Origin of the sequence: Romboutsia sp. 1001713B170131_170501_G6 (genome assembly GCF_015668195.1) — a bacterium.
Classification (GTDB): Bacteria; Bacillota; Clostridia; order Peptostreptococcales; family Peptostreptococcaceae; genus Romboutsia_C.
In genome coordinates, this window is sequence record NZ_JADPFC010000003.1 from 214,305 (window position 1) to 271,975 (window position 57,671).

The following is a 57,671-nucleotide window of genomic DNA, read 5'->3' on the forward strand; positions in this document are numbered from 1 at the left end:
TGGATTTTCAGCTGCTAATAATTTACCAATAGCTACTACTGCAAGACCATATATGGCATTTTTAGCAGAAAAATATAGTAGCTCAGTTTCTTTATCTGTAATTGAAGGTTCAAATGTTTTTGTTATAGGAAACTACTCTGGTTACTACACTACAACTTTTTATTCATTACATGATGACCCTCTAAATTGCGAGGCTTATCGTCCTGCTGTGGCTCATTGTATGTTAGCTTATAACTGCCAGTTAGAATCTTCTAATAAAGCAATACAAATTTACCTTTCAAAAGTATCTAATAGCAGATTCAAAGGTAACTTCTTCACAAGTATTGATGATTTAGTTGCTTACTTAAAAAAGGTAAAAAATGATGGCTATGCTTTTGAATCTGGAGAGTATCACTTTGATGAACTTTGCTACTGTGCACCTATTTTAAATAAGGGGAAAGCTATAGCAACACTTAGTATATACGGACAAAAATCTTACTTAAATAAATTTCATAAACAAGATACTATTAAAGATTTATTAGATATTTCTAAAACAATATCTGATTTACTTTCTAATAGTTAAAAAAGTTGTAAATATTAAATTTTGCAACTTTTTATTTTTTATAAAACTTTACAATTTTAAATTTTAAAATTTTGTTGACAAATTAAATTTTGTATCCTACGATTATCTCAATAGTTGTTTTGAAAATTTTAATCCTTTCTAATTAATGTAATTATTTCAAATACTCAATTCTATTAATTGAATAAAAATTTATTTATCGCATTAAATTAAATTTTTTAGTTTTGTTTTATCTTATCTAATTTATAAATCCATTGTAATTGTTTTGTAATTAACATATAAACTTACTTTGAAAGGAATTAATTTTATGAAACTAAAAAATAAAGTTGCAATCGTTACTGGCGGATCACGTGGTATTGGTTTTGCTATAGTTGATAGATATGTCAAAGAAGGTGCTAAAGTTGCAATATGTGGAAGTATAGCTGAAACTGCAAATAAAGCACTAAATCTTATCCAAGAAAAATATCCTAATGCTGATGTTATGGCAGTTCACGCAAACATGTCAAGTAGTGATGAAATCAATGCAATGTTTAAACAAGTAGTTGATAAATGGGGCTATGTTGACATATTAGTTAATAATGCTGGTATTACAGCTACAAAAGATATTGATTTAATGACAGATGATGAATTTGAAGAAGTTATGGACGTAAATGTTACAGGAATATTCCGTTGCACAAGAGCTGCTGTTAAAATTATGAAAGCCCACGGTGGTAATATAATTAACACAAGCTCTTTAGTAAGTGTAAATGGTGCTGGAAGACAATGTGCTTATACTGCTTCTAAGTTTGCTGTAAATGGACTTACAAGATCATTTGCTAGAGAACTTGGTAAATACAATATAAGAGTTAATGCTGTTGCTCCTGGTTCTGTGGCTACTGAAATGGTAAAAAAATTTGTTACAGATCAAATGGTTGAACATATGAGAAAAGTAACTCCACTTGGAAAAATGGCTGAGCCTTATGAAATGGCTGGTGCTTATGTATACCTTGCCTCAGAGGATTCTTCATATACAACTGGTGCAATATTAAATATTGATGGTGGAATTGTTATGTAATTTTATAAATATAACGTATAACTAAATAATAAATTTTAATAGTGAAAGGTGATATGATTATGAATTATAATGCTTTATTTTCTCCATTTAAGGTAAGAGATTTAGAAATAAAAAACCGTGTAATACTTCCAGCAATGATGACAAAAATGGCTTCTCCTACTGGACTTGTTACACAAAATTTAATTGATTATCATGTAGCAATTGCAAAAGGTGGCTGTGGTCTTAATTTTACTGAGGTTTGTGCTATACACCCAAGTACTCATGGTAATGGTTATGTAGCCCTTTATAAAGATGAACATTTTGAAGGTATGAAAAAACTTATAGATAGCGTACATAGCGTTGGTGGTAAAATAGGGGTTCAAATTTGGCATGGTGGTCAAGTTGCAATAGCTCTACTTCCAAAAGATAGAACTCCTATGGTTACAGAAGGTATGACTCATGAAGATATAAAAGAAATTGTTGATTGTTATGGAAAATCAACTCAAATGGCAGTAAAAGCTGGCTGTGATGCTATAGAATTCCATGCTGCTCATACTTATCTTCCTCATACATTCTTAAGTGCTGCTTTTAATAAACGTGATGATGAATATAATGGTTCTTTAGAAAATAGAGCAAGATTTTCACTTGAAGTTATTCGTACTATGCGTGCTAATATGCCAGATACTATGCCTTTATTTATGCGTGTAGATGCATTAGATGATTATGTTCAAAATGGACTTACTATAGAAGATGTAATTGAGTTTTTAAAGATGGCTAAAGCTGAAGGTGTTGATATAATTGATATTTCAAGAGGTAATAATAAGTCTGCAGCTCTAAAATATGAAGTTCCTTCAATTGATACTCCTCGCGGATATAATATTGAAAATGTAAAAAAAATACGTGATGCTATTGAAATGCCTGTGGTTGGAGTTGGTAGAATCAATCATCCAGAAATTGCAAATAAATTTATAGGAGAAGAAAAGTGTGATTTGGTTGCTATAGGTCGTGCTCAAATTACAGACCATGAATTCTGTAATAAAGCAAGAGATGGTAAAACTGATAGTATACGTTTATGTGTTGGTTGCTTGAAGGGCTGCTTTGACGCTATAATGAATCCAAATATTCCTACTATTACTTGTATGAGAAATCCTATGGTTGGTAAAGAAGGTCAACCTATTACTAAAACAAATAACCCTAAAACAGTTTTAATAGCTGGCGGTGGTATGGGTGGTATGATGACTGCTAACATGTTAAAAGTTAGAGGTCATAACCCAATTTTATGTGAAGCTAGCAATAAATTAGGTGGGCAATTTAACTTAGCTGGAGCTGCTCCATATAAAGGTGAGATGCTTGATGCTGTTGACTGGGAAGCTAAAGAGGCTGCTCGTTTATGTGTTGATGTTAGATTAAATACAGTTGTAACTCCTGAGTTGGTATCTCAAATTAATCCTGATGAAGTAATAATTGCAACTGGTGCTGTTGCTTCAAAGCCTGAAATAAAAGGTATAGAAAGTAAAAATGTATTTACTTATGAAGAAGTTTTATCTGGTAATATAGAGCTTTCTGGTAATGTAGTTATACTCGGCGGAAAAATGGTAGGTTTAGAAACTGCTCAATACTTAACTGATAAGGGTGTAAAATGTACGGTTATTGATGAATCTGAAAAATTCGGCGGAGATTTAGGCTGGATTAGAAGTATGAATATGCTTGAAAATATGTATGTAATAGGTGTTAATCAAATTCCTAATGCCAAAGTTGTGGAAATAAAAGAAAATGAAGTTGTATATGTTAAAGATGAAACTGAAACAAGTGTTAATTGTAATGCTGTAGTCGTTGCTCTTGGTGCTACTTCAGTATCTTTAGAAGATGTTCAATTAAAATGTAAAGATTTAGAAATTCCTTTCCATGTTATTGGAGATGCAAAAAGTCCACGTGTAGCTCTAAATGCCACTCTTGAAGGTGTTGAAGTTGCACTTAATATAGATAGTGAAAACGCACTTAATGTGTAAGTAATTTGACCCTCCTTTTAATAAAGGATGTAGATAAGCTTTTAATATAATTTGAGTCTTAAAATATAATTGTATATTCTTAAGATTGAGTTAGATAGTATAAATTAAAGTTTAATTAGGACTATGACTATTTAGTTATAGTTCTTTTTTATTATTTTTCCATCCTCTAAAAAGCTTAACATCAAAGCTATATTTTCTACCTCTTTTATAGAAAATATTTTTAAAGGGATTTATTATCAACAAATAGAATATATTTTAATCTCCTTGAATAATTTTATATAGATACTTAATCAATTTATTTGGGGTGATTTTATGAAAAAAGTTAATGTAGCTATTGTTGGTGCTACTGGTATGGTTGGAAGAACTTTCTTAAAGGTTTTAGAAGAAAGAAAGTTCCCTATAAATCAACTATACTTATTCTCTTCTGCTAAGTCTGCTGGCTCTACTGTAGTATTTAATGGAAAAGAATATGTAGTTGAAGAATTAAATAAAGATGTTTTTGATAGAGATATACAAATAGCCTTATTCTCTGCTGGTGGTGAAATAAGTTCTATATATGCTCCTATTGCAGCTTCAAAAGGTATTGTAGTTATTGATAATTCTAGTTATTGGAGAATGGATGAAAATGTACCTCTAGTAGTTCCTGAGGTTAATCCACAAGATATTAAAAAGCATAAAGGAATAATTGCTAACCCAAATTGCTCTACTATACAAGCTGTAGTTCCTCTTAAAGCACTTCATGAAAAATATAAAATAAAAAGAATAGTTTATTCTACTTATCAAGCTGTATCTGGTTCAGGTGTAAGAGGTATTAAAGACTTAGAAGATGGCGTTTATGGAAAACCTAATAGTTTCTATCCTCATCCAATAGCTTACAACTGTCTTCCTCATATAGATGTTTTTGAAGATAATGGTTATACAAAAGAAGAATTAAAAATGATAAATGAAACAAAAAAAATATTTAACGATCTCGATATGAAGGTTACAGCTACTACAGTTAGAGTTCCTGTAAAAAATAGTCATAGTGAATCTATAAATATTGAATTTGAAAACCCATTTGAGCTTTCTGATTTAGTTAATACTTTAGAAAACATGAATGGTGTAATTGTCATGGATAATCCTAAAGAAAATAAATATCCTACTACAGTAGATTCTACTGGTAGTGATGAAGTTTTCGTTGGAAGAATAAGAAGAGATTTTAGTGTAGATAATGGAGTAAATATATGGGTAGTTGCCGATAATATCAGAAAAGGTGCCGCTACTAATACTGTTCAAATAGCAGAATTATTAGTTGCTTGTGATTTAGTTTAATGCTTAAATACCTAATTAGGTAAATTCTTATATAAAGGGGTTTTGTATATGTTATTTAAAGGTTCTGCAGTTGCTTTAGTTACACCTTTTAATGAAAATGGTGTTGATTTTGAAACTCTTGGTAAATTAATTGAATATCATATAGAAAATAGTACTGATGCAATAGTTATTTGTGGAACTACAGGAGAATCCACTACTATGAGTGATGAAGAACAGCTTGCTGTTATAAAATATACTGTTGATAAAGTTAATAAAAGAATACCTGTTATAGCTGGAACTGGCTCAAATAACACTGCACATTCTATTTATTTAAGTCAAGAAGCTGAAAGACTTGGAGCTGATGGATTATTAGTTATAACTCCGTACTACAATAAAGCTAACCAAAAAGGACTTAAACTACATTTTGAAACTATAGCTAAGAGTGTAAATCTTCCTATAATAATGTACAACGTTCCAGGAAGAACATCTATGAATATGAAACCTAGCTTAGTAGCAGAACTTGCTAAAATAGATAATATAGTTGCTATAAAAGAAGCTAGTGGGGATTTATCTCAAGTCGGAGAAATAGCTAGATTGGTTCCAGACGACTTTGCTATTTATTCAGGAAATGACGATAGTATAATTCAATTATTATCAGTTGGAGGTCATGGAGTAATATCTGTTCTTGCTAATGTATGCCCTAAAGAAACTCATGATTTAGTGTATAAGTTTTTAGAAGGGGATATAAAAGGATCTAGAGAATTACAACTTAAATTAAAACCTTTAATAGATGCTTTATTTATAGAAGTTAATCCTATACCTGTTAAAACTGCTATGAATTTACTTGGATTTGATGTTGGAAATTTAAGGTTGCCTCTAGCTGAAATGGAAGATAAAAACTTAGAAATTTTAAAACAAGAATTAAAAAATCAAGGATTATCATTAGGAGAAAAATCATGCTAAAAGTCATAGTTAATGGATGCTTTGGAAAAATGGGTAGGGTTTTAACTAAATGTATAGAAGATGACCCTAATTTAGAATTGGCTTATGGAGTATCTTCTAACCAAAAGGAAAAAACATCTTTTAAAGTTTTCTCTACTATGTCTGATATACCTAAAAAATGTGATGTAATAATAGATTTTTCTCATCACTTAGCTTTAGATGACGTTTTATCTTATGCTTTAAATACTAAAACCCCTTTGGTTATTGCTACAACTGGATACAATGAAGAAGAGTTAAGTAAAATAAAGGATGCATCTAGTGTAATCCCTATTTTCCACTCTTCTAATATGTCTTTAGGAGTTAATGTTTTATTAAAATTAGTAAGAGAAGCTACTAAAGTGCTAAATGGTTTTGATATTGAAGTAATAGAAAAACATCATAATAAAAAAGTTGATGCACCAAGTGGTACTGCTATTATGATTGCTAATGCAATAAAAGACGTACTACCTAATCTTGAATATAATTATGGAAGATATGGTCGTGAGGCGAAAAGAAGTGAAAATGAAATAGGAATACACGCTATTAGAGGTGGTACTATTGTTGGCGAACATAATGTCATATATGCAGGTCATGATGAAGTTGTGGAACTAAAGCATATAGCTCAATCTAAAGATATTTTTGCTAAAGGTTCTATAACTGCTGCTAAGTTTTTAGTTAACCAAAATCCTGGATATTATAATATGGATAATTTGATAAATTAATTTATGGAGGTAACTAATGATAAATTTAAATGATGCTTATGAAATAGCCAAATATATAAAAGAATCAAAAAAAGTAACACCTGTTAAAGTTTATCTAAATACTAATCTAATTAGCTTTAAGGAAGCTAAAGAATTTAAGGTATTTGGTTCTAATGGTTCTTATATACTCATTGGTGATTATGATACAATAAATGATTTTCTAAAAGGTAAGGAAAATCTTATAAAAGATATATACATTGAGTATGATAGAAGAAATTCTGCTATACCTATATACAGCTACCTTCATGAACATGCTCGTATAGAACCTGGTGCTATAATAAGAGATATGACTACTATAGGAAAAAATGCTGTTATCATGATGGGAGCTGTTATAAATATTGGAGCTGTTATTGGTGATAATTCCATGATTGACATGAATGCAGTTATAGGAGCAAGAGGTATAATCGGAAAAAATGTTCATGTAGGTGCTGGAGCGGTTATCGCTGGCGTTTTAGAACCACCTTCTGCTTCCCCTGTTATAATTGAGGATGATGTTTTAATAGGAGCAAATGCTGTAATACTTGAAGGCGTAACAGTAAAAAAAGGCGCTATTGTGGCGGCAGGTTCAGTTGTTACTTGTGATGTATTAGAAGGAGAAGTTGTAGCTGGTTCTCCTGCGAAAGTAATAAAGATAAAAGATGAAAAAACAGCTGATAAAACTAAGTTAATGGACGGTCTTAGAGATTTGGATTAAATATAAAAGGGTCAAATTAATAAATATTAATTTGACCCTTTTACTTTACTAGCTTGGCATGAATTACAGTTCTCGCATTTTCAAATTCATAACTACAAGTAGATAAAGTTAGTATTTTATCATTTTCACTTACTTCTATATTAGTGTTATATAAAGACTTATTTTTTATTTTATTCAGAAATTGTTTATAATCACTTTTAGAATTAAAAGAAGTTTGTATATAATTGTAATTTGCGTCAGTTGTATAAACTGAGAAAATTTTATATTCTAGTTTTTTTCCATCTGGCGTTTCTATGTATATTTTGTTATTTTTGTCAAAGAATTTTTTATCCTTAAATTTCTTTAACTCACCAAACATTGTATTATTTCTCATGTAGTGTCCATAAATAACCGTATTACTATCCTCAAATCTGTTATTTCTATAGTCTAAAAATATAGAACCCGATGGTAAATAATTTTTATTTATATCTTTTTTAAGATAATAATTATTATCTTTAGCTTGAAGAACTGGGTAATCTATATTGGTTCCATCAATATTTATCCATCCTCTATAATCTTTGTTTATATCAGATAAATCTAAAGTAGTCTTATTGTAATGAATATATGGTTTAACCTCTTTATTATCATCTACCTCACTATTTCCTACTTTGTAATTATCATTACTTTGTACTTTTGATACAAGTTGTTTTTCTCTTGTTTCTTTTATTTTCTTTATATCATCATATACTTTATCTGCCTTTTTATAGTCTAAAACCTTGCTTATAACCTTATAACTTCCAAATAATAATGCTATTATTAAGACTATATTTATTAAAATCCTTGATTTCTTCATGGTATTTATACTCCTAATTAAACTAATTATATTATATACCACATAAATATAACTTTGAATATAAAAAATTTGCTTCGCTTAAGCCACTGCGTGGGCTCTATACTTCATCCGTTGCTTGAGCGACGTGTTAGCGAAGCACTTCAAATTTTCTTTTTGCACTCACTAAACTAATTGATATTACTTAACTATAATAGTTGTCCATAGTTTTTGAAGTATCATAATTTCCTTAAGCGTAAAAAAGTATAGATAAATTTATCTATACTTTTAATAATAACAAATTTTTATAGTTTATATCTATCACTGTAAGAAAGTTGCTCCATCTAATGTCTGAATCATATCTATATTAGGCGATATCCCAATAACATAAAATGTATATATTCTATTTGGATTTATATTTACTAAGTTGCTTAAAATTGTTTTTTTATTTTCCGTCAATTCTATATCCATCTTATACTCTCCTATTGGCACATTTTCATACTCTGTATAATCTGTATAACCTACATTATTAAATATTTCTTCTCCACCCATTAGTATATTGACATTTGGTGCTTCTGGAACTAAGTGCACAAACTTAATCTTCGATGTATTATCTTCTGGAATTCCCATTTTCTCTGGTATAGGAAGTATATCTATTTTATCATTTTTTTCTATAATAGCTGCTGTTATAAGCTCATCATTTTTTACATCGATACTAACCTCAGTCAAAGGACTCTCCCTTTCATCTTTTAAATAAACGCTAAATATATGCTCTCCTTCTGGTACATATATATATGGTGTAAATTGAGCAAATCTTACGTCCATATAAAAAGGAAATCCATCTATATATACATCTAATTCTTCTCCACTTACCAAAGCATGTAATACTCTAACCAATGAATATTTCTCATTGAAATTTCTCAAAAAAATCCCCCCATTAATTATAATACTTTCATACTAATATCATATTAATAGAAGGGTGTTTTTGATACTAAGCTATATCAGTATCTCTAATTTCTATTTCTGTTCCTTCTGGTGCTTTTATTTTAAATAAACTTTCACCTTCTACTTTATATACAATTTCTCCATTTTTAACTTTAAAATTAGTATATCCTAGCGATTTGATCCTTTCATACTCTTCTTCCACATTATCCACAATAAATCCCATATGCACTGGGCCTTCATTTAGAGATGTCCAATTTTTAAACTTATCCCCAGCTTTAGGTGTCTGAAGCTCTATCATAAAAGTACCTTGCTTTATCCACGTATTATATTCTCTATTGTGGAAGTTTTTACTCTCTTGAACTACTTCAAATCCTAGTATTCTTGTGTAAAAGTCTAATGATTCCTTGTATTTTTCTGTTTGGATACATATATGATGTATCATTTTTATCCCCATATTTAATCCTCCTGCAACCATTTTCATTTTGAAGTTATCCACTTTTCAACCATTTTTACAGTTAATATGTGTATAAATATATCTTAGCTTAGTTTACTTATATAGTTTATATAAATTATAAAATTTTTGTAAATAAAAAGTTGCTCTTAAGAGCAACTTTTTATTTATCTATCTTCATTTGTAACATTGAATACGTATGGTACATTTCTGTAATAATCACCATAGTTTAATCCATATCCAACAACAAACTTATCTTCTATTTCAAATCCACAGTAATCTGGAACTAATTCAACTTTTCTTCTACTTGGTTTGTCAAGTAATACACAGCACTTTATACTTGCTGGGTTTTTAGCTCTTAAATGATTCATAACATGATGCATAGTTAGTGCCGTATCCGTTATATCATCTACTATTAACACATCATACCCTTCTAAATCAGAGTTTATATCTGATACAACTTTTACATTACCACTACTTTGTTCTCCGTGGCCGTAGCTTGAAGTTGTCATAAACTCTATTTTAACTGGAACAGTTATGTTTCTTACTAAGTCAGCGCAGAAGATAAAACTTCCTTTTAATAAAGATACTACTAAAAGATTTTTTCCTTCATACTCTTTAGATATTTGTTCACCTAATTCCTTAAGTCTAGTAGCAATTTGTTCTTCAGAACATAAAACTTCCCACTTTTTAGTTTCGATATTCATAATAAATCCTCCATTATGTATAAATGATACTTTCAATTTTATAGGAGATTAGATGTTTTTGCAAGGAGAATTACTTAACCTTGTTCATGTCATCCATTACATTTATTATAACCTCATCTGTAACAGACATACCTTTGTCGCTTACTCTTCCTAAGTTTTGTATACTTTGCTCTACTTTAGATCCAACTATACCATTCATTGGTGGTACAAAACATTGTTGTTTAGCTATTATAGCGCTTTGTACTGCTGCTGATGCTGCTGATGCTAATTTTAATGCACAACCTGCTTTTGCACCATCACATATCATACCACTTAAGTTAGCTACCATATTTTCTATAGCACCTTCTATTTGTTTTTTATCTCCATCCATTAACCAAGATAAACCTGCTGTAGCACCTGTTGATGCAGCAACTCCACATCCACACACTGCTGATAATCTTCCTGTATAGTTTTTAATGTATGCTGTAACTAAGTGAGATATAGCTAAAGCTTTTGCTAATCTTTCATCTGATTGAGGGAATTTCTTGTTGTATGCTACTATTGGAAGTATAGCAGTTAAACCATGATTTCCACTACCATTTGAACTCATAACAGGCATTTTAACTCCTGCCATTCTAGCATCTGATGCTGCTGCTGTTATCATCATAGCTTGGTTCATTAAGTCATCTCCAAGTAATCCATCTTCCATAGATTTTTTTATTCCGTATCCAACGCCTATACCTACTTTTTGATTTAATCCATAATTAGCTATTTCTTCATTCATAGTTATTCCTTCTAATAAGAATTCTATGTCTTTAAAGTCTAAATCTTCTACATTTTTAACTAATTCTTCTATAGTTATAGTGTCCATTATATTTTCTTCTTTTTCTGTTGTAACAGCTATTTCTTCTATACCTTGTTCATTTAATAAAACATTTCCATTCTCTTCTAAGTAAACGAAGTTATCATGCTTAGTTCTTATAATAACCTTTGAAGTTCTAGTTTTTCCTTCTAAGTTTACTTCTATATATACCTTTTCTTTTGTGTCAGCTGGTGATATTGATATTGGATGAGTATCCATGTATTCTTCTGCTTTTTTAACTTCTTCTTCAGTTAAAGTTTCTAATACTCTTAATCCGTTTTCAGAGTGTCCACCTATAAATCCTAAAGCTACAGATATTTTTAATCCTAATCTTTCTGTTCCTGGTATTCCTACACACATTCCGTTCTTATATACGTTTGGGCTAACTAATACGTTATGCTTAACTATTTCTTCCCCTAATAATTCTTTTGCTTTAGCACAAGCTAGTGCAACTGCAACTGGTTCTGTACATCCTAAAGCTGGCTTTACTTCTGCCTTTAATATATTAACTATTTGATTTCTTACATCCTTCATAATATTTCCTCCCATATAAATTAAATTTATGCTTTTATATTTAGCAATATATATGCCAACTTTTTAAATTAATTATTATTTTTTTATTATTTAATTTACCTAACTAAAACGTTTTCGTGAAATACTTATATATAAGCATTTATCATCATTTTTCTACATTATAATTAAGATTATTATTTTTTTAATTTTTTCTAAATCCGCATTTAAATATTAATTTTGTGTATAATTTTATAATTTTATCTCAATTTGAGTAAAAAAAATCTCAAAATGAGATTTTTTCTCATTTTGAGATAATTTTATATTTTTCTAGTTTTCTATATAAAGTAGCTCTAGATATACCTAATGCTTTTGCAGCTAGCTCTTTATCTTTTTTATAATCTTTATATTTATGCAATGCTTTAATGATTTCTGCTTTTTCTAATTCTTCTAAAGTTCTTATCTTATCATTTTGAACTACTGATTCTTCTAACTCTACATTTTTTAATTTATTAGGTATTACATCTAATGTTATAGTTTCTCCTATAGACATATTAACGCCATACTCTATTATATTTTGAAGCTCTCTTATATTTCCTGGCCATCTATATTCTAACATTACATCTAACACATCTTTGTCAATACCAGTTACATGCTTTTCTAACTTTCTAGAATATTCTTTAATCATAAAATCTATTAAATCTGGTATATCATCTTTTCTTTGTCTTAAATTTGGAAGTGATATAGGTATTACATTAAGCCTATAATATAAATCTTCTCTAAAAGTTCCCTTTAATACCATTTTTTCTAAATCTTTGTTGGTAGCTGCTATTATTCTTACGTCTATAAATTTATTTGATTTTGCTCCAATTTTATTTAGTTCTTTTTCTTGTAATACTCTAAGTAATTTTGCTTGTAGATGTAGGCTCATATCTCCTATTTCGTCTAGGAATATCGTACCCTTATTAGCTATTTCAAACTTACCTAGTTTACCACCCTTTTTTGCTCCTGTAAAAGCTCCTTCTTCATAACCAAACAATTCACTTTCTAGTAAATTATCTGGTATGGCTGCACAGTTTACCGCTACAAATGGATTTTCACATCTATTACTATGATTATGTATAGCTCTTGCAAATAACTCTTTACCAGTACCACTTTCTCCTGTAATCAGTACTGTAGAAGTAGATTTAGAAGCTATTAGTGCTTCCTTTTTAACGCTATTTATAGTGCTACTATTTCCTATTATATTTTCTAATGTTATACTATAATCTTTATTTATTTTATTATAGTTTTTAATAGCATCTTTTTTATCTATAAAGTCTATAACATACCCTTTTAGTTCTTTCTTTAAAATAATTTCATTTATATTGTATATTCCTTTTAATTCATATCTATCTAATCTATAGTTAAAACTATGAGACTTTTCTTTTTTAAAATTATCTCTTGGTGGTTTTTTTATGAATTCTAAAAGCTTAAATATATTTTTACCATTTATATTATTTTCTAAATTGAATATTTTCCTAAATTTTAAATTATATTTATCTATATTTCCATCTACATCAATAGATACTATAGCCTTATCTATACCATTTACTAAAGTCTCTAGCTTTTTCTTTTCTAATTCTAATTCATAAGCTTTTACTTGAGCTTTAATTTTATTAGATATTAAATCAGCCATTTTACCTAAAAAATTCATTAATATATCTTTATTATTTTTTATACCCTTAGCTTGTTCTTCTGTAAAAGCTATAAGACCTATAACTCCATAGGTTACGCCTTCGCTTATTATAGGGCAACAAACCTCTGCAAACTCTTTACAATCTCCACTATTGGAGCATTCATTACATATATCATTACAACTTGGATCATCTATTATTATTTCTATCTGTTCTATTAGACATTTATTAAAAGCAGAGTATCCACTTATTTTTTCTCCTATTTTTTCTAGATATATACCTGTACCTGCAACTCTAGTTAAGTCATCATCTACTATGGTTACATCTATACCTAAAACAGCTACTATTGCTTCTGCTATATTTTGAATATCTTCTCTTATGTATTTTAAGTTTGCCATATTAATCCTTTCTTAATCTTTTTAAATTAAGTATTTCTTTTATATCCTTTAATACTAAATATATTTTATTTAGCGTAAATTGTATAGATATTAATATAACAAACATCATTACTACTATGATTAATTGATAATTTATACTCATAACTATATGGCTCCTATTTTTAGTTTAATATATAAAAGACCAGGCTAACCTAGTCTTTATATATATTAGTAAAATCTCTATTTTCTTTTTCCTATATAAATGTATCTTTCATTTTCTACTTCTTTAACATTACCTTCAAAATCTAAAGTTGAAAATAATTTTGCAACATCATTTGGATAATGATACTTGATATTTTCTCCGCACAGTTTATGCTTTAGATTCTTTAACTTAACTTTAATATTTTTTAAATTTAAGTCTTCTAATATTAATTCACCATCAATCTTTAGTACTCTGTTAATTTCTTTAGATGCTTGCTTGAAATTTCCAGTGTTATTAAAGTGATCTAATATTATAACTTTATCAAAATGTCTATCTTCAAAAGGCAATAGTTCAAGTGTTCCTTTTATAACATTACAGTTTCCGTTGTGTATTAAGGAATAACATACGTCTTCATAAGGGCTATTCTCAAGTATTGTTACATATACTCCTAGCCTTCTTAATCTTTTCCCTAGGTCACCTATTTTTCCTACAAGTAGTATATGATTGCCTACATTATACTTTATCGTATCTAAAAAACAAGTTATATCATCAGAGTTATCTGTCAAACTAATACTAGGGTCGTAATCATGATATAATACGCTTTTCACAGTGCTCCCCCTCTTTACTTTCTGCATTTATAACTAACATCATAGAATAAATTATAATAAATAAGGAGCAACTATTCAACTAGTAAATTTTTAGTTTTTTTATGAAATCCTATTCATTATTATTTTCACTCATTTTTTTTATTTTCGATATAGAAACTTCATAAGCAATTTTCTTTATACTATTTCCATCCTCACCTTTTTTTTCATATTCCCTACTTTGAACTCTTCCCCACATTTGTATTCTATCTCCAACCTTTAAGCCTTTAGCAAATTTTGCATTTCTTCCCCAAACTATTGATGGTATATAGTCTGATTTATTGTATGGTCTATTTATTGCCACTAATAAATCCGTTATCTCTCTTCCTAATGGAGTCTTTCTATAAACAGGCTCTTTACATATGTAACCATCTAAGAATATACTATTTGGATCTTTATTTTCATCTTCTATCGTCTTTATTTCTCTAACAAAAACAGTTAAAACTAGTCTATTTCTATTATCAACATTTTTATTATAAGACCTTAGCTGACCCAATATACTACATAAATTACCTTCCTCTATTTTTATATCTTCTAAAAGTCTTTCTGAAACTGTAATAGGAAGTATATCATAAGAATCACTAAGTCTATTTATTTTAATAGTAGTATTATAAAACTTCTCTCCAAATATTTCATGACTAAACTCTAAATTTTCACTCAGTTCTCCTCTTAAATTCACTATGTTCGTTTCTTCTTTAACTGTAACCATCTTTATCCCCCCACAATTTGTTAATTGTATATTTTATCTTTTATATAATAAATATATTTATAAATCCTTACTTTTATTACTACTTATTCTGTAGCTTTTGAACTCCATTACTATCCACTTTGAAATTTTCTTTATATGTTATTTCTGATACAGGAACTATTTTATATCCGTCCTTCTTTAAATTAAATATTATAGTGTCTATGTAATTTTCTACATTACTTACATTTGAATGGAATAATACTATAGATCCTGGTTCAGAGTTTTTCATGACTCTATCAATAACATGATTTGCACCAAATCCCTTCCAGTCCATAGAATCTAGACTCCATTTAATAGCTTGATGACCTAATGAATTGCTCACTTCTAGAGTTTCTTTATCTGTATCACCAAATGGAGGTCTAAATAAACTTATTTTTTCTCCTGTTATATCGTATATTTTTTCTGATACTAACTTAATTTCCTGAGCCTTTGATTCTTTTGATAGATTTTTAAAACTTGCATGTGTATTAGAATGATTTCCTATTTCATGACCTGCATTATGTATTTTTTCAACTAATTCCTCATTATCTTCTATCCAACTGCCCACCAAAAAAAACGTAGATTTTACATTATGTTTTTCTAAAACTTGTAAAATTTCATCTATATTATTTGTTCCCCACGCTACATCAAAGGTTAAAGCTATTTCTTTATCATTTGTATCAACACTATGTATTGGCATACTAGATACTTCTTTTTCATAACATACATATCTAATCCCACCTATTAAAACTATTATAAAAACTATTGTTATTCCTAAAAAGAAAGTACTAGATCTAAAATATTTTATTTTTTTAGACTTAGACTTCATATTTACACCTCCTTTTTGTTGTCCTATATTTAAAATTTATTTTTATTTATTTCAAAAAATTACTATAAAAAAAATTTTATTATTTGGGCAAATTAAAACTAATACTAATATAAGGTGGTGTTATTATGTCAAATATAAGAAGTTCTTTTAGTAATATTAAAGGACGTCAAGTTGAAACAGCTAGACAAACATTTAAACTTGAAAATAGGCACTATCTAAGAGAAGCACATGGAATTGAGGAAGGTATACGTAAAAATAAAAAAATAAAAATTGATAGGAAGTACTAATAAAATTTTTTTATAAACGTATATAAAAGTCGATTCTAGGGTAAATTAGTATCAACAATACAATATGTATTGTACACAACATCTAAGGAGGAAATTTACTATGGCAAACAACAACAGAAAAGCTGTTCCAGAAGCTAAGGCTGCATTAAACCAAATGAAGTTAGAAATAGCTAATGAAATAGGATTATCTAACTATGACACAATAGACAAAGGTAACTTAACAGCTAGACAAAACGGTTATGTTGGTGGCTATATGACTAAAAAATTAGTTGAAATGGCTGAAAACCAAATGGCTGGTAAATAGTATAGTAAATTCTGACATCTAAGTGATAAGAGGCTACCTAAATGGTAGTCTCTTATATTTTTACGAATAAAAAAAGACATTTTATTTATTGAATATATTTAAATTCTACTTTTATTTTTGTATATTTTGGTTTAATATATTATATAGAAATAGTTTACGGAGGATGGTACAATGTTTGAAAACTCATCTGAAGAATTAGCTTCTCACAAGCTTTTAATTTTATATATTTTAAATAAAATTAATATGGATTTAACTAATTCTCAAATTACTCAAGTTATCTTAGAAACTGAGACTATGAATTATTTTTCTCTTCAACAGTTTTTAAGTCAACTTATGGAATCTAAATTCTTAGTTACTTATGAAGATTCTGGTAAAGAATATTACTCTCTTACTCAAAAAGGATTAGAAATATTAGAGTACTTCTTATCTAGAATACCTGAAGATACAGCTAGAAAAATAGACGAGTATATAATAAATAATAAAGAGAATCTATTATCTGATACACAAGTAAAATCAAGCTTTGTAAAACAAAGTGATCATGAATTTATTGTTAACTTGAGAGTTATTGAAAATCAATCTAACTTAATAGATTTAAACTTAAATGTTTCATCAGAGAAACAGGCCAAGCTTATTTGTAACAATTGGAAAAAAAATGCATCATATATGTATGCAGAAGTTATAGATTTACTTATACGTGATAATCACTAAGCCTATAAACATATTATTGTTGTAGGCTCTTTTCCTGTTTTAATTTCATTTATAAACGTATGATTTGTTGTGTTATATACTTTTAAAGAGTTATTTTGAGTGTCAGATACAAATAATAATTCTTCATTCCTAGAAATAGCTAAACCTTGAGGGTTACCATTTATTTCAATTTTATTTTTAATTTCTAAATTATTATAATCTAATATTACTACCTTTTTATATCCTAAATCCGCTATATATACCTCACTTTTACTATAATTAAAGCATATTTCTACTGGTATTAAAAACTGATTTATTATGTGTTTTATCTTCATATTAAATCCATCTAATACTATTACACTTCCATCTAATGTAGATACATATACTTCATTTTTTTTAATATCCACCTTTATATGCCATGATTTAAAGTCTATCTTAATCTCTCTATCTATACATTTGCTTAAAGTGTCTATACAATATATAGAATTTTTACAAGGTACATATAATTTATTTTCTTTTTCATTAAAATCAAATCCATGTGGTGTTTCTCCTACACCAATTATACCTATTGGTTCTAGTGTATGTTCATTTATTATATAAATACTATTAGAATCTTCGTTAGATATATAAAGTTCCTCTTTAGATATACCTATCTGACTTAAATTCCCACCTATAGACATGCTATCTATTATCTTCTTTAGCTCCAAATCTAGTATATACATTGTTCCATTACTCGAACTAGGTAAATACATTATCTTCTGCTTTTTATTTATACAAAAATGGTGTGGATAAGTTCCCTCATCTAATAGGATTTCTTCAGCTTTAAAATCTTTATAATCTAATATACTTATGCTATTCGATAGATAATTTGAAATGTATAGCTTCAAATTTTGGCCTCCTTTATTGTTTATACATATACTACAATAGTATATTCTTTTGTATCTATATATTATTACTATCTTTTAGTATTGCAATATTGAATATATATTTGATATGATAGGATTGAAAATAATATATTAAGTTAGGGGTTTAATTATGAAAATAACATTTAAGCCAAGTGGCGTTTGTTGTAGAGAAATGAATTTTGAAGTAGATGATAACAATGTTATAACTAATGTTGATTTTGTAGGTGGATGTCCAGGTAATTTAATAGGACTTAAGCAATTAGTAATTGGACAAAATGCCTTTGAAGTAGCTGATAAATTAGCTAATATACCTTGTGGCGGAAAAACTACTTCTTGCCCAGACCAATTATCTAAGGCTATACGTCAATCTCTATAATGTTTATTAATGAGTATCTTTAGGTATTTTACCTTATTTGATACTCTTTTTTATTTATATAAACTATATTCTATAAATTTTTAGCTCATATAATAAATAGTGTAAAATTCATTTAAATAATATATTGATAAATTACTTTATAAACTTAATAACATTATTTTGAAAATCAAAAGTGCCTTAAAATAGTTATTATTACTACTTTAAGACACTTTATTTTATACTATACTAACTCTAATATATTATTTACTATTGTTCTAACTGATCCTATCATATATAAAGATCCTGCACTTATTATTATATCTTCTTTTTTAGAATTTCTTAGTGTATAATTAACTGCTTCTTCTATGTTTTCTATTGAAATTACATCATCTACATATTTAGATATTTTATCTTTTAAAATTTCACAGCTTATAGCTCTTGGGTTATCTGGAGTTGTTGTTATTACCTTATCAAAATAAGGCATAATTATTTTTAATACGCTATCTATATCTTTATCTTCTAACATTCCTATTAAAAGAGTTCCTTTTTTGTTTACAAAATTTTTACTTATAGATTTAGCTAAAGAACTTGCTCCATCTTCATTGTGAGCTCCATCTATTATAAATATAGGATCTTCCATTAACTTTTCTATTCTACCTGGCCACTTTGTATTTAATAGACCTCTTCTTATATCATCTTCATTTATATCTAAATTTTTAGCTTCTTTTAAGTACTCTATCACACTTAAAGCTAGCATGGAATTATTGACTTGATGTTCTCCTATTAACTTTATTTCTAAGTCTTCATATGTTTTATTCATAATCTTACAGCTATATACTTGAGAATTTATGTCTGATTTTTTAATTTTCATACTATCAAATTTAACTTCTATGTATTTAGCATTTTTCTCTTTACATATATCTTTTATAACATCTTTCGCTTCATCGCTTTGGTCATATACTATAGCTACTCCATTTTCTTTTATTATTCCACCTTTTTCATAGGCTATTTTATCAATTGTATCTCCTAATATACCTACATGGTCTAAGCTTATAGATGTTATTACACTTACTTCTGATTTATTTATAACATTAGTAGCATCATATCTTCCACCCAATCCAACTTCTAGAGCTACAAAATCTACATTTTGTTCACAATAATAATAAAATGCCATGGCAGTTACTATTTCAAATTCTGTAGGATATGAATATCCATTTGCCACCATATATTCTATTTTCTCTTTTATTAAAGTAACTATTCTAGCTACATCATCTTCTGGTATATTTTCTCCATTTACTCTTATTCTTTCTGTGAAGGTCTCTAAAAATGGTGATGTATATAATCCAACTTTATATCCAGCTTCCTTTAATATACTTGTTATAAAGGAACAAGTTGAACCCTTTCCATTAGTTCCTGCCACATGTATTATATTTATCTTATCTTGTGGATTTCCTAATAATTCTAATAGTTTAGATATATTATCTAGTCCTAACCTTACACCAAACTTGTGAGTTTCTTCTATGTACTGTAATGATTCTTGGTAGTTCATTTATTATCCCCCTTAGTCATTTCTCTTTTGTTATTATTTATCTACTTTTTATTATAGTATATTTTTTACTAATTTAGTTTATAATATAATATTTAATTGCACCACAATAATGAATTATTTTTCTACTAACATAGTCCATTTTCCAATCTCTTTAAACCCTATTTTACGATATACGTTTCCTGCTTTTGGATTATCATAAAATAGACATAATGTCTTATTACGTTTAATTAAATCACTACATAGTTTAGATAAACACTTACCCATATAGCCTTGTTCTCTATATTCTTTTTTAGTTGCTACTCCTACAACCATAGCGGATTTACTATTTTCTGCCGTTATTTGTGATATAGTGATTATTTCTTTATCTTCATTTTCTATATAATAAGATACTGTGCTATTATCTTTTATTCTACTTCGTATTGTATCAACACTATATTCTACAGAAAATTCATCTATTGTACTTAGTAAATCATATATCCTTTGTGCATCCTCTTCTTTTCCTAATTTTATAGTGTCATCCCATTCTAAAAGTTTTTTATCATCTTTTAATTCACAAAAATATGTAATTTTCTCTTCGTAATCTCCTAATACATCCTTAAACTTTTCTATTATAGTATCTTTTCCTGATATTATTTTTTTATCTTTATATTTTCTTATAATATCCTTAAATTCAGATACATCTTCATCTAACTTTTCAATATATGGTATAAAATTATTTGTGTATCTTAATAAAACACCTCTTAAATTGTTATCTTCATCAAACTTTCCCCATACTTCTTGGAAATCTTTATTAAACCCATGCTGTTCAATATCCCCTATTATAAATAAATTTTTACTAGGCTCCTTTGCTACATAATCTAAGACTATCTTTCTATGTTTATCTTCTAGTTTCAATATCATGATATCATCCCTCCAATCTTAAATATATAGCTTATATATATTCCTTTTATGATAATAATATCCTTTAAAATATTCTACATTATACTTTATCGAATAAATATAAAAGCATAGGTAACATACCTATGCTTTATAAATTATCAATAACTTTTATAAAATTCTATGAATTATTAGTTATTTATATATTTTTCAAATACTTCTCCAAAGTCTTTATTGTTATATGTATTTCTTAAGTTTTCCATCCAGTTGAAGTTAAACTTAGCTAGGTCTTCTACTATATTTACCGGATTTCCTTCTAGATGATTTCTTGATATTGCATCATTAGCCATCTTAAGTCCATTTATGCCATCTTCTACTGAAGTATAATTTCTGCCTTGTATCATACTTATTTCAACTAGAGCTTTATATAAATCTTTTAACTGTTCTAATTGTTTTTTATCTACATCTATACTAAACCTTTCATTACCAAAATTAAACTTTATTTCTATATCTAAATCTACTGTACCTGCAGTTTCTAATGTAACCTCATCTACTCTTTCATAATAAAATTCGTGTCTTTTTACAACCCTTTTCCTACTAACTGCATTGGCTCCATCTACATGTAAAAGGCCTCTATTAGTAAATACGTATTCATCTGATTTTGACTTTATAACAAAGTATATTTTTTCTCCATCTTCATGCATTATGTAGTCGTCTCCATCAACTTTATCAAAATCTTGAGGAGATATAATCTTACCTATATCAGATAACCCTAGTGTATCTGCTGCCATTCTTCCTAATATATTTTTTGCCATTTTTCTCCCTCCTAATATAAATAAGTATTTCAATTCTCTTACTTATATTATAAACTATAATTATCCGCTTATCTCAAAGATTTTTCATAACATAACAAAAGAGTGCCATAAATAATTTTATAATTATTTGTGGCACTCTTTTTATACAGTCTTAAATATATTTATACTGCTATAAATTATTTTATTTTAGCTTCTATATTTTCTATTCTTTCAAGAACTGACTTCATCATTTCTTCGAATTTTTCTTTTTTAGCTTTTTCTTCATTAACTAAGCTTTCTGGAGCTTTAGCTAAGAATCCTTGGTTAGAAAGCTTTCCGTTAACTCTCTTTATTTCGCCTTCTAATTTAGCTTTTTCTTTATTTAATCTATCTAATTCTTTAGTGAAGTCTACTAATTCATCAAGTGGTATAAATATTTTAACTCCATCTATAACAACACTTACTGCATCTTCTGGTATACCAGCTTCACTGTCTACTATTTCAACAACTGATGCAGATGCTAATGTTACAAAGTAATCTTTACCAGCTTCCATAGCTTCTTTCTTTTCAGCTGTTGGAACTATTATAACTTTAGCTTTCTTTGATGGTGGAACATTCATTTCAGCTCTTACATTTCTTATATTTCTTATTCCATCCATTGTTAAGTTCATCATTTCTTCTTCTTTAGCCATGTTATCTGCTTCATTATAGTGAGGCCACTGAGCCACTACTATACTTCCTTCTACTGTTGGAAGATGAGTGTATATTTCTTCTGTTATAAATGGCATATATGGATGAAGAAGTTTTAATATCTTCTCTAATACATATGTTAATGTATATAATGCTGTTTGTTTAGCAGCCTTATCGTCAGAGTATAATCTTGGCTTAACTATTTCTATATACCAGTCACAGTACTCAGACCATGCAAAGTCATATATCTTTTGAGCAGCTATACCAAGGTCAAACTTGTCCATGTTGTCGTTAACTTCTTTAACTACATTGTTAGCTCTTGATATTATCCACTTATCAGCTAAAGTCATGTTAGCTTCTACTGATTCTCTAGTTACACCATTCATTATCTCTTCATCTATGTTCATGAATACAAATCTTGATGCATTCCATAATTTATTTGCGAAGTTTCTAGATGCTTCTACTCTTTCCATATAGAATCTCATATCATTTCCTGGAGAGTTTCCAGTAGCTAACATGAATCTTAAAGCATCAGCTCCGTACTGGTCTATTACTTCTAATGGATCTATTCCATTTCCTAAAGACTTACTCATCTTTCTACCTTCAGAGTCTCTAACAAGTCCATGGATTAATACATGTTCAAATGGAGTTTCTCCCATACAGAACATTCCTGCAAATGCCATTCTTACAACCCAGAAGAATATTATATCGTACCCAGTTACAAGTACACTTGTTGGATAGTAGTAGTTTAATTCTTCTGTATTGTGTGGCCAACCTAATGTTGAGAAAGGCCATAGTGCTGAAGAGAACCATGTATCTAATACGTCTTCATCTTGTTTAAATTCATGATGTCCACACTTAGGACAAGTAGTAGGCATTTCTTTAGCAACAACTACTTCTCCACACTCTTGGCAGTAGTAAGCTGGTATTTGGTGACCCCACCATAATTGTCTTGATATACACCAATCTCTTATGTTCTCTAACCATTGTAAGTAAGTTTTATCAAACTTATCTGGTACAAACTTTAATTCTTGTTTCTTTAATATATCTATAGCAGGTTTTGCTAATTCATCCATCTTAACGAACCATTGATCTGATAATCTTGGTTCAACTACTGTATGACATCTATAGCAAGAACCTACATTGTGGTTATGATCTTTTATAGCTATTAAGTATCCAGCTTCGTCTAAATCAGCTATAAGTTGCTTTCTACACTCATATCTGTCCATACCTTCATACTTACCAGCTAATTTGTTCATTGTTCCATCTTCGTTCATTACGTTTATCTTTTCAAGGTTGTGTCTTTGACCAACTTCAAAATCATTAGGGTCGTGAGCTGGGGTCATCTTAACTGCACCAGTACCGAACTCTAAATCAACATAATCATCAGCAACTATTATTATTTCTCTGTTTACTAATGGAAGTATTGCTTTCTTTCCAACTAAGTGAGTATATCTCTCATCTTCTGGGTTTACAGCTATACCACTATCTCCAAGCATTGTTTCTGGTCTAGTTGTAGCTATTTCTAAGAATTCATCACTACCAACTATTGGGTATTTTATGTGATAGAACTTTCCATCATGTTCTTCATGCTCAACTTCTGCATCTGATAAAGTTGTCTTACAATCTGGACACCAGTTTATTATTCTGTTTCCTCTGTATATTTGACCTTTTTCGTATAACTTAATGAAGAATTCAATAACAGCTTCGTTACATCCTTCATCCATTGTGAATCTTTCTCTATCCCAGTCACAAGAGTCTCCTAATTGTTTCATTTGGTCTACTATTTTTCTACCAAATTCATTTCTCCAGTCCATAGCTCTCTTTAAAAATTCTTCTCTTCCTAAATCGTACTTAGACTTTCCTTCTTGTTCTCTTATTCTTTCAACAACTTTAACTTCAGTTGCTATAGAAGCATGGTCAGTTCCTGGTTGCCATAAAGCTTCATATCCGTCCATTCTCTTCCATCTTATAAGTATATCTTGTAAAGTATGGTCAAGAGCATGCCCCATGTGTAATTGTCCTGTTATGTTTGGTGGTGGAAGCATTATAGTGAAAGGCTTCTTGTTTGGATTTGGTTTAGATTTAAATAATCCATCTTCAATCCACTTTGAGTATAATCTTGATTCAAAATCTTTTGGATTATACGTTTTTGGTAAATTAGTATTTTCCAATTTCATTTCCTCCTCATTTAATATTTAATTTTTATTAAAAATTTGCCTTGCTTAAATTATTAATAATATAAGTAACTTAATAATTTCATTTTGACTAAAAGTCTTAAACTTATATATTTTATAGTATAAATTAAAAAAGAGCCATTCATCCTTATAAGGACGAAAAGCTCGCGTTACCACCTTAATTCCCAAATTGAACTTATTCATCTCTAAGAGTTATATTCCATATTTGCTTAGCTACATCTCTTAATTGAACTTTACTTATCTATAATATATAGATACTTAATAATTTGGGCTCTTTATGGATTTTAACGACTCCCACCGTCTAAACCTACTGCTAGTTCAGCTTAGAAACTCCAAAGCTACCTTCTGCAAACCTGTACTAAGAAGACCTTTCAGCCTATGAGTCTTCATCTCTTTTAGTAGTATTTACATACTCCTCTTTATCATAGTTTTTATCTTATTATTTATTCTTTAATTATATCCAATTAATATTATTATTGTCAATTATTTATAATAATATATGTACTACTTTGATTTTTTTAATTAACTTTGAATATTTCCTTTCCAATAGTTTCGATCTTGTGTATCTTCACTTATTGGTTCTATCTTATAACCTCTCTCTTTTAATACTCTTATAATGTTATCTAAAGCTTCTACAGTTTGTCTTTTTTCATGCATTAATACTATTAAATTAGATTTATCTCTACCATAATATAATAGATTACTTACAATATTATCTGTTGTAGACTTCCAATCTAGAGTATCTAAATTCCAATCCCATATTTTATAATTATTTTCTATTAGCATATCATAAGACTCTTTAGGCATATAAGGCTTACTTCCATAAGGTAGCCTTATTAATTTTGATACATCACCTGTTATGTCATAAAGAGTTTCTTGGCAAGTTTTAAATTCATTTAATGTTGCTTGTGGTGTTTCATAGAGCTTATGTATATCATGAGTTACACTATGAAACCCCATACCATGACCCTCTTTTTGCATTCTATTTAATTCATCTGGATATTTCTTCATGTTATCATTTATCATAAAAAAAGTTGCTTTAACTTGATTTTTTTCTAATATGTCTAATATTGAGTTGGTGTATTTAGACGGTCCATCATCTATCGTTATATATGCTATCTTCTGTGGTAATAAAATAGGACCTTTTTCTTTTTGTGTTGTAGCTGTATTTATAGTTTGAGTTAAGGTACTCGTTATTATATAATTTTCTAATGAAGTATATTCTCTATCCTCATCTTCCTTTAATGTATTAAAAATAATTACACTTAATACAAGAAATACTAATAAAATTATAGCTAATACTTTGCAATTTTTTTTTATGTTCATCCCCCTAATCTCCTTTGTTTATTACTTTATAATCTTATATCTCTACTAAATAACCCTAACAATTTTTTTCTGTCCTCATTTCTTAGTGTTTCTATTTTTTTCATATCCATTTTTGCTAAAAATTGAATTACATTTATATTTTCAAATGGAGTTTTTATATTTGTTTCTTTAGAATATTCCTGTACAAATGTTTTTCCTTTTTCTGTGTCTAAAATACGCTTTGGCCCTCCTACACATCCACCTATACATCCCATACCTTCAACAAAAGTTACATCAATTTCTTTATTTATAACTTTTTCAAGCCCAACTTTGCAGTCTTTAGCTCCCTGAAAAGTAATAGCTTTAAAATCAGCTTTGGGATTTATTTTTTTTACGCAATCTTCAATAGCTTTACTCACACCTCCTGCATGAGCATATATCCTTCCAAGAGCTGATGATTCTATTCTATTCTCTTCTACTTCTTTATCAGCTTCTATATCTAAAGCCTTAAATATTTCCTCCAATTCTTTAAATGTTAATACAAAATCTACTGCTCCTTTTATATCTTCTGATATAGCTTCTTTCTTTTTAGCTACGCAAGGTCCAATAAAAACTACTTTAGCATCTTCATTTAAAATCTTTATAATCCTTGCACAAGCAATCATAGGAGATACTGACTTAGATATGTTATCTACAAATTCAGGGTAACTTGACTTTATTAAACTAATCCAAATTGGGCAACAACAACTAGTTATAAAACATTCGTCTTTATTTTCCTTAATATGGCTACAATAATCATAACTTTCTTTGACAGTAAGTATATCTGCTGCTAAAGCTACTTCTATCATGTCTGCAAAACCTACTTTTTTAAGAGCACTTCTTAACTTACCAGGAGTTACATCATTTCCAAGTTGTCCTACAAATGATGGAGCTACAGTTGCATACACAGGATGTTTTTTATCTTTTAGTAATTTTAAAATAGGTATGAATTGAATCTTATCAGATATCGCCCCTAAGCTACATTCTCTTATACACCCTCCACATGAATTACATGTATTATCCTTATTACAATTAATATGCTTTTCTTTTACTAAACATTCCTTTCCGTCTTCTTTGTTAACACAATTATTGCACACTTGAGATATTACTGATATTATTGGTGTGCTTATTTCTTGTGTGCACATAGCTTTATTTAACATTTCTTTTATTGTTTCATCTGTTTTATCTATTGGATCTAATCCCATAACTATTCTTATTAAATTTAATATGGCCTCTTCACCAAATTCATCACATACACTTTCACCTAGTACTTTCTTAGGTATATTATCTATATCATCAAATTCCTCACTCCAAATAGCTTTTATAAGTTCATTAAAAAGCTTCATTTTGTAATTATCTAATATTTTCGTATTTAAATTAATTGATTCCATGAAAAATGCCTCCTTAAATACTATATAGGTAATATTTACGAAGGCACTAAATTTTATTTATTAAATTTGTAATTTAAGTATATTGATTAATATCTAAATTCACTAAGGTGTTTTAATATAATTTATATTAATTGTTGTTATTAATAGTATGAAGTATTTCCGCTTCTTCTATTATCTTTCTTAGATGATAATTAAATACAGGGCTTTTGCTTTCATCTAAATCCCATGCTATTTCTTCTAATTCATAGATTTCCCTTAGTATTTCATAATTTTCTTTGCTTAAATATAGCTTTTTATCTAATAATTCTATTGACTGTATATGGAAATATATTTCTCTACATATAATTATTGTTTCTTCTATTTTTTCTATATCTATATCATCTCTACTATAATCTAGCTCATCTATTAACTTAGAATAAGAACCCTCTACTTTCTTTATTTCTTTTTCCAGTTCTTTTATATTAAAACTTCCTTTATTTAATATCTTAAGTTCTAGAAACTCTTTTGTTAATTTTTCTATAGATTGAAAATCATTTTTGGTATTATCTAAATAATCTGGCCTTGCTAATATATAGTTAATAAATACACCTACAACTACTCCTATTGAAGTATCTAATACCCTAAAGAATGAATATTCTGCGGGGCTAGAATTTATAACTCCAAGATGTATAGATAAAAAAGTTACACATGCAACAACTACTGCTTTATTGAGTTTAAACATATTGCATAAGTATATTGTGATGATTACTCCAAGACCACAAAGTAATGCATCTCCTGGTCTAATTAATACAATTAGAAAGCCTATTATACCTCCAAGTATTGTACCTTTTACTCTGTTAAATCCAGCTTTTAACGAACCTTTAACTGTATCTTGCACTGATACTACACATGCTATGGTTGAGTAAAAAGGATTTTGGACAATCATTGAACCTAGTACAACACAAACAGCTACACTTAATCCTGTTTTAAAGGTTCTCATGCCGACTTTTTCTAGTTTCAAAATTTTACCTCCAATTTGTTATTTATTTATATTTAATAATTCTATTATTTCATTTTTTATATCATTTGGTAAGTCCTGCTCTAAATTTCTTTTTAATAATTCTTCATGTTTTATCCCATTTTCAACTAAGTATTTTTTTATAATAGGTACTCTTCCTTTAGGATCTCCCATAACTAAATATGCTACAAACCAATCTTCTAGAGTAGTTATAGGCATAACTACTTTATCTAAATTTGTTAAATACTTTATAGACTTTTCATCTAGTATAAACTTATATATAGATTTATTTTCTAACTCTATACTAAAGTTACCCATAAATTCTACTTCTACTCCATCTATATTATATCCAAAAAACTCTTTAGTTCTAAATGGATCTTTAGATGGCAAATCTAGCCTTTGACCTATATTATCCATAGCTTTTTTTATTTTTTTTGAATCTTTTCCATCTATTAATATATCTATATCTCTTGGATTTTCCACTAATCCATTAAATTTTAGCATCATAGAACTACCTATAGCCCAAGTGCAATCTAATTTATTTAGTATCTCTGCAATTTTCTTTAAAGTGTCCATATTTTCTAAACTCCTATCTTTATAATATATTTCTTATTAATCATTTTTATAATTAATCTTTATTGTTTGTTTATTTTTTAGATTTATATTATAACATGAGAAATATTAATTTATTTTTATTACAAATAAAAAAGAGATATCTCAAAGGATACCTCTCTTTTCTATATCAATGAATTTGAATAACTTATATTATTTATAACGATACAAGTTTAACTTATATTACTCCTTGACTCATCATAGCATCTGCAACTTTTAAGAATCCTGCTATATTAGCACCTACAACATAGTTTCCAGCATGACCATATTGTTCAGCAGCATTTTTAGATGCTTCAAATATGTTCTTCATTATTACTTGTAATTTTTCTTCAACTTCTTCAAATGTCCAAGATAATCTCATACTATTTTGAGACATTTCTAAAGCAGAAGTAGCAACTCCACCAGCATTTGCAGCTTTAGCAGGAGCAACTAATAATCCTTTTTCTAAGAAGTAGTTAACAGCTTCATTTGTACAAGGCATGTTAGCTCCTTCTCCAATTACTTTAGTTCCATTTTCAACTAATATCTTAGCTGATTCTAAGTTTATATCATTTTGAGTAGCACAAGGCATAGCTATATCACACTTAACAGTCCATATTCCTTTTTGACCTTCAACATATATAGCACCTTCTTTTCTAGCTACATATTCTTTTATTCTCTTTCTTTCTACTTCTTTTATTTGCTTAACTATACTTAAATCTATACCATTTTCATCTACTATATATCCAGAAGAGTCACACATAGCTATTACCTTAGCTCCATGTTCCATAGCCTTTTGAGCTGCATATATTGCAACATTTCCTGAACCTGATATAACAACTCTCTTGCCTTCAAATGTATCTTTGTGATAGTTTAACATTTCGTTTACAAAATATACAACTCCAAATCCAGTAGCTTCTTTTCTAGCTAAAGAACCTCCATAAGTTAATCCTTTACCAGTTAATACTCCAGCATCATAAGCATTTCTTATTCTCTTATATTGACCAAATAAGAATCCTATTTCTCTAGCTCCAACTCCTATATCTCCAGCTGGTACATCTATATCTTTACCTATATGTCTATATAATTCAGTCATAAAACTTTGACAGAATCTCATTATCTCATTATCAGATTTTCCTTTAGGGTTGAAGTCAGATCCACCTTTTCCTCCTCCTATTGGTAATCCAGTTAAAGAGTTTTTGAATATTTGTTCAAATCCTAAGAATTTTATTATACTTAAGTTAACAGATGGATGGAATCTAAGTCCTCCCTTATATGGTCCTATTGCACTGTTAAATTGTACTCTAAATCCTCTATTTACATGTACTTTTCCATTGTCATCAACCCAAGGTACTCTAAACATTATTTGTCTTTCTGGTTCAACTATTCTTTCTAATATACTTGCATCTATGTATTCTGGATGTTTTTCTAAAACACCTTCTAATGAATGTAAAACTTCTTCTATTGTTTGATGGAATTCTGGTTCTCCATTATTTCTAGCTTTTACATCCTCGATAACTTTTTCTATTACTTCTTTAACATTGTTCCCCATTTTTATTAGCCCCCTTTGAAATTGAAAACATTTTCAATTTAATAGTACTCCACTATATCTATAATATCAACACCTTATAATTTATTGAAATTTTCTGAATCTTCCTTAATTACAAACATCTCTTTTTTAATATGAAATTTATCTAATTTTTTATAAAAGTCATATATTTTATTATTTATTGCATCAATTTTGCCTCTTCTTTTAAATGGGTTATAAAATTATTAATTTAAGATTTATTTATAAATTAAGTCACTCATAAATTGTATCGCCTTATAAATAAATAGGATAAAGCTTTTGCTTTATCCTATTTCAACCATTTCACCTTTTATAGCATATATTATTTTTTCACATACATTAGTGCTATGATCACCTATTCTTTCTAAGTACCTTCCTACAAATAAAAGCCTTACTCCTTGATTTATAGTAGTTGAATTCTTATTCATAACTTCTAAGCAATCTACATGTATTTGTTTATATAAATTATCTATTTTATCGTCTCTTTTTGCTATATCATAGCAAAGGTCTTCATCTTCATTTTCTAAAGCTTTATAAATATCATTAATCATATCAGTACATATTTTAGCCGCTTTTGGTATATCAATTAATTCCTTTATATAGGCTTCATCGCCTATTTTTAAAGTTTCTTGTGCTATATTAACTGCATAGTCTCCTATTCGTTCTAAATCAAGTGCTATATTTCCTAGAGCGTATATATATCTCAAATCTTTTGCCATTGGTTGCTTTAACGCTATAAGTTCAATACTTCTATCTCTTATATACTCTCTTAAAGTATCTATCTCATCATCTTCTTTTATTACTTTTCTTACTCCTTCTAGGTCTTTATTGATCATAGAGTTAATAGAATTATCTACTGCCTCCCCACACTTTTTTATCATTGCTAATGTGTAGTTTTTAAGTGTATTTATACTTAACTCTAAACTTGTATCAACCATATATTTACTCCTTTTTTTATAAGTTTTATCCAAATCTTCCTGTTATATAATCTTCTGTGCGCTTATCTGTTGGAGTTGTGAACATAGTTTTTGTGTCACTAAACTCCACTACTTCTCCAGTCAAGAAGAATGCTGTTTGGTCAGATACACGTGCTGCTTGTTGCATATTATGTGTAACTATTACTATAGTATATTCATCTTTTAAAGACTCTATTAACTCTTCTACCTTGGCTGTAGATATAGGGTCTAATGCTGATGTTGGCTCGTCCATAAGTATTACTTCTGGCTTCATAGCTATTGTTCTTGCTATACATATACGTTGTTGTTGACCTCCAGATAGTCCTAGTGCAGATGATTTTAATCTATCTTTTACTTCATCCCAAATAGCTGCCCCCCTTAAACTTTCTTCAACTATCTTATCTAGAACCTTTTTATCTTTTATACCATGTGTACGAGGTCCATAAGCTACATTATCATATATACTCATTGGGAATAAGTTTGGCTTTTGGAATACCATTCCTACCTTAGTACGTAATTTTATTACATCCTCACCTTTATATATGTCTTCTCCATCTACTTCTATTTGTCCTTCTATTCTGACATTGTCTATTAAATCATTCATTCTATTTAAAGTTCTTAAGAATGTTGACTTACCACATCCAGAAGGACCTATTAACGCAGTAACCTTCTTTTCTTCTATATTCATATTTATCTTCTTTAATGCTTGATTATCTCCATAATATAAATCTAAATTTTTTATACTTATCTTTGTATTATCTAAACTCATCTTTTACACCTCGTAAAATTTCTTAGTAATTTGCTTTATTTAATTTTTTAGCCACTATTTTAGCTAATGTATTTAATATTAGTACCATTATTATTAACACAATTCCTATAGCTGCTGCTCCTTGTATATCTCCTTTTTCTTTTGTAAGTAAATATGCATGTACTGTTAATGTTCTAGCACTATCAAATATAGTTCCTGGCATTTGTGCAACTGTCCCTGCTGTTAATAATATGGCTGCTGATTCTCCGATAACACGACCTACTGATAATATCACTCCTGATAGTATCCCTGGTATCGCACTAGGAAGTACTACTTTATATAAAGTCTGGAACTTAGTTGAACCTAAAGCTAATGATGCTTCTCTATAACTTTGTGGTACTGTTTTTAAAGATTCCTCTGTTGTTCTTATTATTACTGGTAATATAATTATTGCTACTGTCAATGCTCCTGAAAGTATTGAGTATTTCATTCCTAAAGTCACTACAAAGAATATCCCTCCGAATAATCCATATATTATTGATGGTATACCTGCTAAACTCTCAGTTGCAAATCTTATTATTGTTACTAATCTTCCTTTTTTAGCATACTCTTGTAAGTATATTGCTGATAATATGCCTATTGGTGTTGCTACTGCTATTGCTAAAAATACCATATAAACTGTGGATACTATCATCGGTAATATTCCTCCACCACCCATTGGAGAATAATCACTAAATAAGAATGATGGACTTATTCCTTTTATCCCTTGCATAAATATATATCCGACTATCACAATTAATGTTGTAACTGTAAATGCCGCAGATAAATAAACTGATGTTTTTAATATATTTTCTTTAAACTTTCTCATGCTAATCTACCGCCTTATTCGAAACTTTATTTAATACTATATTTAAGATTAATATAAACGTGAATAATACAACCCCTGTTGCAAATAACATTTCTTGATGTGTTCCAAATGCATACCCCATCTCTAGTGCTATATTTGTAGTAAGTGGTCTTACACTATCCATTAAAGATGATGGCATTACTGGAGAGTTACCCGCTACAAGTATTACTGCCATCGTTTCACCTAAGGCTCTACCTATTCCAAGTATAACTGCTGCTAATATTCCTGACTTTGCAGCTGGTAATACAACTTTAAATATTGTCTCTATATCTGATGCACCTAATGCTAATGAACCTTCTTTATAAGCTTTTGGCACTGCTCTTATTGCTGTTTCAGATACTGATATAATAGTAGGTAACATCATAACTGCTAAAACTATTATTACTGCTAATAAACTCTGACCTTTTGGTAAATTAAATATGTCTTGTATTGCTGGTACTATAACTGCTAAACCAAATATTCCGTATAAAACTGACGGTATACCTGCTAACAATTCAACTGCTGGCGATATTATTTTAGCTAATTTTTTTGGAGCTAGTTCAGCTATAAATACTGCTGTAAGTATACCTACTGGTACTCCTATGATTAAAGCTCCTGTCGTTGCAATTAATGATGCAACTACCATTGATAAAATTCCAAATTTATCTGCACTTGGCACCCATTCACTTCCAGTTATAAATTCTATAAATGAGTAACCTTTAAATAAAAATGGTGTTAGACCTTTGTAGAATACAAATCCTATTATTAAAAGTAAACTTGCAACTGCTATTAATGCACTTACCATAAATACGTTCTTAGATATTTTCTCTGCTATATATTTATTCTTGTTATTACTATTTTTATTGTCTCTTTGTTCTATGCTTACTGTACGAGACTTAACTAACATAAAAATCCTCCTCAAAAATCCTCAATATATTTCTTGTTCATTATTTGTTTATTATTCCTTACATACATATAGTATTATTTCTAGGTTAAATTCATATTAGATTTCGGTTAACTTAAAGTAAAATAAAAGGCATTTTTTTAACATAAATTTTACTTTTTATATTTTCGTTAAATCTATGTAAAAATCTAATTCATTTCACTAATGATATGTTTGTATGCTTAATATGAATATGTCTATTGCTCAATTTAACAATTTTAAGTTAGAAATTTTCATGGATCAGATAATTTCCAATGACTTAGTATATTAAAATAAAAAAAGACACATAACTATATGTGCCTTTTTTCTTATAATAATGAGGATATCTATTTTATGCTTATAAGCCCTTCACCTTCTACTATTTTCTGACCTTCTTCACTTAATATGAACTCAATAAATTCATTTCCTTTTTCAGTAATATTTTCTTCTTTACTAACTAGTAAAAATGGTCTAGCTAGAGGATATTTCTTATCCTTAACATTTTCTACTGTTAATTCTTGTCCTTCTACTGTCAATTGTTTTACTTTATCATCAACATATGAAGATGATATATATCCTATTGCATTTTCATTACCTTCTACTGTAGATTTTATATTTCCTGATCCATCACTTATTTGTGCATCTTGAGTTAACTCATCTGCTTCAAATCCAACTATTTCCTCAAAAGCCCCTCTAGTTCCTGATCCATCTTCTCTTGATACTACTACTATTGGAGCATCTTTTCCTCCAACTTCTTTCCAGTTATTTATCTTCCCTGTGTATATATCCTTTATTTGCTCAATACTTAAATCTTTTACTTCATTTGATTTATTAGTAACTACTGCTATAGCATCTAATGCTATTTCAGCTTCCTTTAATCCTGCTTGCTTTTCTTCATCTTTTAAATCTCTAGATGCCATACCTATTTGAGATGTTCCATCTATTGCATTTTTTATACCTGCTGAAGATCCCAATTGCTGAACTTCTATAGATACACCTTCATTCTTACTTTGGAAATCTTTCGCTAATACCTCTATTGCTGGACCGACTGACGTTGAACCTGATATCGTAATTTTTTCCCCCTCTGATTTTGAACCTGAACCACATCCTACTGCTAAACTTCCTACTAATATTGTACTTGATAATAATACCGCTACCTTTTTCTTAAACATAATATTCCCTCCATATGTATTTGATAATTTATTTTAATTTTTATTCATGTTTCTGCTACAATTCTTTGTTTGCTTTGCTGTTCTTTATACTTTAATATTACAGTTATTTTGTTAAGTAAATATTATGAACAAGTTAAAGGGATGTAAATTATGTTAAGAAAAAGTAAAATTCAATATACTCCATTTTGTAAACAATATGACTTTAAATTCACTTTAAGCGACGTTTCCACAAAACACTTAAATATATATTACTCAAAATATAAAAAGGCTTAAAGTTATTAATAACTTAAGCCTTTTTAATGTTATGTTTTATCCTTTATATTGTTCTTCTAATTTATCAACTAGTCCTTTGAATATTTGTAAAGCTTCTTCAACAGATTCTTTTTTCTCCATGTCTACTCCAGCTTTTCTTAGTTGATCTAATGGATATTCAGACCCTCCACTCTTTAAAAATTCTATATATCTTTCTACTGCTGGCTTACCTTCTTCAAGTATTTGTTTACTTAAAGCACTTGCCGCTGAGAATCCTGTTGCATATTTATATACATAGAAGTTTGAATAGAAGTGAGGTATTCTAGCCCACTCTAATCCTATTTGCTCATCAACCACACAAGATTCTTTATAGTATTTTTCATTTAATTTATAATATATATCAGTAAACTCTTTTGCCGTTAATGGCTCTCCACTTTCAACACTTTCATGAGTTATTTTTTCAAATTCAGCAAACATAGTCTGTCTATATACAGTTGTTCTAAATTGCTCTAAGTAATAATTTAGAAGATATAATGTTTCTTCCTTAGACTTAGAATTTTCTAATAAATAGTTTATTAATAATAGTTCATTTAAAGTAGATGCAACTTCTGCTACGAATATTTTGTAGCTTGAATATATATACGGTTGAGTAGTTCTTGAGTAGTAACTATGCATAGAGTGACCTAATTCATGTATTAATGTAAATAAAGAATTTAAATCATCTTTATAACTCATTAATATGTACGGATGAGAATCGTAACTTCCCCAAGAGTATGCTCCACCTTGCTTACCTTCATTTTCATATACATCTATCCATCTTTCATCAAATGCTCTTTGTATTAAGTTTAAGTATTCATCTCCTAATGGCTTTAAAGCATTTAATATTATTTCCTTAGCTTCTTCATAAGTTATCTTCATATCAAATTTTTCAGTTAAAGGAACATATAAATCATACATATGTATTTCTTCTAACCCTAAAAACATTTTCTTTAGATCTACATATTTATTAAGTGTTGGTAAACTCTCATCTACAGCTTTTATAAGATTATTATATACATCCACACTTATGTCATCCTGGAATAGCGATGCCTCTAGTGCTGATTTATATTTTCTTATTTTTGAGTAGAATATTTCTGACTTTATACCTCCATATAATGTGGATGCAAAAGTATTTTTATATTTACCATATACTAAATACATAGCTTTAAAAGCATCTTTTCTAACTCTAGGATTCTTGCTCTTTAAAAATACAGAGTAATTAGAGTGCGTAAGCTTAACCTTATTACCTTCTTCATCTTCTATTTCCGGAAACTCTAAGTCTGCAAAAGAAAACATATCATATACATCTTCTGATACTTTAGTTATGTCAGATGCAGCAGCTAATATTTCTTCTTCTGATTCACTTAATGTATGTGGCTTTTCTCTTAAAATTTCTTTTATATGCTTTTCATAGAAAGATAACTTTTCATCCTTCATAAATTCTTTTAACTTCTCATCTTCTATGGCTATTATTTCAGGTACCATATAAGATGTAGCTGTAGATAATTCAGTAGCTAACATATCTGTCTTTGTAGCTAAACCTTGATTTTCATTTATTCTTGTATCCTCATGTTGCTTCATATGAGTATATACATATAAATTTTGTAAAAGTCTTGATGCTTGTTCTGATATATTTAGTGCATTATATAAATTCTCAAAACTCTCAGCTAAATTTCCTTTGTATTCTTTAGCCTTTTGTATAAGCTCTTTAACCTTACTTATGTCTTTTTCTACTTCATCTTTGTTCTTATACATCTGTTCTAAATTCCATTTAAATTTATCTTCTATCTTACTTCTATCTAGTCCCATAGCTTTTCTCCTTTAATATATTAATTTTTATCTAGAGTTTATGGTTCTTAAATCTAGTATTCTTATTACATTATTAATGTAATAAATTTTATACCAATATTTTGAGTAAATATTACCTAATATATACTATAAAACAGATACTAATATAGCTCCTTCAGATGTGAACGTTCCCATTATAGGACCTATCTCTGCTATAAGTACTTCTTTGAAGTTTAGATTTCCTTCTACTATGTTCTTTATTTTTTCTGCTTTATCTATACAATTAGCATGACCTATTATAACTGTTTTTTCATCTTGGTGCCCTACATTGTTTTCTACATACTCTAAGGCTTTTTTTACACTATTACTTCCGCCTCTTGCTTTGTCTATAGGCTTAACAAGGCCATCTTCTATTTTAATTATAACTTTAAAGTTTAATGCGTTTATTATTTTTCCAGCAACTTTGTTTATTCTACCACCCTTTATTGCATTTTCTAATGTTTCTAAAGCTCCAAAAAATACAATTTCTTTTTTGAATTTTTCTATGTGCTCTAGTATTTCATCCATATTTTTACCAGTACCTATAAGTTCACTACATTTTAATATCATTAATGCAACCCCAATAGACCCACTTTCACTGTCTATAACTTCAATTCTTTTATATGGATTTTCTTCTAAGTACATTTCTTTAGCTAAAACAGCATTATTGTAAGTACTAGACAACTTAGAAGTTAATGTAAATACCAAAAGTTCTTCATCATCACCTTTATAAAGTTCTAAAAACCTATCTGGTGATGGACTTGAAGTTTTAGGTAATTCTTTACTTCCTTTCATTTTTTTATAGAAAATTTCAGAATCTATATCAATTCCCCCTACATAACTCTCTTCGCCAAAAGCTACATTTATTCCTACTACATCTGGTCTTGCTCTATCTAAAACTTCTTGTGGAAAATCGCATGATCCATCTGTTATTATTCTTATTTTTTTTGTCAATTTATACACCTCAACCTAAATTTTTAATTATACTTATTCTATATTATTTTAGTGTAAATAATCTACACTTATTATATTTTTTAACATATTCAATTCTTTTACTAATTCATCCACCATTATTCTTCTATCATGAACTAGAAAAAAGCTCAATTTCCAAAGGGATTCTCCCTCAGCTTCTATATCAATACTTTTAACTTCTATTTGAGATTTTTTAAATATTGAATATAGCATAGATATACTTCCCATGTTATCTACAACAACATTGAAAATAGTATATTTTTTTCTAAAAAGTATTTTATCTATATTCTTCAATATATATAGTGTTATCATAACAAATAGCCAAGCACTTATACTTAAGACATAATATCCATATCCTATTGTTATACCAATACATGCAGTTGCCCATATACCTGCAGCAGTCGTTAATCCTCTTATTCCATTTGAGGTTTTTAGTATAGCACCTGCACCTAAAAAACCAATTCCTGATAATACTTGTGCCGTTAATCTTGCAGGGTCAACATTAGCATATTCTCTATAATCAAAAAATAAATATAACGATGTTATTGCTGTTATACATGAGCCAACAGATACTAAGATGTGTGTTCTAAATCCTGCAAATTGATGTGACTTTTCTCTTTCAAGGCCTGTTAGTCCCCCTATAACTAGCGCTATAAGTAACCTAAGAATCACTTCTTTATGGTCTGTCACTCAAATCCCCCCTATTCCATATAAACAATATATAAGAAATATTTATATTCTAAAAATCTCCTCTATATTCATTATCGTTGTGTAATATATTTATATGTGTCGGGTAAGCTATTCGTACTTTGTTATTTCTAAATACAATAAGTATCTGTAATTTAGCATCTCTAAGTGCATTAAAATACTTATAAGAATATACTATACCTGTTATTGTATATTTTGCTCCTACTGGACTATCTTCTATATCTGTTACTCCATATACATTAAAAGGACCTTTAGGGGCACCTGATGGTAATTTAAATAGATAATTTTTATATTGTTCATTCATTATATTACATACTTCTTCTAAAGATTCTAGCACCTTCATTGGATCCTCTTCATAAGGTACTCTTACATGTACTACAACTCTCATTCTCTCTTTGCTAAAATTTCTTATGCTACTTATACTACCATTTGGAATGGTAATTCTTTTTAAATCCCAATCCCTTAAACTAGTGCTTCTAACTCCTATTTCTTCTATAGTTCCTCTAAAAGTTTCATTTATTATTACAAAATCGCCTACTTGCATTTGTTTTTCAAATAATACAAAAAAGCCATTAAATATATCTTTTAATATACTTTGAGATGCAACCCCTGCTAGAATACCTACAATACTTGCACCAGTAACTAATGTCCCAAATTTAGTTATATCTACTATTTTAAATTCCCTTAATATAAGAACTGTACTTATCAAAAATATGATGTAATAAGAAATTGATGATAATACACTACAAAGGGTATTTTCATATCTTACATCAAATTTAGTTATTTTACATATCTTGTTAAGACTATATTGTATAAGTTTCAATATTACATATGATGCTGCTATGATTGCTATTGACCTTAAAAAACTACCTATCATAATAAATATCATCCTTACGAATTAATTTTGTTAATAAATCATATAATTATTTAATATTCTCACTTTGTACTAAACATATACAATTTTAAGGATGAACATATGAATTTGAGTATAAAAAAACCCACTTTAATGTGGGCTATTTATTACTCAAATTCATATACTTATTTATTAATATATCTATTTTATTACTCGTATCGACTATCTCTTCTTTAAATATCTCTGGATATTCTATATAAGTATTAATCTCATCTCTTAGTGCTTCTATTTCTTTTTTTAATGCTTCTAACTCACCATTAGCCATATCATCACCACTATTACAAATTTATATAATTTCAATTATATAATAACAAATACAACCATTATCTGTCAATATTATAGCGGTAAAACGTTATTTTTTCACCAATTTAATTTTATTTCGTCAGTTTTCTTACTGTACGAAAATATTTATTCTTAAATATTAGTTATTAGTTGACAATCAAAATCATTATTGATACAATTTAAGTGATAATGAATTTCATTAGGAGGTATAAAAAATGACTGTTTACGATTTAAAAGTAGGTCAAAGAGGTACTATTAATAATATAAATGGAAACGAAAAACTAGCTAAAAGATTGTTAGCTTTAGGATGTATAAATAATACGGAAATAGAGGTAAAAAAAGTTGCTCCTTTAGGAGACCCTATAGTAGTTAGATTTAGAGGATTTGATCTTGCTATAAGAAAATCTGACGCAAAAAACATTACATTAAAATAAGGAAGTGATTAAATGATTAACGTTGCGTTACTTGGAAACCCTAACGTTGGTAAAACTACGGTTTTCAACCTGCTTACAGGTGCTAACCAACACGTTGGTAACTGGCCTGGGGTTACTATAGATAAAAAAGAAGGTATTTTAGAAAAAGATATCAAGATAGTAGACTTACCTGGTATTTATGCTATGGATACTTTCTCTAATGAAGAAAAAATATCAAAGAAATTTTTAGAAGAAGGAAATGTAGATGTTATAGTAAATGTAGTTGATGCATCTAGTTTATCTAGAAACCTTTACTTAACAACTCAACTTATGGAATTTAAAAAGCCTATAATACTTCTTCTTAATATGGTGGATGTAGCTGAAGCTAAAGGAATTCATGTTGATGTAGATAAGCTATCTAAAGAACTTAATATAACAGTAATTCCTGTAGTAGCTAAAAAGAAAGAAGGAACTGATAAGATAGCTCCTGCTATAAGAAAAGTTGCTAATAATAAACCTAATTATAAGACTAATTTCGGATCTGAAAGTGAAACTTATAAAGAAATAGAAGATATATTAAGTAGATGTTGTAATCTACCTCATAATAATAAGAAAACTATCACTGATAAAATAGATAAGTTTGTATTAAATCCTGTTTTAGCTTACCCTATATTTATAGCCGCACTAATGTTATTATTCAAATTTACATTTGATTGGGTTGGAGGTCCTTTACAAGAAGGATTAGGTAGTTTAATAGAAACATATGTATCAGGTCCTGCTGATGTTTTATTAGCTAATGCTAGCCCTTGGTTTAGATCATTAATTATAGACGGTATAATTGGTGGTGTTGGAGGTACTTTACCTTTCTTCCCTCTAGTATTTACTTTATTCTTTGGTATGTCATTCTTAGAAGACAGTGGTTATATGTCAAGAACTGCTTTCTTAATGGATAACATAATGAGAAAAGTTGGTCTATCTGGTAAAGCATTTATACCTATGGTTATGGGATTTGGATGTTCTTCTCCTGCTATAATGGCAACTAGAACATTAGAAAGTGAAAAAGATAGAAAAGTAACAGCACTTATAGCTCCACTTATGACTTGTAGTGCTAGATTACCTATATATGCATTATTTGTTGGTATATTCTTCCCTAAAAATGCTGCATTAGTTACTTTATCTCTTTATTTATTAGGAATTGTAGTAGCTATAATAATAGCTTTTATATTAAATAAGACTGCTTTACATGCAGAGGTTGAGCCTTTTATACTAGAACTTCCTGAATATAAATTACCTACTATAGGTTCTTTATTTAAAAATGCTTGGAGTAAATCTAAAGGCTTCTTAACTAAAGTAATTACTGTTATGTTTGCAATGTCAGTTGTAATTTGGGTTTTATCATCATTTAACTTTAATGGGTATACACCAGATTTAAATAACAGTTTCTTAGCTTATGCAGGACATTTAATAGCTCCTATATTTGCACCATTAGGATTTGGTGATTGGAGAGCTGCTGTATCTATATTATCAGGACTTGGAGCTAAAGAAATAGTTGTCAATACTATGGGTGTACTTTATGGTGATTTAAATGTTGTTTTACCAACAGTATTCACTGCTCTTAGTGCATATGGATTCTTAGTATTTACATCATTATATACTCCTTGTATTGCAGCTCTTGCTACAATGAAAAAAGAGTACGGAAATAAAATGATGTGGATATCATTTATATATCAATTTGTAGTTGCATGGATTGGTGCATTTATAGTTAGAATAATTGGAGGAACTTTATTTGCAGTAGAATCTGGTAGCTCAATTGTAGAACTTGCAGTTGGCGGATTAATAATAGCTATATCAGTTGTATTTATATTTAGAAAGTTTACTTCTAAGAATGCATCTTCTGGTTGTAGTGGATGTTCTGGTTGTGCTAGTAGTGGTTCTTGTCCATCACAAGTTGAAAGTAAAGCTAAATAAAAATTAAATATAATTTAGTATACAAATTTAAAGGGTGAATCTTAGATTCACCCTTTATTTATTAGAAATTAACTTGTAATTTTATTTCTTTTCCGCCTCTATTTACTGTAATTTCAGATTTATCTCCTAAAGAATATTGATATAAAGCTTTATTTAAATCTGACATTGTACTTACTTTGTCATTTCCAACTTTAACAATAACATCTCCTGCTTGTATTCCCGCTTTTTGAGCTGCACTATTATTCACTACTTCTACTACATATACACCATCTTCTGCTGCTAAATCAGCTCCTGTTGATGCTTCAAACATTTGTAAATCTGCTCCACTTATTCCTAAAGTAACTTTCTCAAAATTACCATTTTTTATTATTTGTTCTACTATTGGTTTTGCTGTATTTATAGGTATTGCAAATCCTAAACCTTCTGCTTGTGATGCCTTAGCTGTGTTTATACCTATTACTTGACCTTTTTCATTTAATAATGGTCCTCCACTATTACCTGGATTTATACTAGCATCTGTTTGCATAAGCCCTGTCATGTTAGACTTTTCTGTTTTGATAGTTCTATCTAATCCACTTATTATACCTTGTGTAACACTCTTTTGGAATTCAAGACCTAATGGGTTACCTATAGCTATTGATATATCTCCAGTTCTAACATCATCACTATTTCCTAATTCTGCTGGAGTTAATCCTTTTTTGTCTACTTTAACCATTGCTAAATCTAAATTAGAGTCATTCCATAATACTTTTCCTTGTGATGTAGATCCATCATTGAAAAGTACATTAACATCTGATGCTTTACCATCTGAAACAACATGTGAATTTGTTAATATGTATCCATTTGCATCAACTATTACACCTGTACCAACCCCTTGACTTTGTGTAGGTATAGCAAAAATATTATTATTATCTATCGTTGTTGTTGTAATTCCTACTACTGATGGCATTGCTTTATCAGTTACTGCATGGTATACATTCTGGCTTTTCCCCTTATTATCCACAACTATTTGTGTAGAATTCTCTTTTGTTGAACTTACTAAATTATTTTTCATCAGTACTACTGTGAATAAACTACTTAATACCCCAGTTATTATACAAACTATTACTATCAATCCTATGCCTTTCTTATTTGACATATAAATACCTCCCATATAATAATCATAATATTTAGTTTTTACTTACTTTATATTGTTTATACTTTTAACTCTGTAATATTCTTAATACCTATATACTTTTGATTCAATAGATAAAAAGAAATCATCAGTAGATAGATAACTATTTACTGATGATTTTATTATATTACTATATTCTTAACTTAACCTTAACTGATTAAAGTCTTTTTTCTAATTCTTCTTTTTCTTTTTCAAATCCTGGCTTTCCTAAAAGAGCAAACATATTTTTCTTATATGCTTCAACTCCTGGTTGATTAAATGGATTTACCCCTAATAAGTATCCACTTAGTGCACATGCCTTTTCAAAGAAATAAACAAGATATCCAAAGTTATATTCATCTAATTGAGGTATATTTATTATTAAGTTAGGAACTTGTCCATCTGTATGAGCAAGCATTGTACCTTCAAACGCTTTTTTATTAACGAAGTCTACTGTTTTGCCTGCCAGATAATTTAATCCATCTAAATCTACATCAGCTTCTTCTATAGTTATATTTCTCTTTGACTTTTCTACATTAAGAACAGTTTCAAATAATATTCTTTTTCCTTCTTGAATATATTGACCCATTGAATGTAAATCTGTTGAAAAATCTACTGATGCTGGGAATATGCCTTTGTTATCTTTTCCTTCACTTTCTCCATATAATTGCTTCCACCATTCAGATACATAATGTAATTGTGGCTCATAGTTAACTAGCATTTCTACGTCTTTACCTTTTCTATGTAAAATATTTCTGACAACTGCATACTGATAACTGTAGTTAGTTTTTAAATCTGATACTTTAAACTCTTGTGATGCATCTTGAGCTCCCTTCATCATTGCATCTATATCAAGACCTGCACAAGCTATAGGTAATAATCCTACTGGTGTTAATACAGAGAAGCGACCACCTACATCATCAGGTATTATAAATGTTTCGTATCCTTCTTCATTTGCTAATTGTCTTAAAGCACCTTTTTTAGCATCTGTTGTTGCATATATTCTTTTACTTGCTTCTTCTTTTCCATATTTCTTTTCTAAGAAATCTTTAAATATTCTAAATGAAATAGCAGGCTCTGTTGTTGTACCTGATTTTGATATTACATTTATAGATACATCTTTATCTTTTATAACATCTAATAAGTCCATCATATATGTTGAACTTATATTATTTCCTACGTAGTATATTTGAGGAGATTTTCTATCTTCTCTTTCTAAATTATTTCTAAAAGAATGACTTACCATTTCAATTGCTGCTCTAGCTCCAAGGTAAGAACCCCCTATACCTATAACTAGTAACACATCTGAATCTGACGTTATTTTGTCGGCTGCTTTTTTTATTCTAGAAAACTCTTCTTTATCATAATTATTTGGAAGTTCTACCCATCCTAAAAAATCATTTCCTAATCCAGTTTTTTCATGTATCATACAGTGTGCTGCATCTACATACGTTTGCATACAATCGATTTCATGTTGTTTAAAAAAACCTAATGCCTTACTATAATCAAACTTTATAGTTCCCATAAACGTACCTCTCTTCTTTTTTTAGTATAATGAAATTATAACATAAAATACAGGTTACATTAACAAAAAAATAACAAGTAAATTATTTATTCATATACATATTATAATCATATTTTACAATCTTAGTATAATCTCTATTTATTCATTATTTCTGCTATTACATTTGTATATTTTTTTTAATAATTTTATAGTTTAAAAATTATTAATTGTCAAATTTTTAACTATAAAATCATAATAAATTTTAGTTATCTAAAAAATACTATGAACTAATTAAATTCTAGTTCATAGTATTTTTATCTATATATTCGAATATTTCATTATAATTTTTTCTGCACACTTTATTCCATCTACTGCTGCTGTAACTATACCACCTGCATATCCCGCACCTTCTCCACATGGATATAGATTTTTAACATTTACAGACTCTAAAGTTTCCTCATCTCTAACTATTCTTATAGGAGCTGATGATCTAGTTTCTACACCTGTTAAAACTGCATCATGCATAGCAAATCCATTTAATCTTTTATCCAAAGAAATTAATGATTCTTTCATAGTTGTAGTTACAAACTCCGGAAGACATTCTCTTAAGTCCACAAACTCTATTCCTGGTTTATATGATGGTTCTACACTACCTAATGATGTAGATACTTTGTCATTTAGAAAATCTCCTACAAGTTGAGCTGGAGCATTATAATTTTTTCCACCTAATTCATAGGCTAGTCTTTCATATTTCTCCTGGAAATATACTCCTGCTAATGGATCATCACTTCCAAAATCTTCAGGAAGCACATTCACTAAGAAGGCACTATTGGCATTTACTTGGTCTCTTGCATGTTCACTCATACCATTTGTCACTACTTCAAATTCATTAGATGCTGATGCTATTACAGTCCCTCCTGGACACATACAGAATGTATATGCAGTTCTGCCATTTGATGCGTGATCTATAAGTCTATAGTCTGCTGCACCCAATCTAGGATGATTATAATACTCTTTATACTGAGACTTATTTATCAATTCCTGAGGGTGCTCGATTCTCGCTCCTATAGCAAAAGGTTTTTGAATTATTTTTACACCCCTTTTATTTAACATTTTGTAAGTATCTCTTGCACTATGCCCTATTGCAAGTATTATAACTTCTGATTCAATTTTTTCCACATCATTTACTACTACTGATTTTATTTCTCCATTTTCAATTTCAATATCTGTAACCTTAGCATCAAACTTAACTTCTCCACCAAGTCTTATTATTTCATTTCTTATATTCTTAACTACACCCTTTAATATATCTGTTCCTACATGTGGCTTATGAGAGTATAGTATGTCGTTTGGAGAACCAAAATTAACAAGTTCTTCTAAAACTTTTCTACATCTTATATCCTTTATCCTTGTAGTAAGCTTACCATCTGAGAAAGTTCCTGCCCCACCTTCCCCAAATTGTACATTTGAATTATTTTTAAACTTTCTGTTAGTCCAAAAATTATATATATCTTTAGTCCTTTGGTCTACGTCTAACCCTCTTTCTAAAAGAAGTGGATTATATCCTCTTTGTGCTAATAAAAGTGCTGCAAATAATCCAGCTGGACCGCTACCTATTATTACAGGTCTATTCTTTAATTTTGCTTCTCCTGTTTGAACACCTATATATCTTGTTTCTTTTAATTTTATTACATCTTTTATATTAGCTTTTATTAATTTTTCTTCATTTTTAACGTCTACATCTACAGTGTACACAAAATCAATCTTCCCTCTTCTTGCATCAATAGATTCTTTATATATAGTGTACTTTATAAGGTCTTTTTCTTTTATTTTCAACTTTTTTAATATAAGCTTCTTTAATACTAATATATCTTCATTTATGCTTATTTTTAAATTAGATACTCTTAACATAATTTTCCTCCTATTTAAGTCTTAATATCTTATATTTTTACTTTATATCTAAAAATACATTAAAAACAATATAAAAGCTAGGGTATATACCTAGCTTTCTATAAATATTACATCTATATTCTCTTTTTCTAGACTTTCTTCCCAAATTTCATCTAATATAAACTCTTTTATATATTCTTTTATACTTGATTTATCTAATTTCGGGTTTACATTTTTCACTAAAGCTAACATATCCATTGATTTACCTATTCTCTTTATATAAATAGGATTAACTTTAATACTAACTAATTTTAGATCACATATAAATTGTTCTTTGTCACTTAAGTCTATTCTATCGTCGTATTTATAAATTTTAAATTCTGTTACACCTTCAAAAGGTGTTATTTCTTCTATGCCTGCTAAATTCATATTGTTAGTCCTTTTTAGTTATAAGTCCTCTTATAACCTTCATATTGTTGAATATTTTCTCTAAGAATATTTCAGCTTCTTCATTATCATCTAAAAGAGCTATTTGTAATTCATCATTTTCAGATATTCCTTTATTTTTACAGTATTCTTTTCCTATTTCTATTAATTCATTTTTCTTATCTTGAGATAAGTCAAATTCCTTATAGTCTATTATTATATATTGTTTAGATTTTTGGACACTAGATTCATTATATCCTATTTCTATATGATAAATAACCGCATAAAGATTATTTGGATTTTCTTCTCCATTATACACAGGAACTGCTGGATTAGATTTTATGTAATTTGTTGATACGGCAATTGCGCTTCCTAACTTAAGACTCATACATGTACCTCTTTCTGTATATTTTATATCTTTATTTTATACATTATTTGAACATATTAAAACCTTTTTTTAATAAAAAATATAAAATTTATACAGATATATTTATATTTTTGAATAAAATTTTAGGAATTATATCTAAATATAATTCCTAAAATTTTAGTTTATTCTTTTTATTAAGATACTTTAAGGTCTTTATACCTTTTTCCTAATGTACTAGGGCTTATTTCATACTTCTTAGATATTTGAGCTTGTGTTATACTTTCACCAGCATTTTTCTTTATGTGGTATTCAACTGCAGCTGCCCATCCATTTTCAGATCCTTTAACATCTGAATTTGTTTTTGTATACTCTTTCCAGAATGATACACAAGCATCTATATGCTCAGCTTCAACATTTTGTCTAAGGACAGAACATACTTTACAATCATCTTCTTGTCCTTCTTCAGAAGTTAAAGCTACTTCTTCTTGTACTTTTTTCATTTTTGATTCTTTTTGTTCTTTTAAATATTCTGCTATACTTGGATCAAGTAATTGTTGCATATACTTATATAATATGTGTGTATGATGGATTAAGAATGTCTTCATATCTTTATATAAATCTTCATATTGATTGAATAGATATCTAACATCATTGCATATTACATCCTTAACTGCATTAGATATACTTATAGTTACATCTATTAATATGCTAGTTCCTTCTATTTCAACTATTCTAGCTATCATACAGCTTCCAACTTTAAAATCTTTTAATAAGTTGATATCTTCTGTTGAAATTTCTCTCTCAGTTAAACAGTCTTTTAATACTATTTTACCTTCTAATATTTCTGTAACTTCATATACGCTTACGTAAGATTCAAATAAACTTCTTAACACTTCAACATCTTGAGTTGTTAAGTTATCTCTATTTTCTTCATAAAATTCAACTGTCATCACTTTCTTATTTTCCATTATGTGGTCTTGGATAAAATAAGTGTTGAAGAATCTTTCAAATTTTTCATTAGTTGCTTCATCCTCAACTATATAGAACATTTCCTTAGCTTTTTCACATTCTTCTTTAAATTTATCTTGTTTAGCAAATTCCTGTATTCTTGTATATAATTGTGAATATTGTTTTTGTGTAGAGCTAACTTTTCTCTCAGCTCTCTCCATAACAACATCTTTATTTAAACAGCATTTTTTATATTTTTTGCCACTTCCACAAGGGCATAACTCATTTCTCCCTAACAATGTGACTGTCACTCCTTCATTTTTATATTAGATTAAAGTACAATTTATTATTATACCATTTTTTATTAAATGATTCTATAAATATCATATTATTTTATTAAATTTATGTATACTGTTAAGTTTTGGTATATAAAATTGACCTTTGGATATATATAGTGTTTCTACAGATTTTTTAAATATTCCTTCATATTTGTTTTGTCATATTTATACTTAATACTATTAAATAGCTTATAAGACTTTGGATATATACACTATCCTTTCTAAAAATATGTTTTTCTTTTCAAAATATATCCTAATATACAAAAAAACTATCTAAATTTATAGATAGTTTTTTATATTCTATTTTTTAAGATGCTTTTTCTGGATAAAAATGTTCTTTATCAATTAGGACTGATACATCTCCATCCTCGGATATTTCAACCTTAAAATTAGATTCTTTATCTTTACTCTGTGGTTTTGGTGCTACTGTAATAAATTTTTTTGTTACTAACTCTTGGATAATGTCGGTCTCATTATTTACTTTATTTATGTCAATTTCTCCACTTTGTATAGCTAAATTTGTAGCTGTAACTAAACTTGATGCTGCTACCTTGTCAGCATTAACTTTCGCTGTCTGCTGAACTTCTCCAAACTTAAGAAATCCTATCCCAGATAATATTCCTAAAATAGTTATAACTATAACCATTTCTACTAGTGTGAATCCTTGCTTCTTTTTATTTTTTTTATTAACCATAATTTCACCTCTTAAAATGAACTTGATAAATCAAACATAGGAGTTATCATTGCTATAGCAAATACCCCCACTAAAATACCTATTATGACTATTATTGTAGGTTCTATAGATCTGATTACTTTTTCTATTTTTGTACTTAGTTTGCTTGTATATAGTTCTTCACTAGATTTTAAACATCTATCTAATCTTCCACTTTCTTCTCCAATTTTTATTATACTTATGAGCGATTTTGGAAATACATTTGATAAGCTTATTGAATCTGAAATACTATTCCCTTTGTTGATGTGATCTATTGAAATTAAAATTTTTTTATAAATATATTTATTATCAATAACTCTTGCAGATATTTCTACTGCCTCAGTTATCTGTATACCACTTTCTATTAATATCCTTAATGTTGAACAGAATCTACTAGCTACTAATAGTTCTATTATACCTCTTATTATTGGTAACCTTAATGATACTATGTATAGTATTGCTTTAAATGTGTAAGTATATTTATATAAATAAAATAATCCAAATACTATTGATAATAAACCAAGTAGTATTGCAATATAGTTATCTCTAAAGAATTTTCCTAAATTTATAAGTATCTTTGTTAATACTGGAATATCTATATCATTTACTATAAAAGTAGATTCAAAATTTGGTATTATCATAGTTATTGCAACTATCACAGAGATTAAAAATGATATACAAACAAATGCTGGGTATATCAACATATTTTTTATTTTAGACTTAGCCTTATATTGATTGTCATAATACTTAGCTAGGCCATTCATAGTATATTCTAACCTTCCAGTAACTTCCCCAGCTCTTATATTGCTTATAAAAAACATTGAAAATGAATTTGTATTTTGAAATGATTGACTCACAGAATTACCTTTTTGTATATCTTGTATTATTTTATTTATGACTCTTCTTATCTTAGAGGTTGATTGGTTTCTTATTAATTCAAATGCATTTATTATATGGCATCCTGAATCTAATAATATACCTATTTCATTACATAAATCTTTTAATTCTCTATCTTTTAATTTGTACGATTTCTTTTTTGATTTTTTGTTTACTATTTCACTTTCAGTAAAATGCTCATATATATTAGAATCCATTTTATCCTCGTTTATTGTATAAATTATAATTTTAAATACCTATTTCTAAACTTATGTATTCTCCTTCAGTAGTTATATTATTATCTATTAAATCTTTTGCACTTTCTTCAAATGTTATCATGCCATTTTTTATTGCAGTCTCTTTTATAGTGTTATAATCTTGCATATTTTGTATATCTTTTCTTATATCATTATCTATTTCCAGTATTTCATAAATAGCAGTTCTTCCTTTATAGCCTAATCCATCACATTCTTCACACTCTCTATTCATATGATTCTCATTAATTTGGTTTAATTCATTTTCTTCTTTCTGTGTAATACAAGTAGTACATACTTTTCTTATGAGCTTTTGAGATATAATGCCTATTAAAGATGCACTTATCAAATATTGTGGTATTTCCATATCTAATAATCTAGATATAGCAGATACTGCATCTTTAGTATGTATAGTACTTATCACTAAATGGCCTGTAGCAGCTGCTTTTATTGCTATTTTTGCTGTTTCTATATCTCTTATCTCTCCAACTATTATTATATCTGGATCTTGTCTTAATATAGACCTTAGCCCACTTTCAAAACTCAAGCCTACTTTATTATTTACTTGTATCTGATTTACTCCTTCTATTTTGTACTCTACAGGGTCCTCTATAGTCACTATGTTTTTACTTGTACATTTTAAATCATTTATTATAGAGTATACTGTTGTTGTTTTGCCACTTCCCGTTGATCCTGTTACTAATAATATTCCTGACTTTTTATTTATAATGCTTTCTATCTTGTCTATGGCCTTCTTAGAAAATCCAAGTTCTTCTTTTCTTTTTAGAAATGATTTTCTATTTAATATTCTTAGAACAATTTTTTCACCATAAACGGTTGGTAACGTTGATGCTCTAATATCAATCACTTGATCTTTTATATCAATGGCAAGTCTGCCATCTTGAGGTAATCTTTTTTCAGTTATATTCATAAATGTATCTAATTTTATTACTACTAATAGCTGTTGATATACTTCATACTCTAGTTTTCTATCTTCTACTAAAAATCCATCTACTCTTAATCTAACTAATATATATTCTTTAAATGGTTCTATGTGTATATCACTAGCATTTTTTATTATAGCTTTGTCTAATATACTTTTAAAAATATCTCTTGCATAAGTTTCATTTAAATTTATATTATTTCCTATATGTGATTCTTTCTCTGATTCCTTTAAAACTTCTTCTTTCTCATCACTTTGCCTGCGTTTATGTTTCATATTAAACACTTTGTATTTACTACTAATTATTTTATTTTTCAAAGATATACTCTCAATTTTATTTAGGTTTATTTTATTTACCTCCCATATACTCAAATTTACCTTGATAATTCATTTTTCCATTTGATTATTTCTAATTAATATTCACTTCTTACTAATTGTTAATATACTAGTTAATATTATCAACATATATTTATTTTTCATACAATTATACTCCTCCTAAATTAATTTTTATGTTATTTAATTTCTAATGATATCATGCAAATTTTTATTATATTTTAGTAAATATGTAAATAATTATTTAGTATTTATATGGTAGTGATAAATAATATATCTATCATTATTTTTAATAAATATTTAAAGTTCTAAGCATATTAAATAATGTATAACTTAATTCTAATAAAAAAAGAGAAAGACATTTTGCATCTTTCTCTTTTTTTATTTATTCTTCATACTTTAAAATTCTATTTATTATCTCTTCTTTTAATTCTTCCATTTTATCAAAATTCATATTAGGCACATAATATGCTTCTATAATATCATGCTTTGCCTTAGCTTTTTTTAGATTTGATATAGCATAATTTAATAGCTCATCAAATACTTTTTTATCAAACTTAATTTCTTCTATATATTTTTCTAATTTTTCTTCATCTAGGTAAGCATCTAAATCTATAGTGCTATTACCTTCAAATAAACTACTTACTGTTATACCTATATCTAAATCTTTTATCATTACAGTTTCAATCTTATCCTTAATAAGTGGGTAATGGTAAATTTCTACATTCATTCCCTTTTGGATAGCTTTATCACATATATTTTGTAAAAATGTAGTTTTACCTGTTCCTATATTACCTTTCAAGTGATATACCTTCTTAACTTGACTTAATATACTATCTGTATAATCTAAATGTCCTACTGGTGTTATAGCTGTTCCAAATAAATGCCTTGGTGATTTATAAATACCAGTACTACTAGAGTCTTTAAATATATCGTGTATAAAATGCTCTATTTTTAGATTTACTTGGCCAAAGTCCATACAATCTCTATACTTTTCTTCTATGTCATAATAAATTGGCTCAGCAGCTTTTAAATATTTATATGCTCTTTTAAACGAGTTACTTATATCTTTTCCACATTCTACAATAGTATCTTTATTTTGTACTAATTTTTCTACATCCCAGTATTCCCCCAAATTTAATATTTCATCTATAGCACCTGGGTCTTTTGGGTCTACAATATGCGGTGCAGTTGCATCTAGCAAAACTACTCCTAATTTGAGTATCACAACCCCATCTAAAGAGCTTGGATCTGATGGACAGTAGTGCAGTTCTACATCATACCCTTTTTCAATAAATTCTTTTGCTATTTTTTTCATAAATGATGATTTTCCAACTCCTGGTCCACCTTTTAAGCAAAAGATTCTATTAACATTTTGAGGTATAATATTATCAAAAAAATTAAATGATCCATTTGCTGTATTTCCACCTGGGAATAATTTTCTAACTCTACCTGCCATGATTTAGCCCCCTCATATTTTTCTTCTACTTTATAAAATATTAATGTACATTTTATTTTGTTACTATCTTAGAAATTATTTTGTCTATAACTAATTATTTTAATACATTTTTTAATATTAAAGTTCAATGACCCCCTTTTACAATTATATTCTTATTTGCTTATAATATTTATTTAATCATTTTATAATATAGCTATATTTAACTAAATAATCTTAAATCAAAATAGAGCCGTTTCTATTTTGAGACGGCTCCTTATACTATGCTGCATTATTTTGTATTTCTTGTTTTATATTCTTATTTTTAGTTATATTATAAATTGGCAAACCAGCTAATGTTATTATAAGCCCTAATATAGCATTTTGTGTTTGAGTCATAAGTGTACTAACAACAATAAATACTCCTCCTATTATTGCTATTATAGGTATTATCGGATATAACGGCACTTTATATGGTCTATTCATATTAGGCTTATCTTTTCTAAGTTTTATAACTCCTACAAATAACATTGTGTAGAATATCCATATTGTAAATATTGCTAAATCAGATAGGAAATTGAACTGACCTGATAGAGAGTATATTATTGCTAATCCAGCTATTAACCACATTCCATTTAATGGAACTCCATTACTATTTAACTTAGCAAAAGTCTCTGAGAAAGGTATTCTCCCATCACATCCCATTATATAAGGTATTCTTCCCCCAGTCATCAAGAAACCATTTAGTGTTCCAAATACAGATATTAATATACCTATACTTATAACTTTAGCTCCTGACGCTCCAAATAATTTACTTGCTACAAGTGTAGCTGGTGCACTTACTGATGCCATCTCTGATGCTGGGACAACACATAAGTACGCTACATTTATAAGTATGTATACTCCCATTACTAAAGAAATTCCACCTACTATAGCTTTAGGTAAATGCTTAGCTGGATCTTTCATCTCACCTGCTAATGCTCCTACATATATCCATCCATCGTATGCAAATAAAGTTGCTATAAGTACTTGAGATATAGCGCTAACCATATTTGTATCTTTACCTACTAGAGGTACCATTATATCTGTTGATGGTTCTCCTTTTATAAATCCAAATATTACTATAAGTGCTAAAGGTATTAACTTACATATTGTAGATACAGTTTGTATTCCTCCTCCAAATTTAGCACCTAAAGAGTTTAATAAAGCTATAAGCACTATTACTCCTATTGCAATTAAAGTTACATATATATTACCTTGTAAACCTAATAAGTTCACTGCTTCTTGTGCAAATATAATTCCTAGTGCTGCTGTTATTGCAGGTATAAATAGTATGGATTGCATCCATCCTGTTAAAAATCCTATTTTTTCACCGTAAATTTCTTCTAAATAAACTATTAATCCACCTGTTTTTACTATACTAGAAGATATTTCGGCTGCTGTAAGTCCAGCTGCTATAGTTATAAGTCCTCCTATTAACCATGCTAAAAGTCCTAGACCTGCGCCTCCATTTGTAGACTCATATATAGCTTGTGGCTTAAAGAATACTCCTGAACCTATTAACATTCCTACTACCGTAGAAAGTGCTGCACTTAAACCCAGTGTCTTTCTTAATCCTTTTTGGCTATTATTACTCATTATTTCACCTCCGAGTTGTCTTATTTCATATTATTTTACATATTGTACTATGTAATTTACTAAATATCAATATAAATTGACATTTTAGTTTTAATTTTTTTAATTTTTTTAATTTTTAAATTTTTACTTTAATTAATATAAATTTACAAATTATTTTCCTCTAAATAATAAAAAAATAGACTACCTCAATTTTGAGATAGTCTATTTCATACTAGTCGACAGTTATTTCATAACCAGCTTCATTATATTGGCTTATTATTTCTTTCCATATTTCTTCTACTCCAGTTTTCTTAAGAGAAGATATAGGAAGTATCTTTTCATCTTTATCTAATTGTAATTTCTTTCTTATTATACTAAAATGCTTTTGATATTTACCTTTAGCTATTTTATCTGCTTTAGTAGCTATTACTACGCATTTATATCCAAAGTGCTTTATCCATTCATACATCATAACGTCATCACTTGTAGGTTCATGTCTTATATCTACTAATAAGAATATTGCACATAATTCTTCTCTATCAGATAGATATCTTTCCATTATAGTTCCCCATTTTTCTTTTTCAGATTTTGCAACCTTTGCATATCCGTAACCTGGAAGGTCAACAAAGAAAAATTCTTGGTTTATAAGATAGAAGTTTATTGTTCTAGTCTTACCAGGTGTCTGACTTGTTCTAGCAAAATTTCTTCTATTTAATAATGTATTTACTGTTGATGATTTTCCGACGTTAGATCTACCAACTAAAGCTATTTCTGGTATTCCTTCATCTGGATATTGAGCTCTGTTTACTGCACTCATTGTTATTTCTGCACTTCTAATTTTCATTACTTTTCACCATTCCTTACTAATGCCTGCTCTAATACTTGGTCCATATGGTCTACAAGTACAAATTCCATTTTTTCTTTTACATTTTCAGGTATTTCATCTAAATCAGCTTCGCATTCTTTTGGAAGTAATACCTTTGTTATTCCTGATCTATGTGCAGCCAATAGTTTTTCTCTAACTCCACCTACAGCTAAAACTCTTCCTCTAAGAGTTATTTCTCCTGTCATAGCAACATCATTTCTTACTGGTATATTTGTTAATGCTGATAAGACAGCTAAAGCCATTGTTATACCTGCTGATGGACCATCTTTAGGTACTGCACCTTCTGGTAAATGTATGTGTATATCTTTATTTTGGTAAAAATCAGGATCTATATCAAATTTGTCAGCAATTGATCTTATATAAGATATACCTGTTCTAGCCGATTCTTTCATTACATCACCTAGCTTACCAGTTAATACTATTTGGCCTTTACCTTTTACAACATTTACTTCTACAGTTAGAGTTTCTCCTCCAACAGATGTCCATGCAAGACCTGTTACAACACCTACCTCTGGTTTAGTTCCTGCTAACTGATGTCTATATTTATTCTTACCTAAGTAATCATCTAGGTCAGATTTATTTATAACTATTTCTTCTAAAGATTTATCTTCTACATACTTTTTAGCTGCTTTTCTGCATATTTTACCTATAGTTCTTTCAAGGTTTCTTACCCCTGCTTCCCTAGTATAAGAACCTATTATTTCTCTCATAGTTTCTTCATTTATTTTAACGAAACCAGGTGCTAGGCCATGTTCTTTTATTTGTTTAGGTAATAGATATTTATTAGCTATATTAAGCTTTTCTTCTTCTATATATCCAGATACCTCTATTATTTCCATTCTATCTAATAAAGGTCTTGGAATAGTTCCTAAGCTATTTGCAGTTGTAACAAATAATATTTTTGATAAATCAAAAGGAACTTCCATATAGTGATCCACGAAATCTTTGTTTTGCTCTGGATCTAAAACTTCTAACATTGCAGCAGACGGATCTCCTTTATAATCTGCTGACATTTTATCTATCTCATCTAGTAAGAATACTGGATTTTTAGTTTTGGCTTCTTTTATTCCATTTATTATTCTTCCTGGGATAGCCCCAACATAAGTTCTTCTATGACCTCTTATTTCAGCTTCATCTCTAACCCCACCTAAAGATATTCTAACGAATTTTCTTCCTAATGAGTTCGCTATCGATTTTGCTATCGATGTTTTACCAACACCTGGAGGCCCTACTAAACATATTATAGGTCCTTTTAAGGATTTTGATAATGTTCTTATAGCTAAATATTCAAGTATTCTTTCTTTTACTTTTTCTAATCCATAATGTTCATTATCTAATATTTCTTTAGCTTT

Annotated in this window: 56 protein-coding genes and 1 other annotated feature (2 of these 57 cut by a window edge); of the genes, 13 read left to right on the top strand and 43 right to left on the bottom strand. The window is 28.5% G+C overall.

Annotated features, from left to right (window positions below):
* From I4U89_RS09660 to dapD, 7 genes are all read left to right on the top strand, one after another.
* Positions 1-562 carry the 3' portion of an IclR family transcriptional regulator gene (locus I4U89_RS09660; protein WP_195940166.1) on the top strand. It extends 212 nt beyond the left edge of the window, so only the last 562 of its 774 coding nucleotides appear in the window; its start codon lies off the left edge, out of view; the stop codon is at positions 560-562.
* Positions 563-866: 304 nt separating this feature from the next.
* Positions 867-1,613, top strand: a complete 747-nt coding sequence (locus I4U89_RS09665) for an SDR family NAD(P)-dependent oxidoreductase (protein ID WP_195940167.1) — start codon at positions 867-869, stop codon at positions 1,611-1,613.
* A 59-nt stretch (positions 1,614-1,672) separates the two neighbouring features.
* Complete coding sequence (gene baiCD, locus I4U89_RS09670; protein ID WP_195940168.1) at positions 1,673-3,601, top strand: bile acid Fe-S flavoenzyme BaiCD; 1,929 nt, start codon at positions 1,673-1,675, stop codon at positions 3,599-3,601.
* 312 nt (positions 3,602-3,913) lie between these two features.
* Positions 3,914-4,912 (top strand): aspartate-semialdehyde dehydrogenase, encoded by a 999-nt coding sequence (locus I4U89_RS09675; RefSeq protein ID WP_195940169.1) that lies wholly within the window; start codon positions 3,914-3,916, stop codon positions 4,910-4,912.
* A gap of 48 nt (positions 4,913-4,960) precedes the next feature.
* Entirely contained in the window at positions 4,961-5,854 is an 894-nt protein-coding gene (gene dapA / locus I4U89_RS09680) for a 4-hydroxy-tetrahydrodipicolinate synthase (RefSeq protein WP_195940170.1), read from the top strand.
* Positions 5,848-6,594 (top strand): 4-hydroxy-tetrahydrodipicolinate reductase, encoded by a 747-nt coding sequence (gene dapB / locus I4U89_RS09685; RefSeq protein ID WP_195940171.1) that lies wholly within the window; start codon positions 5,848-5,850, stop codon positions 6,592-6,594. Before dapA ends, dapB begins: the two co-directional genes overlap by 7 nt.
* Before the next feature lie 16 nt (positions 6,595-6,610).
* Positions 6,611-7,327 (top strand): 2,3,4,5-tetrahydropyridine-2,6-dicarboxylate N-acetyltransferase, encoded by a 717-nt coding sequence (gene dapD, locus I4U89_RS09690; protein WP_195940172.1) that lies wholly within the window; start codon positions 6,611-6,613, stop codon positions 7,325-7,327.
* Positions 7,328-7,367: 40 nt separating this feature from the next.
* On the opposite strand, the gene srtB is transcribed toward dapD, so the two are convergent.
* The 10 genes from srtB to I4U89_RS09740 form a co-directional block, all read right to left on the bottom strand.
* Positions 7,368-8,159 (bottom strand): class B sortase, encoded by a 792-nt coding sequence (gene srtB, locus I4U89_RS09695; protein WP_195940173.1) that lies wholly within the window; start codon positions 8,157-8,159, stop codon positions 7,368-7,370.
* 297 nt (positions 8,160-8,456) lie between these two features.
* Positions 8,457-9,059, bottom strand: a complete 603-nt coding sequence (locus I4U89_RS09700) for a DUF4397 domain-containing protein (protein WP_195940174.1) — start codon at positions 9,057-9,059, stop codon at positions 8,457-8,459.
* Between the two features lie 67 nt (positions 9,060-9,126).
* Entirely contained in the window at positions 9,127-9,534 is a 408-nt protein-coding gene (locus I4U89_RS09705) for a VOC family protein (RefSeq protein ID WP_195940175.1), read from the bottom strand.
* A gap of 164 nt (positions 9,535-9,698) precedes the next feature.
* On the bottom strand, positions 9,699-10,238 hold the full coding sequence (gene hpt, locus I4U89_RS09710) for a hypoxanthine phosphoribosyltransferase (RefSeq protein WP_195940176.1): 540 nt from the start codon (positions 10,236-10,238) through the stop codon (positions 9,699-9,701).
* Positions 10,239-10,308: 70 nt separating this feature from the next.
* On the bottom strand, positions 10,309-11,613 hold the full coding sequence (locus I4U89_RS09715; RefSeq protein ID WP_195940177.1) for an L-cysteine desulfidase family protein: 1,305 nt from the start codon (positions 11,611-11,613) through the stop codon (positions 10,309-10,311).
* A gap of 280 nt (positions 11,614-11,893) precedes the next feature.
* Positions 11,894-13,663 (bottom strand): sigma-54 interaction domain-containing protein, encoded by a 1,770-nt coding sequence (locus I4U89_RS09720; protein WP_195940178.1) that lies wholly within the window; start codon positions 13,661-13,663, stop codon positions 11,894-11,896.
* Position 13,664: 1 nt separating this feature from the next.
* Positions 13,665-13,805: a hypothetical protein gene (locus I4U89_RS09725; RefSeq protein ID WP_166504718.1), complete on the bottom strand. Its 141-nt coding sequence runs from the start codon at positions 13,803-13,805 to the stop codon at positions 13,665-13,667.
* Between the two features lie 77 nt (positions 13,806-13,882).
* Positions 13,883-14,452, bottom strand: coding sequence for a class I SAM-dependent methyltransferase (locus tag I4U89_RS09730; RefSeq protein ID WP_330615554.1), 570 nt, complete (start codon positions 14,450-14,452; stop codon positions 13,883-13,885).
* Positions 14,453-14,561: 109 nt separating this feature from the next.
* A complete protein-coding gene (locus tag I4U89_RS09735; RefSeq protein WP_195940180.1) occupies positions 14,562-15,197 on the bottom strand; it encodes a single-stranded DNA-binding protein in 636 nt (211 codons plus the stop codon).
* 79 nt (positions 15,198-15,276) lie between these two features.
* Entirely contained in the window at positions 15,277-16,044 is a 768-nt protein-coding gene (locus tag I4U89_RS09740; RefSeq protein WP_195940181.1) for a polysaccharide deacetylase family protein, read from the bottom strand.
* A 125-nt stretch (positions 16,045-16,169) separates the two neighbouring features.
* Between I4U89_RS09740 and I4U89_RS09745 the strand changes: the two genes are divergently transcribed.
* The 3 genes from I4U89_RS09745 (at position 16,170) to I4U89_RS09755 (ending at position 17,343) form a co-directional block, all read left to right on the top strand.
* Positions 16,170-16,331: a hypothetical protein gene (locus I4U89_RS09745; protein WP_195940182.1), complete on the top strand. Its 162-nt coding sequence runs from the start codon at positions 16,170-16,172 to the stop codon at positions 16,329-16,331.
* A 100-nt stretch (positions 16,332-16,431) separates the two neighbouring features.
* A complete protein-coding gene (locus I4U89_RS09750; RefSeq protein ID WP_195940183.1) occupies positions 16,432-16,635 on the top strand; it encodes an alpha/beta-type small acid-soluble spore protein in 204 nt (67 codons plus the stop codon).
* 171 nt (positions 16,636-16,806) lie between these two features.
* A complete protein-coding gene (locus tag I4U89_RS09755) occupies positions 16,807-17,343 on the top strand; it encodes a DUF4364 family protein (RefSeq protein WP_195940184.1) in 537 nt (178 codons plus the stop codon).
* A gap of 2 nt (positions 17,344-17,345) precedes the next feature.
* Here I4U89_RS09755 and I4U89_RS09760 read toward each other — a convergent pair whose 3' ends face one another.
* Positions 17,346-18,209, bottom strand: coding sequence for a YncE family protein (locus tag I4U89_RS09760; protein WP_195940185.1), 864 nt, complete (start codon positions 18,207-18,209; stop codon positions 17,346-17,348).
* A 148-nt stretch (positions 18,210-18,357) separates the two neighbouring features.
* Here I4U89_RS09760 and I4U89_RS09765 point away from each other — a divergent pair, with 148 nt between their 5' ends.
* A complete protein-coding gene (locus I4U89_RS09765; RefSeq protein ID WP_195940186.1) occupies positions 18,358-18,603 on the top strand; it encodes a TIGR03905 family TSCPD domain-containing protein in 246 nt (81 codons plus the stop codon).
* A 220-nt stretch (positions 18,604-18,823) separates the two neighbouring features.
* On the opposite strand, the gene I4U89_RS09770 is transcribed toward I4U89_RS09765, so the two are convergent.
* From I4U89_RS09770 to I4U89_RS09860, 19 genes are all read right to left on the bottom strand, one after another.
* The gene (locus tag I4U89_RS09770; RefSeq protein ID WP_195940187.1) at positions 18,824-20,131 is read right to left on the bottom strand and encodes a bifunctional folylpolyglutamate synthase/dihydrofolate synthase; all 1,308 of its coding nucleotides are present in this window, start codon (positions 20,129-20,131) and stop codon (positions 18,824-18,826) included.
* A gap of 114 nt (positions 20,132-20,245) precedes the next feature.
* On the bottom strand, positions 20,246-21,031 hold the full coding sequence (locus I4U89_RS09775) for a GNAT family N-acetyltransferase (RefSeq protein WP_195940188.1): 786 nt from the start codon (positions 21,029-21,031) through the stop codon (positions 20,246-20,248).
* Between the two features lie 167 nt (positions 21,032-21,198).
* Entirely contained in the window at positions 21,199-21,822 is a 624-nt protein-coding gene (locus I4U89_RS09780; protein ID WP_092922464.1) for a PH domain-containing protein, read from the bottom strand.
* A 176-nt stretch (positions 21,823-21,998) separates the two neighbouring features.
* Positions 21,999-24,665 (bottom strand): valine--tRNA ligase, encoded by a 2,667-nt coding sequence (locus I4U89_RS09785; protein WP_279311323.1) that lies wholly within the window; start codon positions 24,663-24,665, stop codon positions 21,999-22,001.
* Between the two features lie 152 nt (positions 24,666-24,817).
* Positions 24,818-25,124: a binding site (T-box leader), on the bottom strand.
* An 87-nt stretch (positions 25,125-25,211) separates the two neighbouring features.
* A complete protein-coding gene (locus tag I4U89_RS09790; RefSeq protein WP_195940190.1) occupies positions 25,212-26,015 on the bottom strand; it encodes a polysaccharide deacetylase family protein in 804 nt (267 codons plus the stop codon).
* A gap of 26 nt (positions 26,016-26,041) precedes the next feature.
* Entirely contained in the window at positions 26,042-27,424 is a 1,383-nt protein-coding gene (locus tag I4U89_RS09795; protein ID WP_195940191.1) for a [Fe-Fe] hydrogenase large subunit C-terminal domain-containing protein, read from the bottom strand.
* A 127-nt stretch (positions 27,425-27,551) separates the two neighbouring features.
* Positions 27,552-28,424, bottom strand: a complete 873-nt coding sequence (locus tag I4U89_RS09800) for an FUSC family protein (RefSeq protein ID WP_195940192.1) — start codon at positions 28,422-28,424, stop codon at positions 27,552-27,554.
* 18 nt (positions 28,425-28,442) lie between these two features.
* The gene (locus tag I4U89_RS09805; RefSeq protein WP_195940193.1) at positions 28,443-28,997 is read right to left on the bottom strand and encodes a nucleotidyltransferase domain-containing protein; all 555 of its coding nucleotides are present in this window, start codon (positions 28,995-28,997) and stop codon (positions 28,443-28,445) included.
* A 214-nt stretch (positions 28,998-29,211) separates the two neighbouring features.
* Entirely contained in the window at positions 29,212-30,564 is a 1,353-nt protein-coding gene (gene gdhA / locus I4U89_RS09810) for an NADP-specific glutamate dehydrogenase (RefSeq protein WP_195940194.1), read from the bottom strand.
* 299 nt (positions 30,565-30,863) lie between these two features.
* A complete protein-coding gene (gene phoU, locus I4U89_RS09815; RefSeq protein WP_195940195.1) occupies positions 30,864-31,517 on the bottom strand; it encodes a phosphate signaling complex protein PhoU in 654 nt (217 codons plus the stop codon).
* Positions 31,518-31,542: 25 nt separating this feature from the next.
* Positions 31,543-32,304, bottom strand: a complete 762-nt coding sequence (gene pstB / locus I4U89_RS09820; RefSeq protein WP_195940196.1) for a phosphate ABC transporter ATP-binding protein PstB — start codon at positions 32,302-32,304, stop codon at positions 31,543-31,545.
* Between the two features lie 22 nt (positions 32,305-32,326).
* Complete coding sequence (gene pstA, locus I4U89_RS09825; RefSeq protein ID WP_195940197.1) at positions 32,327-33,151, bottom strand: phosphate ABC transporter permease PstA; 825 nt, start codon at positions 33,149-33,151, stop codon at positions 32,327-32,329.
* 1 nt (position 33,152) lies between these two features.
* Positions 33,153-34,076 (bottom strand): phosphate ABC transporter permease subunit PstC, encoded by a 924-nt coding sequence (gene pstC / locus I4U89_RS09830; protein ID WP_195940198.1) that lies wholly within the window; start codon positions 34,074-34,076, stop codon positions 33,153-33,155.
* 362 nt (positions 34,077-34,438) lie between these two features.
* A complete protein-coding gene (locus I4U89_RS09835; RefSeq protein ID WP_195940199.1) occupies positions 34,439-35,263 on the bottom strand; it encodes a phosphate ABC transporter substrate-binding protein in 825 nt (274 codons plus the stop codon).
* 309 nt (positions 35,264-35,572) lie between these two features.
* Positions 35,573-37,363: an oligoendopeptidase F gene (gene pepF, locus I4U89_RS09840; protein ID WP_195940200.1), complete on the bottom strand. Its 1,791-nt coding sequence runs from the start codon at positions 37,361-37,363 to the stop codon at positions 35,573-35,575.
* Positions 37,364-37,489: 126 nt separating this feature from the next.
* On the bottom strand, positions 37,490-38,335 hold the full coding sequence (locus I4U89_RS09845) for a DegV family protein (RefSeq protein WP_195940201.1): 846 nt from the start codon (positions 38,333-38,335) through the stop codon (positions 37,490-37,492).
* 48 nt (positions 38,336-38,383) lie between these two features.
* Positions 38,384-39,043: an MgtC/SapB family protein gene (locus tag I4U89_RS09850; protein WP_195940202.1), complete on the bottom strand. Its 660-nt coding sequence runs from the start codon at positions 39,041-39,043 to the stop codon at positions 38,384-38,386.
* Positions 39,044-39,092: 49 nt separating this feature from the next.
* Entirely contained in the window at positions 39,093-39,938 is an 846-nt protein-coding gene (locus tag I4U89_RS09855; RefSeq protein ID WP_195940203.1) for a mechanosensitive ion channel family protein, read from the bottom strand.
* A 136-nt stretch (positions 39,939-40,074) separates the two neighbouring features.
* Complete coding sequence (locus tag I4U89_RS09860) at positions 40,075-40,239, bottom strand: aspartyl-phosphate phosphatase Spo0E family protein (protein WP_092922417.1); 165 nt, start codon at positions 40,237-40,239, stop codon at positions 40,075-40,077.
* Positions 40,240-40,471: 232 nt separating this feature from the next.
* Between I4U89_RS09860 and I4U89_RS09865 the strand changes: the two genes are divergently transcribed.
* Together I4U89_RS09865 and feoB are read left to right on the top strand one after the other, a co-directional pair.
* The gene (locus tag I4U89_RS09865) at positions 40,472-40,690 is read left to right on the top strand and encodes a FeoA family protein (protein WP_195940204.1); all 219 of its coding nucleotides are present in this window, start codon (positions 40,472-40,474) and stop codon (positions 40,688-40,690) included.
* Positions 40,691-40,702: 12 nt separating this feature from the next.
* Positions 40,703-42,637, top strand: a complete 1,935-nt coding sequence (gene feoB / locus I4U89_RS09870; protein WP_195940205.1) for a ferrous iron transport protein B — start codon at positions 40,703-40,705, stop codon at positions 42,635-42,637.
* Between the two features lie 61 nt (positions 42,638-42,698).
* Here feoB and htrA read toward each other — a convergent pair whose 3' ends face one another.
* The 13 genes from htrA to lon all read right to left on the bottom strand — a co-directional run.
* Positions 42,699-43,775, bottom strand: a complete 1,077-nt coding sequence (htrA, locus tag I4U89_RS09875) for a serine protease HtrA (RefSeq protein ID WP_195940206.1) — start codon at positions 43,773-43,775, stop codon at positions 42,699-42,701.
* A 193-nt stretch (positions 43,776-43,968) separates the two neighbouring features.
* Positions 43,969-45,315 (bottom strand): glucose-6-phosphate isomerase, encoded by a 1,347-nt coding sequence (locus I4U89_RS09880; protein WP_195940207.1) that lies wholly within the window; start codon positions 45,313-45,315, stop codon positions 43,969-43,971.
* 297 nt (positions 45,316-45,612) lie between these two features.
* Positions 45,613-47,205: an NAD(P)/FAD-dependent oxidoreductase gene (locus tag I4U89_RS09885; RefSeq protein ID WP_195940208.1), complete on the bottom strand. Its 1,593-nt coding sequence runs from the start codon at positions 47,203-47,205 to the stop codon at positions 45,613-45,615.
* A gap of 90 nt (positions 47,206-47,295) precedes the next feature.
* A complete protein-coding gene (locus tag I4U89_RS09890) occupies positions 47,296-47,613 on the bottom strand; it encodes a hypothetical protein (RefSeq protein WP_195940209.1) in 318 nt (105 codons plus the stop codon).
* Between the two features lie 4 nt (positions 47,614-47,617).
* Positions 47,618-47,998 (bottom strand): hypothetical protein, encoded by a 381-nt coding sequence (locus tag I4U89_RS09895; protein ID WP_195940210.1) that lies wholly within the window; start codon positions 47,996-47,998, stop codon positions 47,618-47,620.
* Positions 47,999-48,171: 173 nt separating this feature from the next.
* On the bottom strand, positions 48,172-49,224 hold the full coding sequence (locus I4U89_RS09900; protein WP_195940211.1) for a YecA family protein: 1,053 nt from the start codon (positions 49,222-49,224) through the stop codon (positions 48,172-48,174).
* Between the two features lie 346 nt (positions 49,225-49,570).
* Positions 49,571-49,957 carry a prepilin-type N-terminal cleavage/methylation domain-containing protein gene (locus I4U89_RS09905; RefSeq protein WP_195940212.1) on the bottom strand — a complete coding sequence of 129 codons (387 nt, stop codon included), beginning with the start codon at positions 49,955-49,957 and terminating at the stop codon, positions 49,571-49,573.
* 11 nt (positions 49,958-49,968) lie between these two features.
* Positions 49,969-51,069, bottom strand: a complete 1,101-nt coding sequence (locus tag I4U89_RS09910; protein ID WP_195940213.1) for a type II secretion system F family protein — start codon at positions 51,067-51,069, stop codon at positions 49,969-49,971.
* Between the two features lie 31 nt (positions 51,070-51,100).
* Positions 51,101-52,366, bottom strand: coding sequence for a GspE/PulE family protein (locus tag I4U89_RS09915; RefSeq protein ID WP_243279190.1), 1,266 nt, complete (start codon positions 52,364-52,366; stop codon positions 51,101-51,103).
* A 400-nt stretch (positions 52,367-52,766) separates the two neighbouring features.
* Positions 52,767-53,840 carry a PRK06851 family protein gene (locus tag I4U89_RS09920; RefSeq protein WP_195940214.1) on the bottom strand — a complete coding sequence of 358 codons (1,074 nt, stop codon included), beginning with the start codon at positions 53,838-53,840 and terminating at the stop codon, positions 52,767-52,769.
* Between the two features lie 258 nt (positions 53,841-54,098).
* Positions 54,099-55,454, bottom strand: coding sequence for an APC family permease (locus I4U89_RS09925; RefSeq protein WP_195940215.1), 1,356 nt, complete (start codon positions 55,452-55,454; stop codon positions 54,099-54,101).
* Between the two features lie 211 nt (positions 55,455-55,665).
* Positions 55,666-56,277: a ribosome biogenesis GTP-binding protein YihA/YsxC gene (gene yihA / locus I4U89_RS09930; RefSeq protein WP_195940216.1), complete on the bottom strand. Its 612-nt coding sequence runs from the start codon at positions 56,275-56,277 to the stop codon at positions 55,666-55,668.
* Positions 56,277-57,671, bottom strand: the 3' portion of a protein-coding gene (gene lon / locus I4U89_RS09935; protein WP_195940217.1) for an endopeptidase La. Its footprint extends 954 nt past the window's final position; only the last 1,395 of its 2,349 coding nucleotides appear in the window; its start codon lies off the right edge, out of view; the stop codon is at positions 56,277-56,279. Before lon ends, yihA begins: the two co-directional genes overlap by 1 nt.

Coding starts and splice junctions, on each gene's coding strand:
- I4U89_RS09665 (WP_195940167.1), top strand. CDS start 867: ATGAAACTAAAAAATAAAGTTGCAATCGTTACTGGCGGATCACGTGGT.
- baiCD (WP_195940168.1), top strand. CDS start 1,673: ATGAATTATAATGCTTTATTTTCTCCATTTAAGGTAAGAGATTTAGAA.
- I4U89_RS09675 (WP_195940169.1), top strand. CDS start 3,914: ATGAAAAAAGTTAATGTAGCTATTGTTGGTGCTACTGGTATGGTTGGA.
- dapA (WP_195940170.1), top strand. CDS start 4,961: ATGTTATTTAAAGGTTCTGCAGTTGCTTTAGTTACACCTTTTAATGAA.
- dapB (WP_195940171.1), top strand. CDS start 5,848: ATGCTAAAAGTCATAGTTAATGGATGCTTTGGAAAAATGGGTAGGGTT.
- dapD (WP_195940172.1), top strand. CDS start 6,611: ATGATAAATTTAAATGATGCTTATGAAATAGCCAAATATATAAAAGAA.
- srtB (WP_195940173.1), bottom strand. CDS start 8,159: ATGAAGAAATCAAGGATTTTAATAAATATAGTCTTAATAATAGCATTA.
- I4U89_RS09705 (WP_195940175.1), bottom strand. CDS start 9,534: ATGGGGATAAAAATGATACATCATATATGTATCCAAACAGAAAAATAC.
- hpt (WP_195940176.1), bottom strand. CDS start 10,238: ATGAATATCGAAACTAAAAAGTGGGAAGTTTTATGTTCTGAAGAACAA.
- I4U89_RS09715 (WP_195940177.1), bottom strand. CDS start 11,613: ATGAAGGATGTAAGAAATCAAATAGTTAATATATTAAAGGCAGAAGTA.
- I4U89_RS09720 (WP_195940178.1), bottom strand. CDS start 13,663: ATGGCAAACTTAAAATACATAAGAGAAGATATTCAAAATATAGCAGAA.
- I4U89_RS09725 (WP_166504718.1), bottom strand. CDS start 13,805: ATGAGTATAAATTATCAATTAATCATAGTAGTAATGATGTTTGTTATA.
- I4U89_RS09735 (WP_195940180.1), bottom strand. CDS start 15,197: ATGGTTACAGTTAAAGAAGAAACGAACATAGTGAATTTAAGAGGAGAA.
- I4U89_RS09740 (WP_195940181.1), bottom strand. CDS start 16,044: ATGAAGTCTAAGTCTAAAAAAATAAAATATTTTAGATCTAGTACTTTC.
- I4U89_RS09745 (WP_195940182.1), top strand. CDS start 16,170: ATGTCAAATATAAGAAGTTCTTTTAGTAATATTAAAGGACGTCAAGTT.
- I4U89_RS09750 (WP_195940183.1), top strand. CDS start 16,432: ATGGCAAACAACAACAGAAAAGCTGTTCCAGAAGCTAAGGCTGCATTA.
- I4U89_RS09755 (WP_195940184.1), top strand. CDS start 16,807: ATGTTTGAAAACTCATCTGAAGAATTAGCTTCTCACAAGCTTTTAATT.
- I4U89_RS09765 (WP_195940186.1), top strand. CDS start 18,358: ATGAAAATAACATTTAAGCCAAGTGGCGTTTGTTGTAGAGAAATGAAT.
- I4U89_RS09770 (WP_195940187.1), bottom strand. CDS start 20,131: ATGAACTACCAAGAATCATTACAGTACATAGAAGAAACTCACAAGTTT.
- I4U89_RS09775 (WP_195940188.1), bottom strand. CDS start 21,031: ATGATATTGAAACTAGAAGATAAACATAGAAAGATAGTCTTAGATTAT.
- I4U89_RS09780 (WP_092922464.1), bottom strand. CDS start 21,822: ATGGCAAAAAATATATTAGGAAGAATGGCAGCAGATACACTAGGGTTA.
- I4U89_RS09790 (WP_195940190.1), bottom strand. CDS start 26,015: ATGAACATAAAAAAAAATTGCAAAGTATTAGCTATAATTTTATTAGTA.
- I4U89_RS09795 (WP_195940191.1), bottom strand. CDS start 27,424: ATGGAATCAATTAATTTAAATACGAAAATATTAGATAATTACAAAATG.
- I4U89_RS09805 (WP_195940193.1), bottom strand. CDS start 28,997: ATGGACACTTTAAAGAAAATTGCAGAGATACTAAATAAATTAGATTGC.
- gdhA (WP_195940194.1), bottom strand. CDS start 30,564: ATGGGGAACAATGTTAAAGAAGTAATAGAAAAAGTTATCGAGGATGTA.
- phoU (WP_195940195.1), bottom strand. CDS start 31,517: ATGGTTGATACAAGTTTAGAGTTAAGTATAAATACACTTAAAAACTAC.
- pstB (WP_195940196.1), bottom strand. CDS start 32,304: ATGAGTTTAGATAATACAAAGATAAGTATAAAAAATTTAGATTTATAT.
- pstA (WP_195940197.1), bottom strand. CDS start 33,151: ATGAGAAAGTTTAAAGAAAATATATTAAAAACATCAGTTTATTTATCT.
- pstC (WP_195940198.1), bottom strand. CDS start 34,076: ATGTTAGTTAAGTCTCGTACAGTAAGCATAGAACAAAGAGACAATAAA.
- I4U89_RS09835 (WP_195940199.1), bottom strand. CDS start 35,263: ATGTTTAAGAAAAAGGTAGCGGTATTATTATCAAGTACAATATTAGTA.
- pepF (WP_195940200.1), bottom strand. CDS start 37,363: ATGGGACTAGATAGAAGTAAGATAGAAGATAAATTTAAATGGAATTTA.
- I4U89_RS09855 (WP_195940203.1), bottom strand. CDS start 39,938: ATGATAGGTAGTTTTTTAAGGTCAATAGCAATCATAGCAGCATCATAT.
- I4U89_RS09860 (WP_092922417.1), bottom strand. CDS start 40,239: ATGGCTAATGGTGAGTTAGAAGCATTAAAAAAAGAAATAGAAGCACTA.
- I4U89_RS09865 (WP_195940204.1), top strand. CDS start 40,472: ATGACTGTTTACGATTTAAAAGTAGGTCAAAGAGGTACTATTAATAAT.
- feoB (WP_195940205.1), top strand. CDS start 40,703: ATGATTAACGTTGCGTTACTTGGAAACCCTAACGTTGGTAAAACTACG.
- htrA (WP_195940206.1), bottom strand. CDS start 43,775: ATGTCAAATAAGAAAGGCATAGGATTGATAGTAATAGTTTGTATAATA.
- I4U89_RS09880 (WP_195940207.1), bottom strand. CDS start 45,315: ATGGGAACTATAAAGTTTGATTATAGTAAGGCATTAGGTTTTTTTAAA.
- I4U89_RS09885 (WP_195940208.1), bottom strand. CDS start 47,205: ATGTTAAGAGTATCTAATTTAAAAATAAGCATAAATGAAGATATATTA.
- I4U89_RS09890 (WP_195940209.1), bottom strand. CDS start 47,613: ATGAATTTAGCAGGCATAGAAGAAATAACACCTTTTGAAGGTGTAACA.
- I4U89_RS09895 (WP_195940210.1), bottom strand. CDS start 47,998: ATGAGTCTTAAGTTAGGAAGCGCAATTGCCGTATCAACAAATTACATA.
- I4U89_RS09905 (WP_195940212.1), bottom strand. CDS start 49,957: ATGGTTAATAAAAAAAATAAAAAGAAGCAAGGATTCACACTAGTAGAA.
- I4U89_RS09910 (WP_195940213.1), bottom strand. CDS start 51,069: ATGGATTCTAATATATATGAGCATTTTACTGAAAGTGAAATAGTAAAC.
- I4U89_RS09920 (WP_195940214.1), bottom strand. CDS start 53,840: ATGGCAGGTAGAGTTAGAAAATTATTCCCAGGTGGAAATACAGCAAAT.
- I4U89_RS09925 (WP_195940215.1), bottom strand. CDS start 55,454: ATGAGTAATAATAGCCAAAAAGGATTAAGAAAGACACTGGGTTTAAGT.
- yihA (WP_195940216.1), bottom strand. CDS start 56,277: ATGAAAATTAGAAGTGCAGAAATAACAATGAGTGCAGTAAACAGAGCT.